This is a genomic window from Chryseosolibacter histidinae, from assembly GCF_018598225.1.
GTDB lineage: Bacteria > Bacteroidota > Bacteroidia > Cytophagales > Cyclobacteriaceae > Chryseosolibacter > Chryseosolibacter histidini.
Genome location: NZ_JAHESF010000012.1, coordinates 115343 through 173013, shown reverse-complemented (window position 1 = coordinate 173013; position 57671 = coordinate 115343). Strand labels below are relative to the sequence as shown.

The following is a 57671-nucleotide window of genomic DNA, read 5'->3' as shown; positions in this document are numbered from 1 at the left end:
TTTCGAGGTTGGTGAGGATGGCTGCCTTCTGCTGCTCGAGGTCTTTCTCGATCAGCACTTTGTGCGATACCACAACGTTGTCGTTGGTGTAGTTGATCTTCACAACCTTCACCTCGATAGACTTGTTCACATAGATATCGAAATCCCTGATAGGCTTCACATCGATCTGTGAGCCAGGCAAGAACGCTTCGATTCCGAACACGTCCACGATGAGACCACCTTTGGTTCTGCGTTTTACAAAACCTTCGATAACCTCGTCCTTGTCCAGGGCTTTCTGTACGTATTCCCAACCTTTCACGAGCTTCGCTTTTCTGCGGCTCAATACCAATTGACCCATGGCGTCTTCACGTTCTTCGATGAACAGATCCACCACATCGCCGATCTTCAGATTGGTCATGTCTTTGAATTCAGCCAGCGGCACGAGGCCATCAGACTTGAATCCTATGTTCAGGATAACATCACGGTCGTTGATACCGACTACTGTACCTGAAACAACTTCACCGGTATTCACGGTGGTCACTGTTCCGGAGTACATCTGGTTCATCTCTTCACGCTTGCTCTTGGAGTATCCTTCTCCAAAACCTTTGCTTTCGAAAGCATCCCAGTCGAATTCGCCCGGTACCTGCTTCGCATAAAGGCTTTTTCTGAGCTCTGTTACGGGGATCGCCTCAGTGGAGATTTCCTCCTCTTCACGCTTGCGGCGTTTTGCTGCTTCGATGGGGTCTTCATCTTCGTTTTCAGATGAGCCTGTTCCTTTAGACTTACTGGTTGGAGCAGTACCCGTGGTGCCGGCAGATCTCCTGGGCCTTTGTTCAGGCCCTTTTTGTGCTTTTGCCATAAAATAAAATATGCCCTGTCAATACATGCAGCCGGCGGGCAACGGATGCAACTTTGGTTTTACATTCCTTTTTGGATGAATTTCATCAAAAAAGCCCGTTCACTTGAACGGGCTGCAAAGATAATAAAATTTCAGGGATTTCTACTGCTCAATAATACTCTGGGGATTAAGCGTTCCCAGCGCGTAGTCAAGCAGCATTTTTTGGAACACGAGCGTAATTTCAGCCTGTGCCCTTGAAGCAGCCGCCTGAACAAAGGTCTGGTTTGCCTGTGCAAGCGCCACCTGTGCGGAAATCCCGAGGATAAAGCTTTCCTGCTGGGTTTTGAGCGCCAGCTCACCGGCCTGGTACTGGATCTGGCTGGCCTCGTATGATTCAATAGCGGTCAGGTAATTATTGTAAGTTCTTTTTACATCGATCTTGATGGTTTTTTCAACGTTGTCTCGCACGATCTTCGAATTCTCGTAGGTCATTTTATTGAACACCCTGTTGTTCCTGGTTTGCAGGCGATCGAATATGGGTATCGTGAGACTTACACCGTAGGACAATCTCGGGAACACGTTACGGAACTGATTGGAGAAGGTACCGTAAGCGGGATCAGGCTTCAGCGTAGATACATACTGAGACCCGTATGATGCTGATGCGTTGAGGCTCGGCAGATACGTATTGATGGATGCCTTGTATGCATAGAGGTTTGCTTTTGCCTGATAGTCTGCGCGCTTCAGGTCTTCCCTGTTGGCCACGGCGATGGCATACAGGCTGTCAACGCTCACACCATTGATATTAAAGGAATTGTCGATCCTTGGAAGCTCAACATCAAAGGGAACCGCAGGATCGAGCTGCAGGGTCTGGGCCAGCAACGCTTTATCATTCTCCAGGGTAACTTTTGCACGTAATGCGATAAGTTCGAGATTCCTGACCTGGGCATCCTGGGTATACTGGTCTGATTCAGCGCGCGCGCCAAGCCTGACCTGCTCTTTCAGCTGATCGAGCAGAACAGATTGAGCCTTGAAACTTTCCTGGGCGATCTTCAACAGCTCCTGGTCCAGCAAAACTTGCAGGTACTGGTTTGTAACATTGAACACAACATCCTGTTCGCTACGTTTGACAAAGGCAGCTTGAGCCTTGAACTGGTTTATATTAGCGTTGAGGGTGTTGATCCTGTTGAAACCGTTGAAGATCGTCACCCCTGCCTGTAAGCTGGCACTCACGTTGTCAACACTAAGGTCTTCCAGGTCTCCCGTCTCAGGACTGGGCTGCTGACCATCTGTGTGATTGACAGACCCCTGAATGCCTAAGCTGGGAAGAAACGCCGCAATGCTCTGATTCCGTTGCACCTCACTCGACAGCAAGAAATTTTTCTGCTGATTGAGAGTCACATTACTTTTCATGGCAATCTTGATCGCCTCATTATAGGTAAGCCTCAAAGGTTTTTCTTCCTGCGCCTGGCCGGAAAACCCCAGTGCCACCAGTATGACTGGGATAAAAAAATGCTTTTTCATCACGTTAGCTTTAAACTCTTTCTAATACCAGATTATCTTCTACAACAGCACCATCGGCCACCTTAATGATACGCTTGCCGTAACGGGCATTTTCTTCTGAGTGCGTTACCTGGATGATGGTAATACCCTCTTCGTTCAGCTTCTTGAAGATCTCCATGATCTGTTTACCCTGGTCTGAATGAAGGTTACCGGTGGGCTCATCGGCCAGCAATAATTTGGGCTGCCCCACAATGGCGCGGGCAATGCCCACCAGCTGCTGCTGGCCACCGCTGAGCTGCTCGGGGAAAAGATCTTTTTTGGCAACCATGTTAAAACGGTCAAGCATCTCAGCCACCATACTCTTGCGCTGGCTGCCACTCACACCTTTGTACAACAGCGGGGTTTCGATATTTTCATACACCGTGAGCTCATCGATCAGGTGATAGGCCTGGAAGATGAAACCGATGTAATTCTTGTGCATATCCGATTTCTGCTTCTCCTTCATTTTATGCACCGGCTCATCGAAGAAGTAGTATTCTCCTGCCGACGGCTCGTCAAGCATGCCGATGATGTTCATCAAGGTAGATTTGCCTGCCCCGCTGGGACCCATAATGGTCAGAAATTCACCCTGCTGCACATCGAGGTTGACGCCCTTGAGGATGAAGGTCCGCTGGAAGCGTGAATCGATATACTTATCAATATCGCGTAGTTTTATCATGGTTGGATGGTTAATTATCGTACAATAAGCGGCTTATTCACTAAAGCATTCCTGCGAATGCCAATAATGGTGCCAATGAAAATATCAGGCTTCAGACCAAAAATAAACGCTTTTTATTGCAATCCAGCCCGTTCGGATATGAAAAATGGTGTCCGGAAACGAACTGGGGGTGGGGAAGTTTAAGATTTAAAGTTTCAGGTTTAAAGTTGGGACGGGCGTGCGTTACCAATGCGGATTCTGTTCAAATGAAACGAAGCAGAATCGTCAACCTGGCACAACTTCAAACTTTAAACCTGAAACTTTAAACTAACGACCGGCAACAGGCAACTGGCAACCAGCAACCTTTTCAAAAGATTATCGGGTATAGAATGACGTCCACCCGCCGGTTCATTTGCATGCCCTCGTAGGAGTCGTTGCTGTAGACGGCGTTTTCGAGGCCCCAGTCTTTGATGGTGATCTTGTGCTCGGGGATGGCTCTTTGCAGCAGGAGGCCCAGCACAGCACCGCTTCTCATGCGCGAAAGCCATTCGTTGTACTCTTTGCCGCCAATGGGATCGGTATGGCTGATCAGGTGGATATCGTATTTCTCAAGCAGGTTGGGAATGGAATCGAGCCAGTGATGGAGGTCGACACCCTGATCTTCGGAGATGTAATAGCTTCCGCCGCCGAAGTAGATGCTCTTGCGGATCTCATCAGCGCTCTGCTGTGCTGAAACAACAAGCGCCAATAACCACAAAAGAATAATGATCCCCAACCGCATGTGCCTAATTTACTAAACAAAATGCAAACTGCTGCGTTACTTCAAAAGATTAACTTTCTGTTAACAGTCGGCGGTTACTTAAAGAGATTGGGTTTAGTTTAAAGTTTCAGGTTTCAGGTTTAAAGTTTCAGGTTTAAGGTTGTGCCAGGTCGACGATCGGGTTTACTTCTTCACCTTGAACAGAGCCCGAAAGCGTAGTTCACACTGCTCCTAACTTTAAACTTTAAATTTCAAACTTTAAACTACCTCCCCGCTTCTGAAAATCTCAACAGTGAATTCAAATCATTCAGTGTGTTTGCCTCGCTCGCCGTTTTGTCTTTCCTCCACCGCGCCATCCGCGGGAACCGGAGCGCGATGCCCGATTTGTGACGACTCGAACGGTTGATGCCTTCAAAAGCGATCTCGAAGACCAGCTCGGGTTTTACACTTCTCACGGGACCAAACCGCTCCACCGTATTTTGTTTTACCCACCGGTCAACTTCCCGGATCTCTTCATCCGTAAGGCCGCTGTACGCTTTGGTGAAAGGAACCAGCTGATCGCCATCCCAGACGGCAAAGGTATAATCGGTATACAGGTTGGCCCTTCTTCCATGACCACGCATAGCGTAGATCATCACAGCATCCACGGTGAACGGGTTGATCTTCCATTTCCACCAGTCGCCCCTCCTCCTTCCGTTCCGGTAAATAGAATCTTTGCGTTTGAGCATGATGCCTTCGCTGAGAAACTCGCGTGACCGTTCCCGTTCAAGCGCCAGCTGCTCCCACGTGTCGAACGTTACAGCAGGCGAGAGCCGTAGCACGGGGTGATTGACGGGGCAGATCGCTTCCAGCCTCGCCCGTCGGTCTTCAAATTTCCAGGTCCTTATGTCTTCACCCTGCCATTCCAGCACATCATAAGCAACGAAGGCAACCGGTACTTCCTTCAGCAATTTCGCCGACAGGTTCTTTCTTCCGATACGGGTTTGCAGGGCCGCAAATGCCATGGGGAGATCGCCCTTGAAGGGAAGGATCTCTCCGTCGATGGCGGTTCCGTCCGGCAGCAGCTTCAGCATCTCCTGGTACTCAGGATATTTGTCGGTGACGAGCTCTTCACCGCGCGACCACACAAAAAGCTGACCGCTTCTGACGATCACCTGCCCGCGGATGCCATCCCATTTACGTTCGGCTATCCACTCATGCGGCTCACCCAATGTGTGAACGTCGTCTTCTAATGCATAGGCGAGGTAGAATGGGTAAGGCTTCGATACATCGGTGCCGTCCGTTGTGTAGAGCAACCCGCTGAATGTATCGAGCTCCGGCGACCAGTTGCCCATGAGCCTGTGCGCCACAACATTTTCCTTTACATCGGCGAATTTGGCCAGTGCCTTCACCATCAGTTGTTGTGAAACACCGATGCGAAAACCTCCCGTGATGAGCTTGTTGAATACAAAACGTTCTGTCTCATTGAGCTGTCCCCAGGCCCAGAGGATCTTCTCTTTTTTCTCGGGTACTTCCAGCGGCTCCAGTGCCTTGATAAAATCGATCCAGTACGTGAGGCTGAAATCCGATTCTTCAAATTCAGAAGGCAACACAAGCGTAATGGTCTCCGCCAGGTCACCCACCACAGTGTAGGATTCATAGAACAACCATTCGGGAAGTCCTGAAAGCTCGTTAGCCCACTGCGCCAGGTAATTGGCATTCACGGTGCGCTTAGGCCGGCGGTGAGAAAGCAGGGCGATAGCCCACAACTTGTCCTGGTCTGAAGCTTTTCCGAAATAATCGATCAGCGCTTTGATCTTGCCCAGGGTTTTGGTGGTTTGATCGAGGTCTGTGAAAAGGCGCGTGAAGTGTTTCATAGAAAGGTTGCCAGTTGCCGGTTACCAGTTGCCAGTTAGACTGGGTTAAGTTTCCAAGTTCGGTTCAAGGTTTAAAGTTTGAAGTTTAAGGTTTAAAGTTGTGCCAGGTCAACGATAGTGCTTTGCCTCATCCTGAACAGAACCCGAAAAGTGGAAGTTTACTCCACACTGAACCGGCAAACCGGCAACTGGCAACCGGTAACCTACCCCAACTTATAACTTTAAACCTGCAACTTTAAACCTGCCCTTCCTCCTTCGCACTCTCATCTATCTCCCCCAACTCTCCCTCGAACCGGGTCTTTACTTCGTAAGCTTCGATGGCCCTGGAGCTGAGCCATTGCGAGAATATTTCTGCATAGCCATGCGTAACGAATACTTTGCTGGCGCCGGTTTCGCGGATGGCGAGGTTGAGGTCATCCCAGTCTGCATGGTCAGACAATACGAAACCCCTGTCTGCACCACGTCTTCTCCGGGTGCCACGCAGCTTCATCCAGCCAGAGGCAACACCCAGCGAATACGGCAGAAACCTGCGCATCCACGGCGAACCCAGCGCAGAAGGCGGGCACACGATCAGGGCTCCCTGGAGGTCGGGCTTTTTGAACTCATCTGTCACACGTGGTGCTTCCGGTAAAACAAAACCTTGTTGCCGCATCACCTCATTGATGGAGTCTACGGCGCCGTGCGTAAAGATCCTGCCGATGGAGGCGTCTACATTTTTCAGGATCCGTTGTGCTTTGCCCAGGGTATAACCCGCGATGACGGAAGTTTTTCCCTGCTGCTGATTGTTCCGCCACCACGCATTGATCTCATCGAAAACCTCCTGCTGCGGTTTCCATTTGTACACGGGCAAACCGAACGTGGACTCAGTAATGAACACGTTGCACTTCACCGGTTCAAAAGGTGTGGAGATGCCATCGTGCTGCAGTTTGTAGTCGCCCGAAAAAACCCACACCTCGCCGCCATGTTCTACCCTGATCTGCGCAGACCCGGGAATATGGCCCGCCGGGTGAAATGAAAAATCCACGCCATTGATGTTGAGTGTTTCTCCGTAAGCAAGGGTTTGAATATTATCCTGCAGGTTGAGGCGGTGCCTGATCACCGGCATGGCGTCTTGTGTGCACAGGTAATGTTTGTGGCCCCAATGCGCGTGGTCTGAATGGCCATGGCTGACGATCGCTTTATCCACAGGCTTCCACGGATCGAGGTAAACACCTGCCCGCTCACAAAATATTCCTCTGTCAGTGAATTGAAGCAACGCCATGGTTAAAGGTACGAAATACGACGTACGAGGTACGAAGCATAAAATACAAGGTACGAGGTACGAAGTACGAGGTACGGATAAAAACCATACCGTTACTACGTAGCCGGCATTCCGTACTTCGTACCTCGTATTTCGTACTTAGCATGACCTCGTACTTAGTAGTTGAGCCACGTGACTTTAGCAGCCTTACCGCGTTCGAGCACGGTAACAATGAGGATATTACCATAGTCTGTGTCGGGGAACGTTTTGTATTCATCCTTGCCTGTGAGCAGGTTGGCGATCTGTGGTATGGTGTTGGAGTGGCCGCCGATCACCACAGTTCCACCGGTATATTTGCTGATGATGGCATCGATCGTTTCGGGTTTTGCAGCATCGTACACCTGCACCTCGAGCCCTTTCTGCTGCGCCAGCGGAGCCACGGTGTTCCTGGTTCTTTTATAACGTGTTGAATAGACGGCGTCTACCGATGTATTTTTGAACAACGCTGCAAACTTCCCGGCGCGTTCGAGTCCCTCAGACCTGAGATCCGGATCATCCGTACCATCACTCGCCTTTTCCGCATGACGCACCAGGATGAAAGTGGTTATCTGGGCCGATCCCTGAAACGCGAGTGCAACCAAGATGAGAAGTAACAGTGTTTTTTTCATAGTATGTGTTTTTAGGTACGAGGTACGAAATACGAGGTACGGACGCGCTCTAACGTACTTCGTACCTCGTATCTCGTACTTATTCTTACTCCTTAATTCTTATTCCTTGCTCCTTTTCTTCTTGATCTCTTCTGGTATCTGACACCCGGATTTCCTTCGGGTATCGGCAAGATGAACGATCTTCCAACCATCCTTGCCTTTGTGCAAATGAAAAGCATCCACGCCGCAGTGACTGAAATTTTTGCCGGCATAGAAGGCGTAGTCGCACCATGCCTGTGCCAGGTCACCGTCCTGCTGGATCTTCAGGTTCCAGATCTCTTCATACCACACCTCTTTGTGGGGTGTGCCCACCGCTTTCAGGAAACCATCAAGTGAATTTTCCTGGCGCAGCACCGGTTCGTTCTGCTGATTGCGGAATACAGTAGCCATTACGGGAGAACGTGTGAACGCTTTGTGCACCATGGCGCTGTCGCCCAGCTCCATTCCTTTGAAAAGGCTGTTGATCACTTCTTTGATGGCAGTTTCGTCAGGTGTTGCCTGTCCATAACTTTGATGGCTAAACATTGTCATGAGAACAAGGGCAACGGTTACCGATAGTCTTTTGATCATATTCAGGATTTTAGCGGAAGTTGGATCATTTCATGCATCAACGCAATTCAAAATTACGTCAGCGGATGATTCTATCTTAATATGCAGAAATATCTTAATTTTAACCCCGCACATCATAGATTTATGATCAGAAAATCGATACTCAACCTTCTTTTGTGGGTTCTGGTGTCTTCCCCCGTGCTGGGGCAGAAAACCGATAGCCTGTTAGCATTGCTGGATACCATTCAGGGCGATAAAAAAGTGAAGACGCTCAACGAGCTCTTCAGGGCCAACCTGACCTCAGATCCCGTCAAGGCCTTGAGCTACACACGCGAAGCCCTCAACCTTGCCAGCGAGATCGACGACAAGCGGGGCATGGCAGCATCGTATAACAACCTCGGCGTTGCCTACCGAAACCAGGGCGCCCTCGACAAAGCGCTGGAGTATTACATCACCTCCATGAAGCTTTACACGGACCTCAATAACAAAGAAGGGATCGCCACCACCAAGAACAACATCGCCAACATTTACTCCATCAAGAAAGACTACGGCCAGGCCATGCGTTATCTTGAAGAGTCGTATAATTTGCTCAACCAGCTCGGCGACCAGTACCGCATCATCGGCTCCATGAACAACCTGGGCAACCTTTACAGCGACATCCAGCTGTACGAGAAAGCGCACAAATACTATTCGGAGGCGTATCAGCTCAGCGAAAAGGCCGGGGCAGCGTTTGCCGATCCCCTGACCAACATTGGCAACATCTTCTTCCGGCAGGGCAACTACCAGAAAGCGGTTGAGCATTACACAAAAGCGCTCAGCATCGAAGAACAGAACAACAACAAGCTGGGTATACTGAACATTGTTACCAACCTGGGCATCACCTTTACCAAGGCACGGCAGCCGAAGCCGGCGCAGCAATACCTGGAGCAGGCCACCAACCTGAGCACGGAGCTGCAGGCCTTCACCACGCTGCCCACCATCTACAAGGCCAGCGCTGAAAATTTCTCCAACCTCGGCAAATGGAAAGAAGCTTATGAGATGCAGCTGAAATACGACGAGGCACGCGAAAAGATCTACGGTGAAGAGAGCAGCCGCAACATTGCACAGATGGAGATGGTGATGGACTTCCAGGAAAAAGAACGCGAGCTCGACATGCTCAAAAAAGAAGACGAGATCAAGACCTTGCAGCTGCGCAACAGCCGGCTTTTCATCATCCTGGTGATCCTGGGCATTCTCGTTGTGCTGGCACTTTTCAACCTCTTCTACCTCGACAAGAAGCGGAAACTCATAACCCCCTGAACCTTCCGATGATCACACTGACTGAAGCGCGTCAGCTCCTGGCAGAGATGACGAAGAGCGCAAGCCTGCTACGGCACATGCGCACCGTAGAGCTTGTTATGGAAGCCTACGCAGATAAATTCGGAGAGAGCAAGGAAGAATGGGCAGTAGCGGGACTGTTGCACGATGCAGACTATGAAGTTCACCCCGAACAACACCCCGGCGTGATCGTGCAGAAGCTTCGCGATGCCGGTGAAGAGAAGATCGCTCACGCCATCTCGGCCCACTACACCAAGTGGAACGTGCCCTACACCAACCAGCTCGATAAAGCCTTGCTGGCATGCGACGAGATCACCGGTTTTATTGTAGCCTGCTGCCAGGTGCGGCCAGACGGTATCGCCACCCTCGAATCCAAATCGGTGATCAAAAGATTAAAAGACAAAAGCTTCGCAGCAAAAGTAGACCGTGAAGAAGTTTACAAAGGCGCGGAGCTGCTCGGGGTTGACTTACAGGAGCACATCGCTTTTATTATCGACGTACTTCGGCGAAACAGAGCGGAGCTGGGAATCTGAGAATAGTAGGCAGTAGGCAAATCCCGATAGTCATCGGGACAATAGGCAAGTGCACAGCTATTGTCAAGGTACGCTACGGTTCTTATTTTTCAGGAAAGCCATGATTCTATTGAAGGTCTCTCCAAACGTGATAGGAGCAATTGCCTACTGCTACGATCGCCTGCGATCGTAATTTGCCTATTGCCTACTATTACAACAGGAAACTAAGATCGTGGTCCGGCTTAAGTTCTTCAACCGGTTTCCCATGTTTATAGAGTTTCGCAACACCGTTTCCACGCAACACAAGGTTGTCTCCATTCCTTTGCAACAGCATTCCTTCGGGCAGGCCGATGATCTTTTTCGAGGGGTTCATTACGAGGAACTCTTCCAGCCTTTCTTTGCGCGTTTCACCTCCCTGTCCTTCGAACTTCAGCTCGTGGTAGTGTGGGTTGATCTGGAAGGGAACGAGGTCAAGCGCTTCAAATGAGGGTGGCCTGACCACAGGCATATCGTTGGTGGTCATGATGGTGGGGCACGCCAGGTTGGCGCCTGCGCTCCAGCCGATGTAAGGTGTGCCTGACTGCACCTTTTTGCGCACAATTTCCAGCAGGTCAAACTCATACATCCGCGCAAGCAGGGCAAAGGTGTTGCCGCCGCCCGTGATGATGGCCTCCGCCTGTGCCACGGCCTGTTTCTTATCTTTCTGACGATGAACACTTTGCACATCATAGCCCAGCGCCTCAAATACCTCCTTCACTTTTTCTTCATATTCATCAAAGGAGAAAGTGACGGCCGCGAAGGGGATGAACAGCAGTTTCCTGATCTCTGTTTTTAAAAATTCCTGAACCCAGGGCCTCGGCCAGGTAAAAAAAGGAGTTCCCGGAAGGGTTGAGTTGCTCAGCATCAATACTTTCGTCATGTTACAATCGTATGCACAATTTTAACTCAAAATTCATTTCTGATTTCGTGTGAAACCCATAGATTTGTCATGAAAATCAAAAACAACCATGTTTCAACAGTATATCGGAGACGGAGCTAATGTTTTTATCGCCATCGTAGCAGTGCTGATTGGTTTTGCCACAGCATTGGGATACGTTGACTTCCTGAAAACAAAAAAGGAACAAGACAAGAAAAATTGATTACCTCCCGTAGCAATATCAACAAAAAGCCTCGTGGTAATCTCCGCGAGGCTTTTTTATTATTTCCACGACCTTAAGGTCGTGGCTATTCGCTCCCCAATTTCAGGGGTTACTCACCGAATACGGTGATTTGTAGATCTTTTCGAATTCTGCTCTGCCGGCATCGCCATTCTTGTAGTAGCCGGTCATAAAATAGCTGAGCATCTTATGGAACTCTTCCCGTTTCTTGAATCCGGGGATCGGAGAAACTGATTTGAAGTCTTCTTCAACAAAAACAATTGACGGGTAGCTGAGCTGATTGTTCAGCAGCACCGCTGCCAGCTGGTGCGTGCCATTATTCCCGTAAGACACAAACTTGTAAGTAGTTCCGCGAAAGACAACGTCTGCTGTCTGCTCTGCATTGAATTTAACGGGATAGAATTTTTCATTGAGCAGCCTGGCCACTTCCGGATCGTTGAAAGTGTTCTTGTCCATCACCTTGCACCAGCCACACCAGTCTGTATAAACATCGATGATGATCTTCCTTTTTTCTGTCTTCGACTTTTCAACGGCTTGCTCGAAGGTCATCCATTTTACCACCGATTCCTCTGCCGGAGCCGGGGTTTCAACCTGGGTCATGGACATCAGCAGCAGGGCGGCTAAAACCATCGATCCTAAAAATATTCTTTTCATCCGCAGTAACTTTTAAGGTCTATGCTCAACAAATTTAACGATAAAAGAGATCAATCGATATGATAAATATTGATTGACGCAAATTGTAACCCTCCGGCATCCGGTGGGTATTCTGTACGAAGGCTGTGATCAGTTGTTCATAACCGTACAACCCATCCGCCAAAACATTGAAATTTCTTCAGAAAACCAACTTCCGGGGAGCTGGCACAACATTCGCCAAGGGCAAGACATGAAACGGGGTATCGACCATAAAGCGCTGACCATGATCCTGGGCATTCTCGTTGCCCTGCTGGTGGCCATTTCTGTATGGGCGCAAACTCCGCCGGAAACACCGGCCTCCCGCGCCAGGCTCATCACTCCCAAACCCGTGCTTCCCACCATTAGCAGAAGCGTGATCAGGACTACCCTCGACATCATGCTGTATAAAAATTAACGCCGTCTTCACACTGTGCAGTGGTGAACGTTCTGTAATTTTAGAGGCACCATTAACCGCGTCCATGAAGAAAAGTGTACTCACAACGGCCATCGTATTCGTTTTCTTTCTCGCTCAGTCGCAGGACTTCAGCCAGTCACAGAACGCGCCGCTGACCGACAGCCTCAAAAGAAACCTGGAACAGGCACAAACTCCGCTTCAAAAGATCTTCTGGCTGGGAGAGTTGTCGGGGTTCTATATGAACATCAACACGCCCCTGTCTGACCAGTACGGAAGCCAGCAGCTGGAGATCGCCGAGCAGAGCCGTGACAGGATCCTGATGCTCAAGGCGCTACTATCCAATGCAGACCGCTACTTCTATTCGAACGGACGTCAGGAATACATCGAGAAGGCCATTCAGTTCGGCCAGCGGGCGCTCGACCTTGCCAAGTCCAGCCACGTAGACGATTATACCGCGTGGGCCTATCTCTACCTGGCCAAAGGTGCAAGAGCCAATGGCGAGAACGACAAGGCGCTGAACTACAATACGCTCGCGGTTTCCATGGCTTCGGTGCTCGACAATGACTCATTAAAAGTAATGGCCTTCAATTCGCTTGGCGACACCTATCTGAACCGCGAAGAAAAGCTCCTTGCCTTCCGGAACTATCTGCAGGGCATGAACCTGGCCGAGAGCCTTAACAATTATTCGCTGATGACGAACTCTTGTTATAACATGTCGGATTTTTATGCCGAGCTGGGAGACTACGAAAAATCGAAGGACTATCTTTTTAAGGTGAAAGATCTGACAACCAGGTTTAACAAGCCCTATGACCGCCTGAATGCCTACCAGTATCTCGGCTACATCTATTCACGCAACAAACAATACGACCTGGCTACGCGGTATTATGAAACTGTTGTGACCTTGTCAGACAGCCTGAAGCTCAACGTTTACAAGCTCAACGCCTATTTCGGTATCCTCAATCAATATCTGGTGATCAACGAAGGAAAAAAAGCGTTTGATTATCTCCGGGAGAAACCTGAGCTGAAACAGTTCCTGCTGCAGGCTGACTTCGATTACTTTCTGCACCAGTTCTACGCATCTGCCCATGCTTCAACCGGTAATTATGACTCCGCCCTTTATTATTACAGAAAGGCAGAAAAAGGTTTTGAGGCCAAGGTCAACAAGGCTAACGTCTCATGGTTCTATAGCCAGTTCGCGCAATTCTTCAAAAAGAAAGGCGACCATCAGAAAGCGCTGGAGTACTGGCTGAAAGCGAAGAAGATCGCAGAAGAAACAAAGAACATAGAAAACCTGAAAGACATTCACGCCAATCTCGATTCTACTTACCAGGCGCTTGGAGATTACCGCAATGCCTATGCGCAAAAGGCCCGGTACCATCATTATAAAGACAGTCTTGAAAAAATGTCGACTGAAAAAGACCTGCTCTTGCTGGAAGTTGACAATGAGAACAAACGAAAAGAGAAAGAGCTGCTGCAGGCTGAAGAGGCGCGCCGCGAACGGCATAACATTCAATACATGGGCATCACGGCAGGCATCGCGGGTGTGTTCATCGTGCTGGTGATGCTGGGGGCCTTCAGTGTTTCCAAGAGCACCATCCGTATATTGGGTTTCTTCGCATTCATCTTCCTGTTCGAGTTCATCATCCTGCTGGCCGATAACCAGATCCACCACTGGACCCACGGCGAACCCTGGAAAATTCTGGCCATCAAGATCGGACTGATCTCCATCCTGCTTCCGCTTCATCACTACACGGAAGAACGTGTGATCCACTACCTCACCTCACGAAAATTACTGACGATGAATGCGAAGGGGTTATTGCAGAAATGGACGCAGAAAGGAGAAGCTGCGCCGGTTGATCATTGATGTTGAAGAGTCCACGGTCCACAGTCGACAGTCCACGGACGAGCGGTGAACCGTCAAGTCGATGTGTAACTTTTTAAATTGCTGCAGACTAATCGTCGATGTGACCCGAATTACTGTGGTCTGTGGACCGTCGACTGTGGACTCTTCACGGTTTCTTCGGTTTCTTCGCGGCGGAGCGCAAATTGAAATAATCCGTATTGATATTAAAGATCAATGAGAAGCGGTTGGGTGAAATGATCTTGAAAGGTTCTTGGGGCGAGAGGTTGATGTTGTAGCCGTAGAACAGGTTGGCAAATCCCAGCAAAGTCACGCCCGCCCTGGGTGTCAGCATTAGTGACTCGTTATCAAAATCAGTGTAGTAGGTCATGTCTGCCGCGAGGCCGAACAATCCTGCGGTGACTTCATATCCGATCTTGGGGCCGAAGATGGGCTCGTCGTCCTTGATCAATCCGTCGATGGTAAAGTACGGTCCTGCGGAAGCCAGGGCGAGGGGATGAACATAGATCTTATGCCATGCAATGCCCGCCTCTACAAAAGCTGTTTCCTGGGCGCCAACGCCGATCTTGGGAATGATGTGGGGTTTGGTCCAGTAACGTTCGAAAGGTTTGATATCTACTGTATCCTGACCGTTCGCTGCGCAGAAGGCCATCAGCAACAGCATCAAGGGGAAGAGCGCCTTCAGTTTAATTTCGGTAAGCATAGTAGTGAAGCACTGTTTCTATGGCCTTGCGGATCGCCTGGTTGACTGGATAAAAATTCCGCGCCAGCTCCGGATCGATCGCATGCAACTGCATATAATATTGATTCATCACAGGTAAAGCCGCTCCCCCTGCAACCTGCTGCTGTGTCTGCTCATAAGCGGTCTGTTGTTCTGTTTTGATGATCTGGCAGGTCACCAGCTCACGGGTGCCATACTTGTTCACCCGGGCCGAATATCCGAAGAGCCGGCAGATCAGTCCGCGGTGTGTGTACTCGGAGCACAATCCAACGCCATGCTGCGAAGGATTCAGGATGTGACATATTTCCTGGTCTGAGGCCTGCAGCTTGTCGAGCCAGGCGTAGGCTTCATCGTGCTCATAAAGATAGTGGGCAAACGGCAGGAACTCCAGCGCCGTTGCTTCGATATCAGGTTTAAAACAACATTTGCCGCACCCTGTTTTGCAATGTAAGGTTGACCACGATTGGAAAGCAGAAATCGCGTTGTCGAGCCCCTGAAACACCTCCTCTACCGCCCGAACTTTTTCAATGAGTGACAATGTTGAAAATGAGATTAAAATGTATTGAGATTAAAATGTAATTAGAGTTCCATCACACGCCGTCGCTAAGCTATGGCGTGCGAGGCAAGGTAACAATAATCCCGTTTGCTTTGTTCTGAAGGCACTGTTCTCAACCGATTGCAGAAGAGAATAACCAGGGCCTGGGAAACGGTGCATTTTCTGCACCTCCACCGCTTATTGAAATTCGGGATTTTCAGCGTGGATTTAAGCAAAAAGTGGGTTTTATTTGTTTTCGCAATTGATGTCAGAATATTGCAGGTAATAATATTTTGTACTGAAAATTAAACTTAATTTTGGCCGCCTTTTAACGTGATTTATGACGAACCCCGGCTTAGTTGACTATTTACCGATTTTGTTGATGTTCCTGCTGGCAGCCGGATTTGTGGCTGTCACCATGGTGGTCACCCACTGGCTGGGTCCCAAACGCAAGACCAAGGTAAAGCTCGAATCTTTCGAATGCGGCATCGAGCCAAGGGGCAACGCGCGCCAGGCTTTTCCTATCAAATACTTCCTGGTGGCTATTTTATTCGTGCTTTTTGATGTGGAAGTGATCTTCATGTACCCCTGGGCGGTGAATTTTAAAGAATTCGGCGTGACGGGCTTCATTGAAATGATCGTGTTCATCGGCTTGCTGCTGGTGGGCTTCTTCTATATTATCAGGAAAAAGGCTTTAGAGTGGGAAGATTAACAGAAACAAGAGAGATGCAAGCTACTTCAGATATTAAACCGATCACGCTCGTTGAAAAGCCGGAAGGCTACGAAGGTGCAGGTTTTTTTGCCACCAGCCTGGAAAAGGTAGTGGGTATGGCCCGCAAGAATTCCATCTGGCCTCTTCCGTTTGCCACCTCCTGTTGTGGCATCGAGTTCATGGCCACTATGGGAGCGCATTACGACCTGGCCCGTTTCGGATCTGAGCGCCTCAGCTTTTCGCCAAGGCAGGCAGACCTGCTGATGGTGATGGGTACCATTGCCAAGAAGATGGGACCCGTACTGCGCCAGGTTTATGAGCAGATGGCCGAACCCAGGTGGGTGCTGAGCGTTGGCGCTTGTGCCTGCAGCGGTGGCATCTTCGACACCTACAGCGTATTGCAGGGCATCGACCGCATTATTCCGGTAGATGTTTACGTGCCGGGCTGCCCTCCCCGCCCTGAACAGATCATTGACGGCATTATGAAAATTCAGCACCTCGTAGAAACGGAATCCTTCCGCAGAAGAGATTCACCGGAATACAAGGCCATGCTGAACAAATATGGCATTGAATAACCCCATGGATAGTACGGTTCAAGAGAAAATTGTCAGCATTATAAAGGAGAAATTCGAAGGTGAGATCCTTTCTGTGGAAACGCCTTACGATTTCCTGACCATCAACCTGAAAAAGGAGAACATCGTTGAGATCATCCAGTATTTGTATGATCACAGCGAAGCGAAGTTTCAGTACCTGACCACACTCTGTGGCATTCACTATCCTGAAGCAGGCCAGATCGCCATCATGTACCAGCTTCACAGCCTGGTGAACAACTGGCGCATCAGGTTGAAGATCTTTCTGCCCGCCGAGAACCCGGTAACACCCACACTCACAACGGTATTCGCCGGCGCAAACTGGATGGAACGCGAGACCTACGATTTCTTCGGCGTGAAGTTCACCGGGCATCCTGACCTGAGAAGGATCCTGAACGTGGAAGACATGATCATCCACCCGCTGCGGAAAGAATACCCGCTGGAAGACCAGACCCGTGAAGACAAAAAGGACTACATGTTCGGACGATAAGCATGGCAAAAGAAGAGATCATAAACACCACCAGCACCGAGGTAGAACAGAAACAGTACACTACCCTCAACCTCGGCCCCACACACCCGGCCACGCATGGCATCTTCCAGAATGTGCTTACCATGGATGGCGAAGTGATCATTCACTCCGAGCCTACCATTGGTTACATTCACCGTGCCTTCGAAAAATTATCGGAACGCCGGCCGTTCAACCAGATCACACCGATCACGGACCGGATGAACTACTGCTCCGCTCCCATCAACAACATCGGGTGGCACATGACCGTGGAGAAGCTCATCAACGCAGAGATCCCCAAGCGTGTGCAATACCTGCGTGTGATCATCATGGAGCTGGCCCGCATTTCTGATCACCTTATCTGTAACACGGTGATCGGGGTGGATACCGGTGCCCTGACGGGATTCGTTTACCTGTTCCAGTTCCGCGAGCTGATCTACGAGATCTACGAAGAGATCTGCGGCGCGCGCCTCACCACCAACATTGGCAGGATCGGCGGCTTCGAGCGCGATTTCTCCGACAAGGCATGGGCCAAGATCGACAAGTTCCTGAAAGAATATCCGCAAGCCCTCAAAGAATTCGAGAACCTGGTGAAACGCAACAGGATCTTCATGGACCGTACCATCGGCGCCGGACCTATCACAGCCGAGCGTGCTTTGAGCTACAGCTTCTCGGGTCCTAACCTGCGTGCCGCCGGTGTCGATTATGACGTACGTGTGATGAACCCGTACTCATCTTACGAGGATTTCGATTTTACAATACCTGTAGGCCTGAATGGCGATACCTATGACCGTTTCATGGTGCGCCAGGAAGAAATGTGGCAAAGCCTGAGCATCATCAGGCAAGCCATCGAGAAGCTGCCTGACGGCCCTTACTTCTCCCCTAACGTCCCTGATTTCTATTTGCCTCCCAAGCAGGAGGTGTATAATAATATGGAGGCGCTCATCTATCACTTCAAGATCGTGATGGGTGAGACCGATGTGCCGAAAGGCGAAGTTTATCACTGTGTTGAAGGCGGCAACGGTGAGTTGGGCTTCTACCTCATCAGCGATGGCGGAAGAACCCCTTACAGGCTGCACATGAGAAGGCCGTGCTTTATCTATTATCAGGCATACCCTGAAATGATCAAAGGCACGAACATCTCCGATGCGATCCTCACCATGAGCAGCATGAACGTGATCGCCGGAGAGCTGGACGCTTAGAATAGTAGGCAGTAGGCAATGAGCAGTAGGCAAGGTGTAAATACGGGCAAAACGTACCTCGTTCCCGAGAGCTATCGGGATCGTACCTCGTACCTAAGAAAGAGTGAATTGAAATAAATAGTGAGGTCCCTGGTCTTCGTACTTCGTACCTCGTAATTCGTACTTACAAAATGGCTGATACCAAACCTGTACAGTTCACCGATGCCGCGATGGCGTTGGTGCAGAAGATCATAAAACGATATCCGGAAGGAAGGCAGAAGTCTGCTTTGCTTCCTGTGCTCCACATCGCGCAAGCTGAATTTGGCGGATGGCTCAGTACCGAGACCATGGATTATGTGGCGGGCATCCTCAACATAAAGCCCATCGAAGTATACGAGGTGGCATCGTTCTACACGATGTACAACCTGCAGCCCGTTGGCAAGTGTGTGCTGGAAGTTTGCCGTACAGGCCCCTGCTGGCTGCGCGGCTCCGACGACATCATCCAGTATCTCGAACAGAAGCTCGGCATCAAGGAAGGAGAAACGACAGCCGACGGAATGTTCACCCTGAAAACAGTGGAGTGTCTCGCCTCGTGTGGCAGCGCGCCGATGATGCAGGTGGGCAACCATTACATCGAAAACCTCTCCGTTGAAAAAATGGACGAGGTGCTCAACAAATTAAAAGAAACGCATAATGTTCCATCACCGGATTACGGATCGCCGTATCCTGTGACCCCTGGAAAATAACGGTATATAAAAATGGGAAGGAAGTTATTATTAAAAGACATCGACGTACCCGGTATCAGATCGTTTGAAGTATACCGGAAGCAGGGCGGTTATGCCTCCGTAGAGAAAGCGCTGAAGACCATGACGCCTGACGCCGTGATGGAAGAAGTGAAGAAATCAGGACTCAGGGGACGCGGTGGCGCAGGTTTCCCTACCGGGATGAAGTGGAGCTTCCTCGACAGGAAGTCTGACAAACCCCGCTACCTCATCTGCAACGCGGATGAAAGCGAGCCCGGCACTTTCAAAGACCGTTACCTGATGGAGTACATTCCCCATGCGCTGATCGAAGGCATGATCGTATCGAGCTATGCGCTGGGAGCAAAAGCATCTTACATCTACATGCGCGGCGAATTCCGCTGGATCTTCCCCATCCTTGAAAAAGCGATCGAAGAAGCACGCGCTGCCGGATTTATCGGAAAGAATATTCTCGGCACCGACTACTCGCTTGAAGTATATGTTCACTCCGGTGCAGGCGCTTACATCTGCGGCGAAGAAACAGCGCAGATCGAATCACTGGAAGGAAAACGCGGCAACCCAAGAAATAAACCCCCGTTCCCTGCCGTGGTTGGTCTGTATAACTGCCCCACAGTAGTAAACAACGTTGAGTCCATCGCGGCGGTGCCTCCCATCATCAACATCGGTGGAGATGAATACGCCAAGATCGGTGTTGGCAAAAGCACCGGCACCAAGCTGATCTCCGCCTCGGGCCACATCAACAAACCCGGTGTGTATGAGATCGAGCTGGGACTTCCCGTAGAAGAATTCCTGTACTCGGATGAATACTGTGGTGGTATCTGGAAAGGAAGAAAATTGAAAGCCGTTATTCCCGGCGGATCTTCCGTACCGATTCTGCCGGGCGACCTCTTCCTGAAAAATGCGAAGGGAGAACCACGGGTGATGAGCTACGAATCGCTCGCCGACGGTGGTTTTGCCAGCGGCTCGATGCTGGGCTCCGGCGGATTTATTGTGATGGATGAAACAGCCTGCATCGTGAGAAACCTCTGGACGTTCGCGCGCTTCTATCACCACGAATCATGCGGTCAGTGCTCACCCTGCCGCGAAGGAACAGGCTGGATGGAAAAAGTGTTGCACCGGATAGAGACCGGCCATGGAAAAATGAGTGACATCGACCTGCTGGTGGATGTTGCCAAAAAGATCGAAGGAAATACCATCTGCCCGCTGGGCGACGCAGCAGCCTGGCCGGTAGCCAGCGCGATCCGTCACTTCCGGGAAGAATTTGAATATCACATCAAGTATCCTGAGAAAGTAAAGGATCCGAAACATTTTGAAAAGGAACCTTTTGTATCGGAGCGGAACGCGGTAGTAGCGGCATAGAATAGCCGCGAGCTACAAGCTTTGAGCTGCGAGGGAGCGCTTCAATTGGAGCTACTCGAAGCTCACAGCTGGCAACTCGAAATTTATATTTAAACTGATATCAGAATTAAGGAATGATAAAAGTAACAATAGACGGAATAGTAACTGAGGTACCTGAAGGCACAACCATCCTCCAGGCTGCCCGCCAGATCGGCGGAGAGATCGTTCCTCCCGCCATGTGCTACTATTCCACTTTGAAGAACAGCGGTGGAAAATGCAGAGCATGCCTGGTGAAAGTGGCTGCGGGATCGGCGAAAGATCCGAGGCCTATGCCCAAGCTAGTGCCCTCATGCATTACCATGGCCCAGGATGGAATGGTGGTAGAGAACATCACCAACCCGTCGGTGCTCGAAACAAGAAAAGGTGTGGTTGAATTCCTGCTGCTCAATCACCCGCTGGACTGCCCCATCTGTGATCAGGCTGGCGAGTGCGACCTGCAGAACTTTGCCTACGAGCATGGCATGTCCAAAACACGTTACGAAGAAGAGCGCAGAACTTTCGAGCCGATCGATATCGGAGACAAGATCAAGCTGCACATGAACCGCTGCATTCTCTGTTACCGGTGCACCTATGTGGCTGACCAGCTCACCGACAACCGCGTTCACGGCGTACTGAACCGCGGCGATCATGCGGAGATCAGCACCTACATTGAAAAGGCGATCGACAACGACTACTCGGGCAACATGATCGACGTGTGTCCCGTGGGCGCGCTGACCGATAAAACATTCCGCTTCAAGAGCAGGGTGTGGTTCACCAAGCCGCTGGATGCGCACAGGGATTGCCCCAAGTGCAGCGGCAAAGTGGTGCTGTGGACAAAAGGAGAAGATGTATTGCGTGTAACGGCGCGCAAAGACCAATACGGCGAAGTGAAGGAGTTCATCTGCAACGAATGCCGCTACGATCACAAAGACATGAAACACTGGGTGGTGGAAGGCCCGCGTCACATAGACCGCGGCTCCGTGATCGCACAGAACCATTATGAAAAGATCGATCTGCTGAAGCTGAAGCAGGATGTTGAGCGCCAGCTCAAGTTTCAGGCAGGAAAACAACTTGACGCCAATAACACACTTTCAGCATGAGTGAAGTTCTGACCTTTAAGCTAATTCTCGTTTTCGCAGTGTTCGGTATCACCCTGCTGGTGGCCATGTACTCCACGTACCTGGAAAGGAAAGTGGCCGCCTTTATCCAGGACCGCGTGGGTCCTGACAGGGCCGGTCCTTTCGGGCTGCTCCAACCGCTTGCCGACGGTGTGAAGATGTTCATGAAAGAAGAGATCATTCCCAACGTATCGAACAAAACGCTGTTCATCATCGGCCCGTGTATCGCCATGCTCACCGCCATCATGGCCGGGGTGGTGATCCCGTGGGGCGGAACGCTGGAGATCAATGGAACACAATACAACCTTCAGATCGCCGACCTCAACATCGGCATCCTCTACATCTTTGCCGTTGTTTCTTTCGGTGTCTACGGCATCATGGTGGGAGGCTGGGCATCGAACAACAAATTTTCACTGCTGGGCGCCATCCGCGCTTCGGCACAGATGATCAGCTACGAGCTGGCCATGGGCCTCTCCATCATTGCGCTGATCATGATCACCGGCACCCTGAGCCTGAGCGAGATCAGCAGCATGCAGGGCGGTGGCATCGGCGACCAATGGAACCTGTGGAACATCGTGTATCAGCCGGTAGGTTTTATGATCTTCATCATCTGCGCTTTCGCGGAATGTAACCGGATGCCGTTCGACCTGCCCGAAACTGAAACGGAGCTGGTGGGCGGATACCACACCGAATACAGCAGCATGAAGCTCGGCTTCTACCTGTTTGCCGAATACATCAATATGTTCACATCATCTGCCGTGATGTCGACACTTTATTTCGGAGGATACAATTTCCCGTTCATGAACGACCTGGGGCTCGCGCCGAACGTGGTGACCATTCTTGGCACCGTGGCGCTGTTCCTGAAGATCGGGTTCTTTATCTTCTTCTTCATGTGGGTGCGCTGGACACTGCCGCGCTTCCGCTACGACCAGCTCATGAACCTGGGCTGGAAAGTACTGATCCCGTTGGCGATCCTGAATGTTGCCATCACAGGACTGGTAATGATTTTGACACAATAAAAAATAACAAGGAGAAATTGCCATGCAATCCCTATCAGGAAGATCGAAAGTTGTAGTTAAGAAAGAGATGACCTTTGCGGAGCGCATCTACCTCCCGGCTATTCTGGGCGGGGTCATCATTACCCTGAAGCACCTGTTCAAAAGAAAGGCCACGATAAAATATCCTGAAAAGAAAAGAGAGTTCAGCCCCGTATGGCGCGGCCACCATGTGCTGAAACGTGACGACAAAGGTGCCGAGCGTTGCACCGCGTGCGGTCTCTGCGCCGTAGCCTGTCCTGCCGAAGCCATCACCATGACCTCGGGCGAGCGCAAAAAAGGTGAAGAGCATCTGTATCGCGAAGAGAAGTATGCAACCACCTACGAGATCAACATGCTGCGTTGCATCTTCTGCGGTCTCTGCGAAGAAGCCTGCCCCAAGGAAGCGATCTTCCTTACCGACAGGCTCGTGACCACCGAGTACGGAAGGGACGAATTCATTTACGGAAAAGACAAACTGGTAGAACCTGTTGATAAACGAATTGATGTTACCAAACGGCAGACCCCTGCTGTGCTGGAATTTAAAAAACACAAAGAGTTCAGCCACAATAAGTAGAATTTAGAATATAGATTTAGGAGTTAGAATCCGGAATGGACTAATTTTAGCCCCGCCTTTCAAGGCGGGTATCCAAAATATTAACTACAAAGTATCGTGACTTTATACGCGTTTTATTTCCTCTCCTTCCTGGCAGTGCTGAGCGCACTGATGGTGGTATTTTCGAGGAACCCGATCTATAGTGTACTGTACCTGGTGATCACCTTCGTTTGTGTGGGTTGCCATTACCTGCTGCTGAGCGCAGAGTTCCTGTTTGCCGTGCACATGATCGTTTACGCGGGTGCCATCATGGTGCTCTTCCTCTATGTGATCATGCTCCTGAACCTCAACAAAGAAGATGAGGCGCACAAAAGCAATTACCTGAGGTTTGCCGCCGTGATCTCCGCCGGCCTGCTTATGATGGTTGTAGTGGCTGCCCTGCGTGGTGCAGAAGCTTCACAGGTTGACTTCAGCACCGTCAGCAACATCGGCAAAGTAAAGGTGCTCGGCAACCTGCTGTTCAACGAGTTTCTCCTGCCCTTCGAGATCGTTTCTATCCTGCTGCTGGCTGCCATGGTAGGCGCTGTCATGCTGGCTAAAACACACATGAAAAGAACCGCCGAACCCACGCACAAGAAGAACGGACGGGCAAGCGTTGCAAACCAGAACATTACCACCAACATAAAAGAACTTACCAAATGAACGAGAACATAACGCAGGCCGTTCAGGGCATCCCGCTGAACTACTACATCTGGCTGAGCACTGCCTTGTTCGTGATCGGCGTGCTGGGTGTACTGTACCGCAGAAATGCCATCATCATCTTCATGTGTATCGAGCTCATGCTGAATGCCGTCAACCTATTGCTGGTAGCGTTCTCTGCTTACCACGGCGACGGCTCCGGACAGGTATTCGTTTTCTTCATCATGGCCGTGGCTGCCGCGGAAGTTGCCGTGGGCCTGGCGATCCTCATCGTGATCTATCACAACACACGCACAACCGATATTAACGTACTGAATAAACTGAAATGGTAATGAGTGATTTGATTGGTCTTATACCGCTCGCTCCCCTCCTGGGTTTTCTCTTCATCGGACTGGTCAACAGGAACCTGACCAAAGGATGGGTCTCATTCATCGCCTGCGGATCGGTGTTCGTTTCGTTTGTGATCTCGATAGCACTGTTCATCGGCCTTCTGAACGCACCTGAAGGACAGTCGTCACTGACCTTTACCGCCTTTGACTGGATCAGCGCCGGCAACTTTTCGGTATCGTTCTCATTTCTCGTAGATCCGCTCAGCTCCCTGATGATGCTGATCATCACCGGCGTAGGATTCCTGATCCACGTATACTCCGTAGGTTACATGCATGACGATGACGGTTTCCACCGCTTCTTCATGTACCTGAACCTCTTTATCTTCTTCATGTTGTTGCTGGTGATGGGCTCCAATTATCTGCTCATGTTCGTAGGCTGGGAAGGTGTAGGCCTCTGCTCTTACCTGCTCATCGGCTTCTGGTTCAAGAACCAGGACTACAACGATGCCGCCAAGAAAGCCTTTATCATGAACCGCATCGGTGACCTCGGGCTGATCCTGGGTGTTATCCTCATCTTCATTCATTTCGGCAGCATCAACTATCAGGATGTATTCGCCAAAGCCGGAGAATTCCCGGCAGGCGCTGAGTTCATCACGTGGATCACGATCCTGTTATTTGTAGGCGCCATCGGAAAAAGCGCCCAGATCCCATTGTACACCTGGCTGCCTGACGCGATGGCCGGTCCTACACCTGTGTCTGCGCTCATCCACGCGGCAACCATGGTTACGGCAGGTATCTACATGATCGCCCGTAACAATGTGTTGTATACACTGGCGCCGTTCTCGCTTGAGATCGTTACCATCATCGGGCTCGCTACTGCGGTATTCGCTGCCACCATCGCCATTGCCCAGACCGATATCAAAAAAGTGCTCGCGTATTCTACCGTGAGCCAGTTAGGATTGATGTTCGTTGCCCTCGGCGTGGGTGCTTATACCACTGGTATCTTCCACATGGCGACGCACGCGTTCTTCAAAGCGCTGTTGTTCCTCGGCGCGGGCAGTGTGATCCACGGCCTGAGCGGTGAACAGGACCTGCGCAACATGGGTGGACTGAGAAAATATCTTCCGGTCACTTTCCTCACATTCCTCATCGGCACGCTGGCCATCGCGGGTATTCCTCCGTTCGCGGGTTTCTTCTCTAAAGACGAGATCCTGGCAAACGCCTTTGCACACAGCCCTGTCATCTGGGGATTCGCCGCCTTCGCATCGCTGCTCACAGCCTTCTATATGTTCCGCCTGTTCTTCCTCACATTCTCCGGAAGCACCAGGGCATCGGAAGAAGTAAAACATCATATCCACGAATCGCCGAAGAGTATGACCGTTCCACTGATGGTGCTGGCCGTGCTTTCACTCGTAGGTGGATTTATGGGCGTACCTGAAGTGCTGGGCGGAAGCCACGCGCTGAACCATTTCCTTGATCCGGTTTTCGCGCAGTCAAAAGCATTGTCTGAAGCACACCATCATCTTGACCACAATACCGAGTTCACCTTGATGGGCACGATCGTGGGCCTCACGCTGGTGATGATCCTCATCGCTTACTTCATGTATGTGAGAGGCCGCCGGGTACCTGCTCCCGATACCGTTACACTGAACGCAGCCCATAAGCTGGTGCGCAACAAATACTACATCGACGAGCTCTACAACGCCGTGATCGTGAAGCCGCTCAATGTGCTCTCCAAAGTATTTGACTCACTGGTGGAGAAGCTTGTGATCGACAACATTGTGAACGGCACCGGCAAAGTGGTGACCTGGAGCAGCAAGACCCTGCGCCTGATCCAGACCGGAAACACAGCCTTTTATATTTTCGCCATGGTGATCAGCATCATTATCCTGCTGGCCGCCAAAAGCCTGATCTGATCCGATTGTATTTGAATTGAACCGATATACGCAACGATGTTAACAACTGCACTTATTTTCTGGCCTCTGGCAGCAACCCTGATCCTGCTGGCGCTCGATGCGCCGCTGGCAAAAGGATGGGCCCTCGCGGCTTCTCTGGTTGAGCTTCTTCTGACCATTATTGTGGTGGTTCAGTTCGAACCAGCTGCGGGCAACCAGTTCGTTGTAAATTATCCCTGGGTGGCTTCGTTGGGTATCAGCTTCTATGCGGGCATCGACGGCATCAGCCTCCTGCTGGTACTGCTTACCACACTGCTTACGCCGTTGATCGTGCTCTCGTCGTTCAAGAACAGCTACGACAAACCAGTTTCGTTCTACAGCCTCATCCTGTTCATGGAAGCGGCTCTGGTTGGCGTGTTCGTGGCACTGGACGGATTCCTCTTCTACATCTTCTGGGAGATGGCATTGATCCCGATCTACTTCATCTGCCTGCGCTGGGGAGGTGTGAACCGCGGCGCCGTAACATTGAAATTCTTCATCTATACGCTGGCGGGAAGCCTTGTGATGCTGGTGGGACTGATCTACCTGTATTTCCAGACACCGGGACAGCATTCTTTTGCAGCAGAAGCGCTCTACGCTGCAGGTCAGGCGCTGCCTGCATCAACACAGGGGCTGATCTTCTGGGCGATGTTCCTCGCTTTTGCTATCAAGATGCCGATATTCCCTTTCCATACCTGGCAGCCTGACACTTACAACACCGCGCCGACACAAGGCACCATGCTGTTGTCTGGCATCATGCTGAAGATGGGGATTTTTGGCGTGATCCGCTGGTTGTTACCGGTGGTGCCACAAGGGGTAAACGAGTGGGCCTCCACAGCCATCATCCTTTCCGTGATCGGCATCGTGTATGCGTCATGCCTGGCCATCGTGCAGAAAGACCTGAAGCGCCTCATTGCCTATTCATCCACCGCCCACGTTGGCCTGATCGCCGCCGGATTGTTCACGCTGAACAAGATCGGCATGCAGGGTGCCATGATCCAGATGGTGAGCCACGGCATTGTGATCGTAGGTTTGTTCTACATCATCGATATCATCTTCTCAAGAACCAGCACGCAGGAGATCGCATCGCTGGGCGGCATCCGCAGCGCGGCACCTTTGCTCACCACCGTGTTTGTTGTGGTGATGCTGGGCAGCGTAGCCCTGCCACTCACCAGTGGTTTTGTAGGCGAGTTCCTGCTCATCAACGCGGTGTTCCAGTATAACCACGTGGTAGGCGCCCTGGCGGGACTTACCATGATCCTCGGCGCAGTTTACATGCTGAGAAGCTTCCAGCAGACCATGCTGGGCGAAACCAACACCCGCACCAGGAACTTTATCGACCTGGGCACGAACGAAAAAATTGTTCTGTACCCGATCGTTGTGCTGATCATCATCATTGGCATCTATCCCGCGCCGCTCCTGAAGATCTCGGAAGCCGCCGTGGATAGCCTCTGGAATGTGATCGCGAACTACCAGGCTGTAAACCAGTAATGAAGTAATTTTAACATGAACGCAGTATACATACTTTCAGGATTAGGCATCTTCTCACTTTTGTCTGAGATCTTCAATATCAGGAAGGTCCTGTTCCCTATAGTGCTGCTGGGATTGGCGGCCGCCGCCCTGCTCCTGATCATGGACTGGAATAGTGTTCAGTCGTACTACAGCAACATGCTCACGTTCGATAACTATGCGGTGGCGTTCAGCGCCGGCATCTCGATCGTAGCGCTGCTCTGGTTCATGATGTCTAAAGACTATTTCGAAAACAATACCCACGTTACCGACCATTTCGCGCTGGTGCTGTTCTCGCTCGTAGGTGCCGTGTTTATGGTCTCTTACAGCAATCTGGCCATGCTGTTCCTGGGCATCGAGATCCTGTCTATCTCACTATACATTCTCGCAGGCAGCAAAATGAAAGATCTTTTTTCCAACGAAGCTGCTTTCAAATATTTCCTGATGGGATCTTTTGCCACCGGCTTCCTGCTGTTTGGCATCGCGCTCGTCTACGGGGTAACCGGATCGTTCGATCTCAACATCATCGCCGAGACCGTGGCGGCTCCTTCCGTCAACTTCCCCTCGCTGCTTTACGCCGGCGTGCTGATGATGATGGTTGGATTGGCCTTCAAGATCTCCGCTGTACCGTTCCACTTCTGGGCCCCTGATGTGTATGAAGGTTCACCTACTGTGGTTACTGCTTTCATGTCTACCATCGTGAAGATCGCTGCCTTTGCCGCTTTCTTCCGGTTGTTCTCAACCTGTTTCGCTGCTGTCTCGTCGCAGTGGGTAGATGTGGTGCAGGTGATCACGGTGCTCACCCTGGTGGTCAGCAACATTACTGCGGTATACCAGAACAGCGTTAAAAGAATGCTTGCTTTTTCAAGCGTTGCCCACGCAGGCTATATGCTCATCACGCTGGTGGCATTGAATGAAGTTTCTGACAGCGCCATTTTGTACTACGTTGTATCGTATGCTACAGCTTCCATCGCTGCATTCACCATCCTTCATAATGTGGCCTTCGAAAATGAAAATGTTACCGCAGAAGCTTTTAACGGCCTGGTAAAACGTAATCCGTTCATGGCCTTTACAATGACGGTAGCGTTGTTGTCGCTGGCAGGTATTCCGCCGCTGGCTGGTTTCTTTGCCAAGTACTACATCTTTACAGTTGCCTTCGAAAGCGGGTATGTAGGCCTTGTGCTGCTGGCGATCCTGACGTCGCTGATCGGTATCTATTACTACTTCAGGATCATCATTGCCATGTACCTGAAGTCGTCTGACATCATCACCCCGATCGAAACCCCGCTCCTGCACAGGGTACTCATGGTGATCTGCCTGCTGGCAAGCATTATCCTGGGGGTTGCACCGGATCTGATCATTAGGTTGATTTAGGGATGGTTGTTGTTGGTGAAGGGCCGTTGTTGGTGAAGAACACCAACAACGGCGGGTATACGGTAATCGACTTGAGATTTTCTGTTGGGTAATGCACTGATTACTGATTACTGATTACCGATCACTGCTTACTATAAATTTCTCCAACCTTTTCCGCGCGGTCTTTCTTACTTTATTCCTGATCAGCGGACTCCATCCCAGCAGCACACCGGGCATTCCCAGCGCCATTCGCGACCATCGCCAGAGATCAAAATGATCGTTGTGCCGGTAGATCTTCCCTTCCTTAAATTCAAATGAAGCGTGAATGATGTTATGGACCTTCCGGCCTGTAGCGGTGAATGTATACCACGCCTGCCATACGCACCGGCCGGTTGTTTCGTCTGCAGAAATATCGCTGCAGCTGATCTCCAGGTCTTTTGCCGACGTGATCAGCATTTGCCACATGGCCTTCACTTCTTTCGAGGAGAGCTTCTGAAATACCGGATCGCTGAACATCGCATCAGCGTGATAGGCCTGCTGCATGGCGCGGTAGTCTTTCGCTCCGAATGCTGTGTAAAATTGCTGAATAAGCGCTGCGTTGGGGTGCATATTTTAATTGTCAATGTTCAAGCGGGTTCTTCGAGAGTCCGAATCCTGGAACGTGCTACCGTTCCTGGTTTAGTCAGTCCCCTGCTGAGAGACTCTGACGTGACTATCAAATTTGCACATTTGCACATTGACAATTGACCAATTCCTCCACTTTTCGTAACTTTTAAACACCAGAGCCGGTGATTCACCATCCTTAAAACTGGACTCCTATGAAAACCCTTATTTTTGCCGTCGCCACATTGCTTGGAACAACCGCGTTTGCCCAAAGCTGGGAGCTGGGATCGGGCTTTAACCTGGCGCAGCCCGTTGGAAGCATGACCAGAACCATGAACAATGCTTTTGGTATCGACCTGAATTTTTCACGAAGCTTCAAGGCTCCCTTTTCACTGGGCATCGAGCTTGGCTTCGGCAGCTACGGATCAGAAAAATCGCGGCAGAAATATACCTTCGATGATGGCACCGTAACCGAAACGGATGTGCTGGTCAGCAACGATATCTTCAACGCCCGCATCGCCGGCAGGTATTTTCTGCGCAACGGCAAGCTGATCAACCCCTACCTCGTCGGTAAGCTCGGCATCACTACTTTCAGCACAACCCTTACCATTCAAGATCCCGAAGATGAGTTCAGCTGCCATCCGCTGGAATCAGATGTGCTTTCCAGGGACCATACGTACACCGCTTCTGGTGGCGCAGGCGTGCGTGTAGACTTCAGCTCCATCTTCCGAAAAATGGATGCGGAGCGATTTTATTTCGATCTCAACGCAGTGGCTACACAGGGTGGCAACGTCCGCTATATGAATTCGGAAGTGGATCCGTCGCAACCAGCGCCCGACCAGGATGTAATGGCCAAATTTATCAACACGCAAACACAGGTCATTCACGAGCACCACGTTGGGTATGTTTACAGCAGCCTGCTCAACATGGTCGAGTACAGGTTCGGTGTGATCTGCCGCCTTGGATGGCAGTGATCAGCTGATCACATCATAAGAAAGGTAAACCAGCCCGGTCGAATACGTTTTGGCATCGATCAGCTTCGTTTTGATCCGTTTCTCTATTCCTGAGAACAAGGGCTTTCCCTGTCCCAGCAGGATCGGGTGAACGGCCATACCCAGCTCATCCACCAGTCCGGCGTTCAGCAGGCTCGCCGTGAGCGAAGCGCCACCAAACAACCAGATGTCTTTCCCTTCCATGCTTTTGATCTCTTTTACCTTCTTGACGATATCTCCCGATACAAGCTCAAAGTCCTTGCCTTCCTTCTTCAGCGTATTGGAGAACACGTAGCTCCTGATCCCTTTCCAGTCCCAGGGATTGCCACCCTCCGGCGCTTCAGCGCTCATCATCATTTCATAACTCTTGCGTCCATAGAAGATCGCATCAATACGTTTCAGGAAATCGGTCATGCCGTAATCCTGGTCCGTAAAGCACCAGTCATACTCACCGTTGGGTCCTTCAATAAAACCGTCGAGGCTGACGGCTAATCCTAAGATCACTTTTCTCATGTATTACAGGTTTGATGTATCGACGCCTAATTTTTTAAATTCCCGTTCTCCCTTCGGTGTGATCAGAAAATGTTTGCTTTCCGGGTCTCGTGAGATCCAGCCTAGTTCTTCAAAGCGGGTGGTAAGCCTGTTCCCGAATTTACCACCCATGTGACTGAAACAACTTTTTATGACGTTGGGAGAATCATTTTTTTCTTTCATAACCTATCCGGATTTCGATTTAATACAATGATGATGTAATTGGCATACACTCACATATATAAACGTTTTCATAAAGTTGTAAAAGCATGCGCTATCGACTGCGCGTTGCTCTCAGCAGCGTACGTGAGCAGCAAGGCAAGAAGCCCGATGATGATGCCGACCACAACCAATATTATTCTTTTCATAACACGCCATTGAATTCCCAACAGGCTACTCAGTTTTAATTGATCCCGATCTGGATCTCGGTGACATTGGCTTCCGGATGTTTGAAGTCCGCATTCACATAGATCTCACGGTTAGACGCCAGTGGCGTTAAGTGGTTCGCTTCAATGAATTGCATCAGCTTGCCGTAGCTCTGCGGCATATCCAGCCAGCTGCCTTCATGAATGGCCGATACACATTTAAATGAGTCCGTGCGTTTGAAGTGGAATTTACCGTCGTAAGCTTCGGGCACCTCTCCCACCGGCAGCGCGATCTCCAGCGTAAATGGCTTGGTTAAATCACCTTCAAAACCGAAGTAGTGCCAGTGAACGGGACCTGTGATCGGTAAATTGTATGCTACAGCTTCCTTAAAGAGCTCCTGGCCAACAGGCAGGTAATTCACCAGCTCAGCAACGCTCGCTTCCGTGCGGAAAAAGAGGAAATTAATGGGTTTTACGGCCTTGATCTGCATAACTGTCAATTTTTATGCTAATCAACGGATGACCCATGACAGCCTTATGTCAGCAGAAAACAGGAATTTTCGAAATTTTTTCCCGCGGATCACGCAGATGAACGCAGATTAAAATCCATACCACCAACATCTGCGAAAATCAGCGAAATCCGCGGGAAATGTATTTAGATACCAGCAGCTATTTTAAAACTGCAGTCTTGTAGTGTGCCGTCAGCTCTTCCACCACATCCTCCATCATCTCTTTCAGTTTTTCAGGTCCTTCTATTTCCACCTCGCTGCCGTACATGAGCAGCCACCGGCAGAAATAGCGGAAGTTGCCGATCAGGAAGGTCATTCGAACCGTGTCTTCATGTTCTTCTTCAGAAACAAAGCCGTAATAGTACTTGGCGTTCCTCAGGTATTTCGCTACCGACTTAGTGAAGGTCACCACAACCTTTTCCATATCCTTGTGGGCTTCCATCAGGCTCTGAAAATACTCTTGCAGCGTAAAGAGGTTGCGGGCATCGAACGTTGCGCCGGTATTCTTCAGGGTTTTGATCATGTCTACCCTGAAATCGCGGTAGCCGTTGCGCAGGCGGCACCAGGCTATCATGTGCCAACGTCCGGTGTAGTGTACAATGCCAATGGGCTCCACTTCGCGGGTGGTATGCTCCTGCGTTTTGGAGCAATACTCCATGTGAAGCACATGCTTATGCGATACAGCCTTGGTGATATCGGCCATGAACTCGTTCGGGTAATCCGTGGGCTGATCGGGCAGGCGCCATACCTGGATGGATGACTGAAGGTTTTCAAGGTGATCTTTTTCAGAATCGTTCAGTACGGACTTGATCTTCAGCAGCGCTGACTCATAAGCTTTACGGATGGAATCGTCTGTCATTTTTTCCACCAGCTTCCCCGCTGTGAGCATAGCGCTGGCTTCTTCCTGGCTGAACATCACGGGCGGAAGATGGTAGCCATCTACAATGAAATAACCTTTACCCGCCTCCGAGCCAATGGGCACACCGGCTTCCATCAGCGCTTTCACATCGCGGTATACCGTACGCAGGCTGATCTCGAAACGCTCGGAGATCTCCTCCGCCCTCACAACCTTTTTGGTTTGAAGCTGGATGAGAATAGCGGTGAGGCGGTCGATGCGATTCATAGGCTAAAAATAAAAAAGCCACAGTACAAAAGATACTGTGGCTCTTATAATCTTATGCAGACCTACCAGAAAACGATATAAAGCGCTGCCAGGATACCGCAAACCAACGCAGCACCAATGGCAAAGGCTCCCTGGGGTTTGAACATTGACGGGTCTATTTCCAGTCCTTTCGGATTGTTTTTGCTCTTCTTATCGGCAAGGCTGATGATCACCATGGCGGCTACCACGATGAGGAACACAAAGCCCATCCGGTCGATGAACGGGATCTCGAAAAGGGCAGACTCAGGGTTGAGCACTGCAAACCCGAAGTCACCCAAAAACGACAGGTCCGTCCAGCGGGGCAGAACCTTGAGCAGCAATGAAAGGGGGAAGGTGATCACTGCGCCTACGAGTGCTGCAGTGGCGGTGGTGCGTTTCCAGAAAAATCCGAGAATGAAGATGGCAAAGATGCCGGGGGAAACAAACCCCGTATATTCCTGGATGTACTGGAATCCTCCTTTTTTATCGATACCCATGAAAGGCGCAATGACCATTGCCAGCAGCATCGAGACGAAGATGGCGATGCGGCCTACGTACACCAGCTGTCTTTCGGAGGCGCTGGTATGGAAATATTTTTTATAGATGTCGAGCGTGAAGATCGTTGAGATACTGTTGGCTTTACCGGCCAGCGAAGCTACAATGGCGGCGGTGAGCGCGGCGAAAGCAAGACCTTTCAATCCAACAGGCAGAAGGTTCAACAGTACAGGATAAGCCCTGTCGGGATTCAGCTCGTTGCCCATGATCATTTCCTGCTGGAACATACCTTCCTTGTGCAGCACAAAGGCGGCGATCCCGGGAAGCACCACGATCACCGGCATCAGCAGCTTCAGGAATGCAGCGAAGAGAATTCCATTACGCGCTGTCGGAAGATCGGCACCCAAGGCGCGTTGTGTGATATACTGGTTGCATCCCCAGTAGTTCAGGTTCACGATCCACATACCACCGATCAGGATCGACAGGCCTGGCAGGTCGAGGTAGTTCGTATTCTCCTGGTTGAAGACCATGTGGAAGTGGTCATCGGCATGATTCAGCATCAGTGAAAAACCGTTCAGCACCCCCGTTGTATTATAGTGCTCTGACACGAGGTCGAGCGCCAGGTAAGTGGTGGCAAGACCGCCGAGGATCAGGAAGAACACCTGGATCACGTCAGTGTAACCGATCACTTTCATACCGCCCAGCGTGATGATGATGGCGAAGATGGAAAGCCCTGACATACACACCCAGAAGTTGATACCCGAAATGGTGCTGATGGCCAGCGCTCCCAGGAAGAGGATCGACGTAAGGTTCACGATCACATAGAGCAGCAGCCAGAAGACAGCCATGATCGTGCTCACGGTACCGTTGTAACGATGCGTGAGAAACTGGGGCATGGTGTAGATCTTGTTCTTCAGGTAGATCGGCATAAAGAAGATCGCCACTACCAGCAGCGTGGCCGCGGCCATCCACTCATACGTGGCAATGGCAAGCCCCATCTTAAAGCCGGAGCCTGACATACCGATGAACTGCTCGGCAGAAATGTTGGAGGCGATCAGCGATGCACCGATAGCCCACCACGTGAGCGCGCCCTCTGCCAGGAAGAAATCTTTTGAATCAACCTGTGCTTTCTTCTTTCGCTGGTAAACCCAGTATCCGTAAAAGGCAACGATAAAGAAATAAATGAGAAAGACAATGTAGTCTGCGGTCTGCAACTGCTTCATAGGTTTTAAAACTGGGTTAGGATTGGCAGGGGTTTGCTTTTAAAAGTTTAACTGATAAAAATGAAGCTTTTTTCGAAAGATGCAAAATATTCTATCGTTTGAACTGCAAAAATAATCAGTAAATTGGTTAACGGTAAATGGTAATCAGTATTCGGTTTTGGGAGTCCTGTTACCGGTTAAACTGACGACCGATCACTGATTACCATTCAAAAAAGCGGGAGTAGCTCAGTTGGTAGAGCGGCAGCTTCCCAAGCTGCAGGTCGCGGGTTCGAGACCCGTTTCCCGCTCGATAGTCGTCTAAACCCTTTGAGGGTTTTAAACCCTCAAAGGGTTGTCTTGAGGTTGTTGATCCTTTGCGACACCTCTTCCTCTTTCATAGACGAAAGGATGATCCATCGCACGTCCGGGATGTTCAGCGGCGCAAAGGCATTGAGCGTGGCAATGCCGCGGCTGTTGGTCTCGATCTGTGTATTGGTGATGCCGTTCAGCGCCTTGCTTACCGACTCGAGCTGCAATCTCTCCAGCAGGATGCTCGTACCGGTTTTCCTCACCTGCCGGATCACATCATCGCTATAACCGGTTTTCTCCAGCGACGACAAATATCCCTCCTCATTCTCGATCAGCTCACGCGACACCGTACGAAGTTTGTAATCGTTGCCCACGATCAGTGTTTCACCACTTTCGCCGAGGCCATCCTCCTTCCATTTGTTGTCGCCCGTCAGGATCTGGTTGATCTTGTTGATGGGCATCTGGAAAACCAGAATGCCGATCTTGTGTGCGCCGTCATAGACAGGACACGCAATAAAAGATGCCGGGGCGCGGTATGACGGATCGTAAGGTTCGAAATCAACAAGCCGCACAAACCCTTCGTCGTCGCTCGCCATGGCCTCCTGCACCAGCCGGCCGAAATTGGTGGTGTGATACAATCCTGTGGCAAGGTTGGTGGCGAAATCAACTTCCTTGAACACACTGTAGAGCATATCGCCTGTTGCGCCATCGAGCAGGAAAATATCGTAGTAGCCGAACTTCTCTAAAAAATTCCGGAGAATAGGATGAAAGGCTGCATGTGCCCTGCTGTATTCGCTGCCGTCATTTGCGTCGTTCAGCAGCGATTTCTTCCCGGTAGGAAATGGGTTACCCGAAATGTAAAGATGTTGCAGCACAACCGTGGCGGGCTGTTGCGGAAGAAAATGGTCTGCGGGCAGTGCATGGTCCGTCACGTCGTTCAGCCTGGGCATAAACTCCTGCTCGTAATAATTTTTCAAATTTCCATGCATCACTGAAAGCTCTTGCGCCGAGATCTGCTGGCCGATGGTACCCACCGCACGCCTGAAAGCTTTGATGGCCTCTATGATCATCCTGTCTTCAGAGAAGGTCAGGATCTGGTTGCGGATGATGTCGAAATAATATTCGATGTTTCTTTTTTTGGTAGACGTGATGGACCTGAGCTGATCGAACCTGGAACTGTGGTTCAGCTCCGTAAGCTGTTTGAACAAAGCATTGTACTTGCGGCTGATCTCCTCCTGTGTTGCCTGCAGCTCTTCCTGGTTTTGCCGCAATTCCTCTTCCTGCGAACGCATCTGCTGCGCCTGCACCTGTGATTCTTCCAGGAGTTTTTTTGTATGCTCCGTTGTGCGGAACGACAAAATCGTATGGGCTATGCTCTCGCTGATCTTCTCCACAAAAGCGACCTCATGCGCCTCGAACGTTTTGAACGAGGCGAGCTCCACGATACCCACCACCACTTCCTCCACCTTAAGGGGCACGATCAGCACACACCGTGGATTTTCGTCGCCCAGGCCAGACGTGATGCGCACAAAATCATTGGGCACTTTTTTCAGATAGGTGGTTCTCTTTTCCAGGAACACCTGCCCTACAATGCCCTCTCCTACCGCAATCCTTTTGGTCAGGTGTTTGGTTCGCTTGTAAGCGTAACAGGCCTGCATGTCGAGGTATTCTTCTCCCGTTGTTTCTTTGCTCACGATGAAGATGGCGCCCTGGTTGGCCTTTACGGTCTGCACCAGGTTGATGATGATATCGTTCGACAGGGCTTTCAGATCCTTATGAACGCGCAGCACTTCCATAAAAGCCGCGAGCGATTCGGTTGCCCACTTACGCCGCTGATCTTCTTCCTTGATCCTGATCAGGTTGTCACGCATCGCCAGCAGGGAGTGCCCCAGTTTGTCAGTACCGTTCACGGGCTGGTAAGGCGCATCGAGGTTTCCGGCGCTGATCTGTCCGGCAAACTCGGTCTTGTTCGTCAGCTCCTGGTTCAGCATGTTCATGGCACCTGCAATGGTTGCCACTTCATCATTTCGGGTCACCGGTATCGCAGGCACAGGTTTACCGTGCGAAATATCAACTGCGGCCTCTTTGACGGCCACAATGGAGTCTGTAAGTTTTTTAATAAAAAAAAGTATAATCAGAAAGTAGCCCACAGGCAGTGCCAGCACCAGCGTAAGCGGTACAGGTTTCCGGAGGATATTGTCTTGTGTGTAAAAAACGTAAAACAGGATCGAAACAATCGTTACCAGAAGGGGAAGGAAGGTTATGGCGATCAGTTTTTGCGAAAGCTTTAACCTGCTGGAGCGTGGGATCATTGTGTTTAAAAGACACTTTTTTACAAAATAGAATTTTTTCTGATTTTCCAAAGTGCCCTCAGAGGCTGGTGTGTGTAAGGTCGATAGTCGTCAGATCACCGTCCAGCGCGTTTAGCCCAGCGCAGTGGTCAGACGACGCGCCAAAAAACAAAAATGCCAGGATCTCTCCCGGCATTTTGTTATACGATCACAGATCAGTGCTTATCCAAGTTTGTCAAGCACGTCCATTACTTCTCTTACAGCTTTGCGGCTGGCTTCCATCAATGCTTTCTCTTCCTTGTCGAGGTCGAGCTCAATGATACGCTCCACGCCATTCTTGCCGAGGATTACCGGCACGCCGAGGTAACAATCTTTGATGCCGTATTCACCTTCAAGCTTCACGCACACAGGGAAGATCCTGCGTTGGTCGCGAACGATCGCTTCCACCATCTGTGCTGCTGCTGAACCAGGTGCATACCATGCAGAAGTTCCCATCAGCTTCACCAGCTCGCCGCCGCCTACTTTTGTTCTTTCGAGGATGGCAGTCAGCTTGTCTTTATCGATCAGCTCCGTAACAGGAATGCCTGCTACGGTAGTGTAGCGCGGGAGTGGCACCATGGTGTCGCCATGACCACCCAGCAACATGGCCTGAATATCTTTCGGTGAAATGTTCAGCGCCTCAGCCAGGAACGCGCGATACCTTGCTGTATCCAGGATACCTGCCATACCCATCACCTTGGTGCGGGGCAGTCTCGAGGTAATGTGCGCCTGGTAGGTCATCACATCCAGCGGGTTCGACACCACGATGATGATGGCGTCAGGAGAATTGCGTACGATATTTTCGGTCACCGACTTCACGATGCCTGCGTTCGTGTTAATAAGATCATCGCGGCTCATGCCCGGCTTGCGGGGCAGACCTGACGTGATCACCACCACATCGGAGCCGGCAGTTCTCTTGTAGTCGTTAGTGGCTCCAACAGTGCGGCTGTCATAAAGATCGATGGGAGCTTTTTGCCAGATATCAAGCGACTTGCCTTCGGCCAGACCTTCCTTGATATCGATCAGAACAATTTCATTGGCTATTTCGCGATACGCCAATACATCGGCACAGGTAGCACCAACATTACCAGCGCCAACTACAGTTACTTTCATAAGGATATAGATTTAAGTTTACAGATAGCGGGGTTTTTAAAAGGTCCACAGTCAACACAGGAGAAAAGTAAGCAGTAGGCAATCAACAGTAGGCAAAAAGCTGCTTTCGAATGACACGGCTGTGAACCATGGACAGCGAACTCCGAAAGTTTATGTATAAAGTTGAATATCAAAACGTTACAAAGACAGAATACGTCTTCTCCGTGAAACCGGGCGCCAATTTATCAAATAGTAGGCAGTAGGCAAAATTAGTAGGCAGTAGGCCAATCACGAATCGCTTCGCGATCATGCAGTAGGCAAAGTTTAGGTTTGAAAGGTCATTTACATGCACCGATCATTAGTGCAAACCTGATGGTCTTAACTCCTATTGCCTACTGCTTATTGCCTTATTGCCTACTGCCTACTATTCCCTGCTGCCTACTGTTCAATTGAACGGTCAGAATACGGGAGGTCCCGGCTGTGATCTTATAATGATCATGGATCCTCAGGCCCACCACCCACACAATAACACCCGCCGATTCAAGCACCGTGATCTTTTCTTTTTCAGGAAGCGGGATCTTCAGGTCGATGAAAAAATCACTGAGCTTTTTGGAATGCTGCATGCCCAGCGGAACAAAAGAGTCGCCATGCTGCCAGCACCGCCACACCAGCGGATAGGTGATCTTGTCGAGGTCGAGCTGCGCCAGCAACGGATCTTTAGACAACGTGAACTGCGACCTGGTCTGTACATCAAAATGTAATTCACCATGGCCATTGCTCACCAGCGGCGCCTGTGCTTCGATGGTTACGTCAGCAACATGCGTGTTACTTTTTTCCTGCAGTATGTAAGCCTCGCGGTCTGTGAACAGCTCGTGCGTGGACGAAAAGAATTTTTTCCCTGACTGATGATCTGTTACGATCTCCTGGCACTGCGCAAAGTTGAATCCCTTGTCTTTGATCAGCTCCCATAACATCACGGCCGGCGATGCGGTGCTGTCGATCTCTTTTTTACGGATGATGATGCTACTGTCCGAGGTGGTGATCGCTTCCGCAGCCACGCTGTCGATGTAGTTCCGGGCAAACTGTACGCTGGCGGTAATTCTTTCATTCGTGCTGCGATACGTATGCTCCAGGCCTGGGTTAAGCTCTTTCAGCCGTGGAATGACCTGGTGCCGGATAAAATTCCGCTGGTAATCTTCGGAGGCATTGCTTACATCTTCACGCCATTGTAGCCGGTGCAACCTGGCATACGCCACAAGCATTTCTTTGGTAGCGAAGAGCAGCGGCCTGATGATGCTGCCATTCTTTACCGGCACGCCCTGCAGCCCATCCATGCCTGTGCCTTTTACAAGGTTCAGAATGGTGGTTTCCAGCACATCGTTGAGGTGATGGGCCGTGGCGAGGTAAACATATCCGTGGGCGTGTAACAGGGTATCGAAAAAATCATATCGCAATTGCCGGGCAGCCATTTGTATGGAGAGCCCTGCGGCCACGGCATAGGCGCCTGTGTCAAAACGTTTGTGATGGAACGGCACCCCGAGGGTTGCACATTCCTGGGCCACGAGCGCTTCATCGGCAAGTGAATCGTCTCCCCGCAGCTGAAAATTGCAATGCGCCACACCAACATCAAAGCCCGCTTGCCTGAAAAGATGAAGCATCACCATAGAGTCGATGCCTCCGCTTACTGCCAGAAGGATTTTATCTGTAGTTTTGCAGAGCTCATGGCGGTGGATATGGTTTAATAATTGCTCTACCACGCCCAAATTTACAATTTACGATGTACGAAAAGCGATTTACGCGTCTGATTATCCACAGCCTGGTGCTGATAGTCCTGATATCTTCAACAGGTTCGGTGCTGGCCCAGAAAAGGGTGCGCCTGAAACAGGCCGACGAGGTCCGTGGCGGTGGAAAAAAAGACGATGAAAAATACCAGCGCGTGATCGGCAATGTGATCTTCACCCAGAACAAAACCACCATTTATTGCGATTCCGCACACTTTTACAAACAACGCAACTCCGTGGAAGCATTCGGTCACGTTCATATCGTGGATGGCGACTCGGTTGACATCACCGGTTCCAGGCTGGAGTATGACGGCAATACTAAAAAAGCGAAGCTGCGGAACAAAGTGGTGTTCACGAAGCTCGCCACGGCAACCCTGTACACCGACTACCTCGATTTTTCACGGCCCCAGAACCTGGCCCACTATTTCAACGGGGGAAGACTTGTTGACAGCATCAACGTGCTCACCAGCAGCAAGGGTTATTACAACCTGAACTCGAACCTCGCGTCGTTCAAAAGAAATGTGCGTGTTACCAACCCGGATTATGTGATGACCTCCGACAGTCTCCAGTATAACTCCAGAACGAAGATCATCTATTTCGTTACCGAGACCACGGTGGTGAACAAAGACAGCAGCACCTTTGTGTACAAGGGTGGCTATTACAACACCCAGACCAAGGTCTCGGATGTAAAAAAAGGTACGGGTGAATCAGCCGAGTATACCATCGTAGGCGACAAATACGACCTTGACGGGATCAGGAACATCGGTAAAGTGCGGGGCAACGTGGTGATGACCTCCAAAAAAGAGAACCTGAAAATCTACGGACAGTCTTCCGACTATTTCAAGAACATAGGCATCACCAAGGTTTACAACAACGCCTATGTAGCCAAGGTCACCGACGATAACGATACCCTCTACATCAGCGGCGACACCCTGGTATCCATCGACCATGAAGACGAAAAAAAGAAAAGGCTGCTCGCCTATCACAACGTAAAGATCTTTAAGAAGAATATGCAGGGCGTTGCCGACTCCATTGAATACCGGCCCTCTGACAGCACCATCTACTTTTACAAAAGCCCTATCCTCTGGTCGGAAGGCAACCAGATGACCGCAGACTCTATCCGGATGCTCATTGAGCACAACACCATCAGCAAGATCTTTATGGTGGCCAATTCGTTTGTAATCTCGCAGGATACGGTGCTGAACTTCAATCAGATCAAGGGCCGCAGAATGACGGCGGAGTTCGCCAACAGCAAGATCAACCGGGTATATGTCATGGGCAATGGAGAAAGCCTTTATTATGTGCTGGACGACAAGGACCTGTCGTTTACAGGTATGAACAAGGTGATCTGCAGTAATATGACCATCCGTTTCAAAGATGGCCGGGTGAACAATCTGAGCTTTTATGTAAAGCCCGATGGCCTGTTCATTCCGCCGCACGAGCTCAAACCTGAGCAGCGGAAGCTGAAGGGTTTCAACTGGAAGGGCGATCAAAAACCAGAGAAGGAAGATGTGGTGAAAGGCGCAGCAGCCGTCAAAAGTCCGCCACCTGCTACTTCTACCCCGGTACAAATAAAAAAGGCTGTTCAATAGAACAGCCTTTTTAAATATCCTACACCTTGAAGGCGTAGGATATTTTTTTATTTCCTTCCACCACCGAAGTAGCCACCGATCCTGATACCGATGTAGCTGTTTTTGAATTCAGTGCTAGACACAGTAGAACCGTCTGTAACAACGGCTTTAGTAGCGCCGATGAGGTTGTAGTCGAGGTTCAGCGTGAAGTGACCTGCGTCAAAACCAAGTCTCGGATAGAATCCGAATTTAGTTCCGGCAGATTCAGCGACAGAGGTGCTTGAACCTGCATCGATTGAAGCTTTTGCAATGGAGAACATACCGAAGCCAACACCAACGAAGGGACGGAAGCCGCCATTCATCAGATAGTACTGGCCGTTCAGTGTGTAAGAAGAGATACCTGCAACGTCAAGTGATGCCGAAGTTGCATCAGCAGTTCCCCTGATGATCGCAGCACCTTCGATGCGAAGGTTAGCGAGGATCTGGTCGTTGATCCTGTAGCCAGGTTCTAACGCCCACAGAACACCACCGCTCGCACCTTCACCGCTAGCTTTTGCATAGCCTAAGCCGGTTCCAACGCGAAACTTCTTGTACTCCTGAGCATTCACGGCAACAGCCGCTAAAAGTAAAAAGCAAAGGACACTTGTAATTTTTTTCATAGTCGATTTTAGTTAGTTTATGCAAATGTGCGTGGAAGCGGCAAGGATTAAAAACTAAGTTAAATGATAAACTTACCTGAGGAAATTATGCCCCTTTAGGAGTATTCTCCGCATAAAAGGCTGCTAAAAACGCATTTCCAGCACCGCAACTACCTATTATTCCCCAAATCCTTACAGTAAAAATGGGTTTGCGAACGTTTTCAGCGAAAAAATATTGTATGCCGCCGGAAAAACTCCGCCATAAATTATGAGAAACGGCCGGAATGTTTAAATTTTGTAAAAAACTTCTCTGACCCCGTAATGAGAAAATGTCTTTGGCTTGTTGTCTTTAATCTAATAGCCGTCAGCCTGGCTGCACAGTCATTTGAGATTTCCGGCCTTAAAGACGCCTATAAAGGCCTTATCGGCGAAACCATCAAGGTCCCCCTCCATATCCATAATACATCCGACAAGCCACTGACCCTGGTAATCCGGAAGGTACATGCCCAGATCGGCGGTACACAGAAAAACTACTTTTGTGCAGATAATAACTGCCTGGACCACCGGGTCGAGGACTATACCCTGAAAATAGACGCTTTCCAAACCCTGAGCTTTTTACAAGTAGCGCTGGATGCGGGCCTGGCAGCTGACCATAGCGCGATCCGCTACGTTGCCTTCAATAAGGCCAATCCCGGCGAAAATTTCGAATTTGAGCTGAATTTCCAGGTTGAGGAAAGTCCTAACAAGCTGGATATCTACTCCTCACGCCATATCACCCTCCACGATGTGTATCCCAATCCGGTATCCGAGCATGCCTTCGTGGACTATAAGGTGCTCGATGAAAAGATCAAGGCCAAGATCGTGATCCATAACCTGCTGGGCAATTCCATTGAAGAATACGCGCTGCCCTCCAACGAGAACCGGGTGAAGATTCGCGCCGACGACATGAGCGCCGGGATCTACTTTTACACGCTTTACATCAACAATGAAGGTGTGGTGACCCGCAAGCTCATCATCAAAAAGTAGTTTTCCGTCGCATCAGGAGGCCGATTTATCATATCCGGCCCGAAATCCCGTTTTACAGTTCACACGGCTTATATTATATTTGCGGGCTTATGCGAAATGTAAAAGGATTCGGCTTATTCAGTTTGATACTACTTCTGGCGATTTCCTGCGGGAAATTCAGGAAAATAGAGAAAAGCCCTGACTGGAGGGTGAAGTATGAAGCGGGGCTGAATTATTACGCTAAAAAGGACTATTACCGGGCTTCGGTGCTGTTTGAGCAGATTCTGCCCATCGTGAGGGGGTTGCCTGAAGGCGAAAAAGTGCAGTTCTACCTGGCCTACTGCCAGTTCTATGACAAGCTGTACCTCCTGGCCTCAGAGCAGTTCAAAACCTTTTATGAGACCTATGGCCGCAGCAGCCTGGCGGAAGAAGCCAGGTATATGTATGCTTTTTCGTTGTACGAGTCTTCACCCAACGCCAACCTTGACCAAACCAGCAGCATTGACGCCATGGCAGCGATGCAGGAATTCCTGAACCGTTATCCCAGCAGCAAGTTCAGGGACAAAGCCGTGGAGATCATCGTTTCAACACAGGAGAAGCTGGAGCGCAAAGGTTTTGAGAACGCCCGGCAGTACCACAAGATGCGCCAATACAAGGCGGCGATCGTGGCGCTGAACAATTTTAAGAATAACTTCCCCGACTCGAAATTCCTGGAGGAGGCATATTTTTTGGTGATCGACGCAGAATATGCGCTGGCCCAGCAAAGTATCATCTCCAAACAGGGCGAGCGGTACAAAGCAGTAATTGAATACTATCAGGAATTTCTCGACAAATATCCCGAGAGCAAATTTCTGAGGGAGGCTGAAAAGCAATACGCCGACAGCCTCGAAAAAATGAACTCGTTAAAGAAAACAAACCTGTAGAATTATGGCAGTACAATCATCCGTTATCACACGTGACCTTGATAAGATCGCGGAGCAAACCGGCAATGTTTACGAATCTGTGGTGGTCATTTCTAAACGCGCCAGGCAGATCGCCGTTAACATCAAGGAAGAGCTTAACAACAAGCTGGCGGAGTTTGCCACCACGGTAGATAACCTCGAAGAAGTTTTTGAGAACCGCGAGCAGATCGAGATCTCTAAGTTCTACGAACGTCTTCCCAAACCGACAACAACCGCCACTGAAGAGTTTCTGGAAGGCAAGCTCAGCCACCGGATGCGCAGCGGCGACGTGGATGAGAAGCACGATTAAGGGCTGATCCATATCGGCGTGCCCTTTCCATCCAGAAGCTAACCTGGTCTCTAACCATGCTCAGGGAAAAGAAAATATTATTAGGTGTTAGCGGCAGCATCGCGGCCTACAAAGCGGCTATGCTGACGCGTCTTCTGGTAAAAGCCGGAGCATCGGTCAGGGTAGTAATGACACCTTCGGCACACGACTTCATTACACCGCTGACCCTTTCAACACTCTCCAAAAATCCGGTGCTCACCCACTTTTCAAAGGATGAGACCGGTCAATGGAACAATCACGTAGAGCTGGGCCTGTGGGCAGATGCCATGGTGATCGCCCCTGCCAGCGCCAACACCCTCAGCAAGATGGCCCACGGGTTGTGCGACAACCTGCTGCTGGCAAGCTACCTGTCTGCCCGGTGCCCGGTGTTCTTCGCTCCGGCCATGGACCTCGACATGCTGCAGCATCCGTCAACCAGATCGAACATCGAAAAGCTTAAAGAGTATGGCAATCACCTCATCGAGCCCGCGTATGGCGAGCTGGCCAGCGGGCTGGTGGGTACAGGGCGGATGGCCGAGCCTGAAGAGATCACAGAATATCTGACAACGTTCTTTGCTGCCGGCACACCGCTGGCCGGTAAAAAAGTACTGGTCACCGCGGGCCCTACTTATGAAGCCCTGGATCCGGTGCGGTTCATCGGCAATCACTCCAGCGGCAAAATGGGATTTGCCATCGCGGAAGCACTCGCCGCCAAAGGAGCTATGGTAGACCTCGTCGCTGGCCCCACGCAACAGCACACCACCCATCCGAACATCAGGGTACAACATATTACTTCGGCCGAAGAAATGTACAAGCTCTGCGCCGGCCTTTTCCCTTCGGCTGACATCACCGTGTTATCCGCTGCCGTGGCCGATTACAAACCCGCAGTGAAAGCCGACCAGAAGATCAAGAAAAAAGATGAGACCCTGACCATCGAGCTCACGCGTACGCATGACATTGCGGCCTCGCTGGGCAAGATGAAACACAACGGACAGATCATCGTGGGGTTTGCCCTGGAAACAGAACAGGAACAAGCCAACGCGCTGAAGAAACTTGAATCGAAGAACTTTGATCTCATTGTGCTCAACTCGCTGAACGACCAGGGGGCTGGGTTCGGACACGATACGAATAAAATTACGATCATCGACAGGAAACAACAAACGAGAACGTTTGAGTTGAAGAGCAAGAAGGAGGTAGCCAATGATATCGTCAATGCCATTATTGAAAAATTACATTAACATCACCTGCTCGCTGGTATTGCTGCTGGTATCGCTGACAGCAACAGCACAGGAGCTCAAATGCTCCGTGACCATCAATGCCACGCAGATCCAAACCTCTGACCGCGGCATTTTTAAAGACATGAAAAACGCCATCGAGCAATTCATGAACGGGCGAAAATGGTCCAACGACACTTACCGCACCCATGAGAAGATCGACTGCAACTTTCTGGTTACCATCACCAAGATGCCCGCGATCGGCAACTTCATAGCCTCGGTACAGATCCAGTCGGCACGCCCCGTCTTCAATACGAACTATTCGAGCCTTGTTTTCAATTTCGCAGACCGCGATTGGGAATTCGACTACATCGAGTCCATGCCGCTGGAATACAACGACAACACGTTCACCAACAACCTCACGTCCATGCTGGCGCTGTATGCCTACCTGATCATCGGGCTTGACAACGACACGTTCAGCGAGCTGGGAGGTACCCCCTACTATCAGCGGGCACTTACCGTGGTGAACAACGCACAGCAATCTAACAGGCCCGGATGGCAGCCCATCGGGAGCAACCGGAGCCGGTACTGGCTGGTGGAAAACCTCAACAACCCACAGACGGCCGACCTGCGCAAAGCTTTGTACAGCTATCACCGCCTGGGGCTCGATACTTTTGATCAGACCCCCGACAAAAGCCGCGAAACCATTCTGAAAGGTCTGCGCGACATCAAAAAGATCCGCGACATCAACCCCAACTCTATACTGGTGATCAGCTTCTTCGACGCCAAGGGAAAAGAGCTGGCCAATATCTTCTCCAGTGGCAATATCCAGGTAAGGCGCGAGGCTTACGATATTATCACGGCCATCGACCCTTCGAACCGGAGCAGCTACGAAAAAATTCTTCAGAACTGACCGGCTTTTGATCCGGGATTTTATGATTTTTGATCCAGAAGACCTGTTGTCAGATCAGTATGCCCAGCACCAAACAGCTTCGTTTAAATAACGCCCAGATCCGGAGCAGGATCAAGGAGTTTCTGGGTAAAAAAATTAATATTGTGCTGACTGACAACCGGGTTATTATTGCCGAGCTGCAGGCAGTCAGTGCATCGGGAGTGGAAGTTACCAACATGCGCCTGAAGAAGGCCTTCTTTCCCTTTGAGCAGCTCTATGAAGTTTACTTTGACGCCATCGTATAAATGCTGAAGCACCTCACCATCAGAAACTACGCGCTGATCAAACACCTGGAGCTGGAGCCTTCGGGTCACCTCAATGTGATCACGGGTGAGACCGGCGCCGGTAAATCCATCATGCTTGGCGCGATCGGTTTGCTGATGGGCAACCGCGCCGACACCAAAGTGCTGTGGGATGAGGAAGACAAATGCATCATCGAAGGCACGTTCAATATCAAGGATTATAAGCTGAAAGGGGTCTTCAAGGCCGAAGACCTCGACTACGATGACCAGACCGTGATCCGGCGGGAGATCAGTCCCGGCGGAAAATCACGCGCGTTCATCAACGATACCCCGGTAACACTGGAGGTCATGCGCCGCATCGGCAGCAGCCTCATGGACATCCACTCGCAGCATGAGACCTTACAGCTGGGAAACCAGTTCTTCCAGCTCCAGCTCATCGATGCCTACGCCGAGAACCAACCGCTGCAGGATGAATACCATGAAGCGTGGAGCGCCTTTCTGAAAGCCAGGAGAGAATTTGAAACGCTCAACGGCCAGGCTGAGACCCTGAGACAGGAAGCAGACTATACACGGTTTCAGCTCGACGAGCTTGTAAAAGCAAACCTGGAAGATGGCGAGCAGGAGAAGCTGGAGTCAGAGCTGAAGATCATGGAACATGCCGAAGAGATCAAGAACAGGTTCAACGGTGTGCTCGACCTGATGAGCAACGCTGAGTTTGCCGTCAGGAATTCTCTGGCAGAGATCAGGGGTCAGCTGCAGGCCATATCGTCTTACTCGGCAGCTTACGGTTCATTGTACCAGCGTGTTGAAAGCCTGCGCCTGGAGCTGGAAGATGTTGCCGCCGAGATCGAAAAAGAAGAAAGCAGGATCGAGTTCGACCCCGAGCGCTCACAGTGGATCAAAGAACGCATCAGCACTTTATACCAACTGCAGAAGAAGCACCGGGTGAATGATACCAGGGAGTTGCTGGCCATCCAGGAGACACTGCAGCACAAAGCAACCCTCACCACTAACCTCGACCAGGAGCTGGCGCAGGCGAGGGAACTGTTCACCACGGCCGAAAAACAAGTGAAGAAGCTTGCCGCACAGCTCAGCGAGACCCGCAAAAAAGCATTCGAGCCGTTGAAAAAACAGCTGATCAAACTGCTGAAAGAGCTCGGCATTCCTGACGCCACCCTGTCTGTTGAAACGCAGATCACGGAACCCACCGCTTCGGGCATCGACAAGATCGATATACTCTTCAGCGCAAATAAAGGCATCTCGGCACGCCCCCTGGCACAGGTTGCTTCGGGAGGCGAGTTCTCACGCCTCATGTTCTGCATCAAGTATGTGATGGCGGAGAAATCGGCCATGCCAACGCTGGTGCTGGACGAGATCGACAATGGCATCTCGGGTGAAATTGCCATTAAGCTGGGCACCATGATGAAAGGCATGTCTAAAACACACCAGCTGATCACCATCAGTCACCTTCCGCAGATCGCCGCCAAGGGAGACACCCACTATTTTGTGTTCAAGGACAACTCCGCGAAAAAAACCGTGAGCAACATCCGCCTGCTGAACGCAGACGAGCGTGTTGAAGAGATCGCTAAAATGATCGGCGGAGCCAAACCCTCTAGAGTGGCGTTGGAGAATGCTCAAGAGCTGCTGGCGCAGTAGTGGTAATCGGTAAGTGGTGATCAGTAATCGGTAAGCGCTCACACCGATTACTGATTACTGATTACCGATTACTAATCTCACCCCGGGTTTCCGGTTGCTGCTTTACTTGTTCAGACCGCGCTTCTTCCTTAACCCGCTTACCCATCGTATACTTGAAACGTGTCCAGAAAGACTCGCGCTCTTTGATGGAGACAAAGTTTTCAACGTAGGCAATGGCAGGATCGATGGCGGGCAGTTTTTTATCGTCGATGTCTTTCAGCTCGTCAAAAACGATGGGTACGGAGCGCATGCCGGGGCAATATTTTTTCAGGAACGATCGCAGCATGCCTGCCTGAAAAGGATCTGTGGCCAGCGCGATCTTCTTAAATCCCAGCTGCTGTGCCATCTTCCAGGAGTAGTAAGCATTCTCGGTGCTGTGCTCCGCCCTGGTTTCAGAGAAAAGATGCTCAGCCGGCACACCCAGGGAATCGGCCATCATCTTCATCACAATGCTTTCCACGTAAGGCGAGTAGACAGCCGATCCTGAAAAAATGATATTTCGTGTAATACCGCTGTCGTATAACTGCTTGGCCCAGAAGAGCCGCATCTTCATCACACTGGTTGTCTTCTCTCCTTCATAGGGCACGCCCGGCACGATCACTACATCGTATGGCTTTTCTTTATTGGCCTGGAGGTACGACCGCTTGGCATAATGTGTAAAGGTGCATCCGGTGAATATCAGCGCCACAACAACAAAAACATATGCATGTTTGAAGGGGTTCGGAACCCTGGCGCCTATTTTCTTTACCATGATTTGACTATTAAAAACTAACACTCCGCTGCAAATTACTGCAACAGTCAATCCGCGCCTAATTTATTGCCGGCCAGCCGCAATTTCCAGGTCTTATCATATTCGAGCCTGCCTTCGTCGACCAGCTCGCGAACAACGTCTACGAACAGCTCTTTGTCGTCAGGCGACACCTGCTGCTCAAGCTCCTCTACTGAAAGAGACCGGGCCTTCATGATCATGAGCACCTCCTCCTTCAGCACATCAAACGCTTTGGTATTCTCCTGCTTGCGTTTGCCGATGCAGACGTCGCAAATACCACAGATCTGATATGTTGTTTCATTGAAATAATCCTGTACCACCTGCATGCGGCAGCGGAACGTATTCTGTGTGAAATCCACAACTGCCTTCACCTTGCCCATGATCAGTTTCTTGCGGGCTTCCAGTCGTTCTCTGTCGATGGGCAATCGCGCCGCATCCTGGCGTGGCAAAACAAAAGTGATCTGCGGCTTGTCTTTAGCCGGAATATAGTTGATGGTGTTCAGCTGGTGGAGGTGTAGAAGAAGCGCTACAACGTCTTTTTCAGGAAGCTTCATCGCCCTGGCAAGATAAGACTCGGATATTTTCATAAATCCTGAAAAGAGCTCTCCGCCATAAAGCCGCAGCAGCATTTTGAGCAAAGGATCGAACCTGGCGTTTGCTACCTGGAACTGATAAAGCTCCGTATGGTTGAGCGGTATGTGAAGCGTGGAAGGGCTGTAATAACTTTCATTGAACTGGATCAGGCCTTCCTCCTCCAGCTTCTTCAACGCATTATACACTTCGATGGCGCTCAGTTCGAAACGTTCGGCCAGCGTATGCACTTCAAAGTCGAAGCTCTCGCCCGCCGCGCTTCCCAGTGCGAGCTGGTAATGGTTGGCAAGGGCCTGGTAAACTTTTGCGATGTACTCCGGTGAAGGTTGCGACTGCTCCGCTTTCAGCTGCAGGTTCACCAGGTCGGCATCCTGGTAAAGGATCACACCGAATGAACGAAGGCCATCGCGCCCTGCACGCCCCGCTTCCTGGTAATAGGCTTCAAGGTTCTCCGGAAGATCGAGGTGGATCACGATGCGCACATCAGGTTTATCGATGCCCATACCGAAGGCGTTGGTGGCCACCATCACGCGCGTTTTGTTATGGATCCACTCGTCCTGCCGTTTCGTACGGTCTTCGAACGAGAGGCCCGCGTGATAGAATGAAGCACTGATATTTTTTCTTCCCAGCCATTGCGCCAGCTCCTGGGTCTTCTTGCGCGAGCGCATGTAGATGATGGCCGATCCTTTTACTTTCTGAAGGATCTCGAGCAGCATCTTGTCTTTGTTTTCCGTTTTTCTGACAACGAAGGAAAGGTTGTCGCGCGCAAATGATTTTTGAAAGACCTTTGCATCCTCGCGGAAGGCAAGCTTTTCCATGATATCATCACGCACCTCCGCGGTAGCGGTGGCGGTGAGCGCGATCACGGGCACTTCCGGTTTTATTTCCCGCAAGGAAGCGATCTGCAGGTACGGAGGCCTGAAGTCATAACCCCATTGTGAAATGCAGTGCGCTTCATCCACGGCAATGAGACCCACCTTCATCTGTTTGAACCGCGCCACGAACATCTCTGTCTGGATGCGCTCCGGCGAAAGGTACAGGAACTTCACACCGCCATAGAGGGCGTTGTTGAGCAACAGGTCTATCTCCTGCCTGCTCAGGCCCGCGTGCACAGCCGCAGCAAGGATACCTTTCTTCTGCAGCTGTTCCACCTGGTCTTTCATCAACGCAATGAGCGGCGTGATCACAACACACAATCCATCGCGCAGCAAGGCAGGCACCTGAAAACAAACCGATTTACCACCCCCCGTAGGCAATAGCGCGAGCGTGTCGTTCCCTTCCAGCGCAGACCGGATAATATCTTCCTGCAACGGCCTGAACTGACCGTGTTTCCAATAACGCTGAAGAATGGATAATGGAGTCTCCAAATTATCTTGTTACTACCTCTAATATAAGGGAAGTTTATGAGGGATTGCAGAGCCGGAATGCAGAGTCCACGGTCCATAGTCGACGGTCCACGGACGGCTGTCCATGCTTTCGAAGGCCGTCATCCTGAACGGCGCAGGTGCGAGGGACTTGCGGGAGTGAAGGATCCCATTGTAACATCGTGCGAACGCATCGTACAGATGCCCGTATCAGACTCGCAGTAACCGTCGGGGGGATCCTTCGTTCGCTCAGCACCCGCCGCCAGACCACCACTCAGGAAACCGGTTCCATAAGGGGGAAGTGCCGTGGATTGTCGTCAGTGGACTGTCGACTCTTGAGTAAGAGCGCTCTACTTACTAACCAGAACGGCCTGATCGAGAATAAAATTCACATGATCCACGTTGTCGGCGTTGAGCTTGAGCTTGCCTTTTACGGTGATGAGGTCATCTACCTGGAATTTGCCAGGGCTCTTCGCGAAGTTTACTTCGGCAATGGACTCAGGGCCACCACCGCCGCAGAAGAAACACTGGCTCATGGGGTATTTTGAAATGATGATGTATTCGCCGTCTTCAGGGGCAAAGGGAACGTAGAATCCCTGGATGGTGATCTCCTTTCCTTCCATTGCCTTCAGATCGGCAGAGAAATTGGGGTAGAACAGGTATTCGCCCAGCTTCTCGTGGTATTTGGGCTCGAACTTGGTTTTCGCAAAATCGTTCCAGGTATCCGGTTTTTGGGCGAAAACAGTTCCCGCAGCCACCAAACATGCAATCAATAACAGTGATCTTCTCATAATTTTCTATCCGTTACCTGCCAGCACTTTTGAAATATCGGTGCGATACGCTTGAACGGCAGGGATAATCGCACACAATAAGCCTAATAACAAACTTCCGACCAAAATTATCCATTCTTCCGGATAGAAAACAATACCGCTTATCCCAGCTTTCTGTGTTTCTTCAACAAAAACTGACATCACCTGCAGCACCCCATGACCGAACAGGAGCCCGATAGCGCTGCCCATCAGGGTAAGCACGCTGCCTTCCATCAGGATGGTCACTACCAGCGTGCTTCGCGCCGCACCCATAGACCGCATGATGGCCAGGTCGTATTTCCTTTCTTTCAGCGAGTTATACAAGGCTATGAATATGCTGAGCGCCGAGATAAAGATCAGCACATAGGCAAACCCTTTCAGGATATCGACACCAACACCGAGAATGGAAAAAAGCCGGGCGGTCTCGAAAGCTGGTGATGCAGCCTGCAGACTGCTCTGCCCATTGACCCAGCGCGGCATCTGAATAGCGCCCATGGGCGACCGGTACTGAACCAGCAGTGACGTGATCTCCTTAATGGAATCGCCGGCAGCCACGGAAGGGATCAACGACGAAGGTTTAAAGTCAGCATCGTGCGCATGATCGTGATCTGCCTCACCATGCGCTTCATGCTTCTCCTCTTCATGCTGGCCGTCTGTTTCATGATGCACTTCATGCACCAGCCAGATACTCTCCACGTTGGTGAGAATGAGGTTGTCGAGCACGGAGTTGGATCTTTTCAGAATACCTTTCACCACAAACTTCTGCTCATCGTGGGCGTGGCCATCCTGGGTCAGTCCATGCTGGCTGGTGAAGCCATCACCCAATTTCAGCTGGAGCACATCGGCTACGTTAGCGCCGATAGTCACTTCCATATTTTTCTGCCACCACTCACCTTGCGCTATCTCGGCTCCGTAAATGGCGGGGTATGCTTGTGTGGTGCCGATGATGCGATAGCCATTGTAGCTGTCGCCCAGGGCCATCGGGATTGCTTTTTTCACAAGCCTGTTCCTGGCTACCTTCTCCGCCTCCGAAAGTTTGATGTTACCCGTCGGGAAATCGATGTGAAAAATATTGCAGAGGATGAGCTGCAGCGGACTGCCCTTGGCCCCTACCACCAGGTCTATGCCCCGCGCGTTCTCGGAGATCTTTTGCTGCAGCTGATTGTTGAACAGTAACAATATGGTGATCACTGCAATGCCAAGGCTCAGTAAAACGATATTCAACACCGTGTTCAGTGGCCGCGCTTTGAGGTAGTTCCAGACCAGGATAAAAAGATTCATTCTTCTCAGATTTGTAAAAATATCGTTGAGGCTACAGGATTATTTGTTGTGCGATCTTCGATTTGAGTCGCTGATCGTGGGTGGCGATGAGCAGCGTGGACTGATTTTGCTTCGCCACGCTGAGCAACAGCTCGATCACGCGGTCGCAGTTCTTGTCATCGAGCGCCGAAGTGGGCTCATCCGCGAGGATCACATCGGGTTTATTCAGCACGGCCCTGGCAATGGCTACGCGCTGCGCCTGTCCGTGACTGAGCTGACGAACATCTGCATTCGCTTTTTCTGCCAGCCCCAGCTCCTGCAGTACGGTTTGCACCCTGGCCTCATCATGACTCACCCCTGCTAGAAAAGGTGCCATCAGCAGATTTTTTTTAACGGTCAATGCCGTGATCAAATGGTTCTTCTGAAAAACAAAACCGATGTGCTGACCCCTGAAGTGATCGAGCTTGTGTTCGGAAAGTTTTGTGATATCTGTATCGCCGATCCGGATCATCCCCTGGCCCGGCTTCAGCAGTCCGCCGATCAGGTGAAGCAGCGTGGTCTTGCCGCTGCCCGATTCGCCCAGCAACAGGCACTGCCCCCCCTTGTTTACGTGGAGATCCGGAAACCGGAGCACCTTGTCAGTGGTGTAGCTGTAAAGAAGATTGCGAACTTCAATAGCAGGAGCAGGATTTGCTGGATTCACAGGATTAACAGGATTTAACCAAGATTTAAGGATTTACAGGATTACGGGATTAAATGCAAATCACACGCAACGCTGGCTGTTATTAGTCGACAAATTAAGAAACTTAAGCTTAGCGATGAAAGTGCTTTTACCGAATACTGATTACCCGGTTACCTGATGAACCTGATCTCCACCCTGCGGTTTACGGACCGTGCCTGGTCGGTGGTTTCGGGGATGAGCGGTTTTTGTTTGCCGTAGCCGAAGACCTCGATGCGGTTGCGATTGATACCCAGGGTCTTCAGGTATTCTCCCGCGGTTTTTGCGCGGTTGTGGGAAAGGCGGAGGTTGTACTGGTCACTGCCCTGGTCGTCTGTGTGACCGAAAAACTGCACTTTCAGCTTGGGGTTCATGATGAGCACATCCGCCACCTGATCGAGCTCATAGAAGGAAGACGGTGTGAGCTTATAGCTGTTGAGCTCGAATTGCAGGTTCTTCAACACGTACGTGGTGTTGAGCGTGGCGCTGGCCGGTGAGAACTCGGGCGGCAGCTGCGCGATCACGTTCTCAGACAACCTGTATTTGGGAACAACGCTGACGCCGTCAATGTAATAATAGGCGCTGTGGGCCAGCATGACCTGCGATACGGGCCTGAAACGGATCTCGTATCGCCTGGTGGCCTCGTTGCTGAAAAAATTTCCGATCACCAGGTACTGTTCTCCTCCCGAAGCTTTGTATTCCATGCTGGCCGTTTCCCAGAGACCGGTTGTTTTTGTCAGCGCTGAATCGCGGACCACCGAGAGCGTTGGCGTGAAGCGCAGCTCGTCATCATGCCTTTCATTCAAAGGCTTTCCTGTCAGCAGAAGGCCGATCCTGTCGATGGAATATTTTGAATAGGACGACAGCTTGTAATGGAACTCGATGTGATAAAGGGAGTCTTTCACCAAAGGTTGCAGCAACTGGCACTGTAAATATTCACGATAGGGATCATCACGGTCCATCCATGCGTAGATGCCCGCATAACCATGACCGTCATAAGCATCGGAGACTCCGGCCCAGTTGTGCGGAACGTTGGCTTCACCGTCGCTGCATGCATTGAAATAATCAGGAGTACCGGTACCTGCCGCACGCCACGGCGCTACGCGAAATTCATGCGCAGCTTCGCTGAAGTTACCAGGGCAGGCTTCGTATTCTTCAAAACCCGGATTGGGCACCAGGTTCTGTGCCTGCGCGCAAAAAGCACCCGCCAGCATGAGCAACGGTATCGTCTGTTTCATGCTCTTTATAACGGACGCGGAAGCACAAAATTATTTATAGTAGGTGACCTCCACCCTGAAGCGCTGATCGATGGCGCCGAGACGGTCGTAAGCGGACTTTGAAATACGGATGATCACCTTGTTGGTCAACGCCGTGTCAGGCAGCTTGCCCATCACACGCACGAACACTTCGCGGTTGTTCATTTCGTTCCGCACTTTCAGAATGGTTCCGATGGGTGCCGTGCGATGCAACGCCAGGTACTTGCGGTTCCCTTCTGTGCCTTCGATCAACTCAGCTACACCACCTTCAACGGTTTCAGAACCGTTCTTGATGGACTCGGAGATGCGGATGGTTTGAGGTTGCACGGGAGGATCCTGTACGGTGGGAGCATCTTTCTTCACATCGGCAGGCGGATCTTTTTTGACATCTGCCACAGGTGTTGTTGACGTCTGTGCCGTTGAGCTTGTGGACCTGGTAACAACGGGTTGTGTAGTGGTTTTGACAGAGTCGGGTTTCTTGGCGATCGCTCCCCGCTCCGGCTGCGTTACGTACAGGGTCTGCCCGACCTTCAGCTCCGATCCTTCCAGGTTATTCCAGTCTTTGAGCTGGTCAACCGTGATGCCATATTGTTTTGAGATGGAGAACATGGTCTCCGCCGCGCCTACGGTATGAACGCCTTTCCGGCTTGTGCTCTCCGAAGAGGTTCTTACCGGAGTTGTGGTTGCTGTGGTGCCGGTGGATCTCTTTTTGATCACCAACTGCTGCCCGATCGACAGTGTATTGTCGGAAAGATTGTTCCATTGCCTGATCTCGTCGATGCTCACACCATATTTTTTCGAGATCGAGAACATGGTCTCTTTGGCCGCTACTTCATGAACGATGCCATCGGCCGGCCGGTTAACGGATGTTTTTGGAGCATAAGGAACCTTGAGGATCTGTCCTATTTCAAGTCCAGCGCTGGCGCCGGAGTTGTATTGAACGATCGCGTCAACGGTAGTGTGATAACGCCTGGATATGGCAAACAGCGTCTCCTTTTCATCTACTTTGTGGATCACGAACAATTTTCCGTTGATGGTTTCCACACCGATAGAATCCAGGGGGGCACCTGAACCGTAAGAGAGACCCAGAACAAGCAATAGTTTAATCATACCAGTTTATAACTAACCAACTCACACTTATTTTTTACGAAAATTAAATATCCGGAGAAAATGAAAAAAGTATCCAGCGCTATTCCGTTCAAATGCTCGCCGAGGATTTCTTTTAACATCAATTCACCCGACGAGTTAAAGACAAACAAATAATTAGCCAAATCATTCTGCCCTGTAAACGCTGAAATCAGGATCAACGAATGATACTCGCAATATTCTATCGAAATGATCGGCGAAATATCGCATTTTCTATTCAAAAAGGCCCTGATCGAATCAAAATGAGCCGTTCCTTCCCGGTACTGAAACGGACGGGTGATCAATAAATTTTGTTCGTCCGGTAAAACCGCTGGCTTCTGCAGTGTCTTACCATCCGCAAGGTCAAGGATCTCTTCCCTGGCGCCCATCTTTGTATCAACACCCCATACCCGCCCACCTGCAACGGATGTAATGGTGAAATTGTTTTTCCACCACAATACCTGCCGGGTGTTCACATCAACGGCCAGCGCACTTTTTTTATCCGGGTTGTTGGTGTCCGTATAGATCGTCAGCAGCAGAACGTTGTCAGCGATCGCCTGCAGGCTGATCCACCACGGCTCTTCAAAAGTCACATCCTTCCACAGCCAGGTTGCCGATACCAGATCGACAGCTGAAAAGGAAACCTGTTTACGGTCTGTGTCCCGAATTTCGAGATATAACCGCTGGTGAAGGGGATCGGCAAGTGTTTTCCAGATCACCCCGTTCACTTTTCCGGAAAAAGAAAGTTGTATGGTCTCAGACAAGTTGTTCCGTGCGCAAATTAATTGATTACCCCATCGGATTTTTTTAGCTTTAGGGGATTTGCCCATGAAAGGTATGAAAAAAACAGCCCTGTTGTTTATCGCTTT

59 protein-coding genes and 1 tRNA gene (2 of these 60 running past the window's edge) are annotated in these 57671 nt (G+C 50.6%); 30 read left to right on the top strand and 30 right to left on the bottom strand.

All coding sequences use genetic code 11. The features are described from left to right. The 8 genes from rpsA to KK083_RS14105 form a co-directional block, all read right to left on the bottom strand. Nucleotides 1–838: the 5' end (the start) of a 30S ribosomal protein S1 gene (gene rpsA, locus KK083_RS14140; protein WP_254163899.1), read on the bottom strand. 1157 nt of this gene lie to the left of the window's left edge; 838 of the gene's 1995 nt are visible here — the first part of the coding sequence; the start codon lies at nt 836–838; the stop codon falls past the left edge of the window. 141 nt (nt 839–979) lie between these two features. Beyond that, on the bottom strand, nt 980–2338 hold the full coding sequence (locus KK083_RS14135) for a TolC family protein (protein WP_254163898.1): 1359 nt from the start codon (nt 2336–2338) through the stop codon (nt 980–982). A gap of 10 nt (nt 2339–2348) precedes the next feature. Then, complete coding sequence (locus KK083_RS14130) at nt 2349–3035, bottom strand: ABC transporter ATP-binding protein (protein ID WP_254163897.1); 687 nt, start codon at nt 3033–3035, stop codon at nt 2349–2351. 346 nt (nt 3036–3381) lie between these two features. Continuing rightward, nucleotides 3382–3795 (bottom strand): OmpA family protein, encoded by a 414-nt coding sequence (locus tag KK083_RS14125; protein WP_254163896.1) that lies wholly within the window; start codon nt 3793–3795, stop codon nt 3382–3384. A gap of 242 nt (nt 3796–4037) precedes the next feature. Further along, nucleotides 4038–5630 carry an ATP-dependent DNA ligase gene (locus tag KK083_RS14120; RefSeq protein ID WP_254163895.1) on the bottom strand — a complete coding sequence of 531 codons (1593 nt, stop codon included), beginning with the start codon at nt 5628–5630 and terminating at the stop codon, nt 4038–4040. A gap of 235 nt (nt 5631–5865) precedes the next feature. Further along, nucleotides 5866–6891: a ligase-associated DNA damage response exonuclease gene (locus tag KK083_RS14115; protein ID WP_254163894.1), complete on the bottom strand. Its 1026-nt coding sequence runs from the start codon at nt 6889–6891 to the stop codon at nt 5866–5868. 155 nt (nt 6892–7046) lie between these two features. After that, a complete protein-coding gene (locus KK083_RS14110) occupies nt 7047–7538 on the bottom strand; it encodes a SixA phosphatase family protein (protein WP_254163893.1) in 492 nt (163 codons plus the stop codon). Nucleotides 7539–7637: 99 nt separating this feature from the next. After that, on the bottom strand, nt 7638–8147 hold the full coding sequence (locus KK083_RS14105; protein ID WP_254163892.1) for a nuclear transport factor 2 family protein: 510 nt from the start codon (nt 8145–8147) through the stop codon (nt 7638–7640). A gap of 123 nt (nt 8148–8270) precedes the next feature. Between KK083_RS14105 and KK083_RS14100 the strand changes: the two genes are divergently transcribed. Then, nucleotides 8271–9425 (top strand): tetratricopeptide repeat protein, encoded by a 1155-nt coding sequence (locus KK083_RS14100; protein ID WP_254163891.1) that lies wholly within the window; start codon nt 8271–8273, stop codon nt 9423–9425. An 8-nt stretch (nt 9426–9433) separates the two neighbouring features. After that, entirely contained in the window at nt 9434–9976 is a 543-nt protein-coding gene (locus KK083_RS14095) for an HD domain-containing protein (RefSeq protein WP_254163890.1), read from the top strand. Nucleotides 9977–10166: 190 nt separating this feature from the next. Here the strand turns inward: KK083_RS14095 and pepE are convergent, their stop codons facing one another. Continuing rightward, on the bottom strand, nt 10167–10874 hold the full coding sequence (gene pepE / locus KK083_RS14090) for a dipeptidase PepE (protein ID WP_254163889.1): 708 nt from the start codon (nt 10872–10874) through the stop codon (nt 10167–10169). An 88-nt stretch (nt 10875–10962) separates the two neighbouring features. On the opposite strand from pepE, the gene KK083_RS32520 reads away from it, so the two are divergent. Beyond that, a complete protein-coding gene (locus tag KK083_RS32520) occupies nt 10963–11094 on the top strand; it encodes a hypothetical protein (protein WP_262899523.1) in 132 nt (43 codons plus the stop codon). Between the two features lie 102 nt (nt 11095–11196). On the opposite strand, the gene KK083_RS14085 is transcribed toward KK083_RS32520, so the two are convergent. Further along, nucleotides 11197–11766 (bottom strand): thioredoxin family protein, encoded by a 570-nt coding sequence (locus KK083_RS14085; RefSeq protein ID WP_254163888.1) that lies wholly within the window; start codon nt 11764–11766, stop codon nt 11197–11199. A gap of 229 nt (nt 11767–11995) precedes the next feature. Between KK083_RS14085 and KK083_RS14080 the strand changes: the two genes are divergently transcribed. Together KK083_RS14080 and KK083_RS14075 are read left to right on the top strand one after the other, a co-directional pair. Further along, nucleotides 11996–12199: a hypothetical protein gene (locus KK083_RS14080; RefSeq protein ID WP_254163887.1), complete on the top strand. Its 204-nt coding sequence runs from the start codon at nt 11996–11998 to the stop codon at nt 12197–12199. Nucleotides 12200–12263: 64 nt separating this feature from the next. Next, on the top strand, nt 12264–14063 hold the full coding sequence (locus tag KK083_RS14075; protein WP_254163886.1) for a tetratricopeptide repeat protein: 1800 nt from the start codon (nt 12264–12266) through the stop codon (nt 14061–14063). Between the two features lie 145 nt (nt 14064–14208). On the opposite strand, the gene KK083_RS14070 is transcribed toward KK083_RS14075, so the two are convergent. Beyond that, complete coding sequence (locus tag KK083_RS14070) at nt 14209–14763, bottom strand: hypothetical protein (protein WP_254163885.1); 555 nt, start codon at nt 14761–14763, stop codon at nt 14209–14211. After that, entirely contained in the window at nt 14747–15319 is a 573-nt protein-coding gene (locus KK083_RS14065; RefSeq protein ID WP_254163884.1) for a YkgJ family cysteine cluster protein, read from the bottom strand. The genes KK083_RS14070 and KK083_RS14065 overlap by 17 nt, the downstream gene beginning before the upstream one ends. 379 nt (nt 15320–15698) lie before the next feature. Between KK083_RS14065 and KK083_RS14060 the strand changes: the two genes are divergently transcribed. The 14 genes from KK083_RS14060 to KK083_RS13995 all read left to right on the top strand — a co-directional run bounded on the left by KK083_RS14060 (nt 15699) and on the right by KK083_RS13995 (nt 28995). After that, nucleotides 15699–16028, top strand: coding sequence for an NADH-quinone oxidoreductase subunit A (locus tag KK083_RS14060; protein WP_317195228.1), 330 nt, complete (start codon nt 15699–15701; stop codon nt 16026–16028). A gap of 14 nt (nt 16029–16042) precedes the next feature. Beyond that, nucleotides 16043–16603: an NADH-quinone oxidoreductase subunit B gene (locus KK083_RS14055; RefSeq protein WP_254163882.1), complete on the top strand. Its 561-nt coding sequence runs from the start codon at nt 16043–16045 to the stop codon at nt 16601–16603. A gap of 4 nt (nt 16604–16607) precedes the next feature. After that, nucleotides 16608–17108, top strand: coding sequence for an NADH-quinone oxidoreductase subunit C (locus tag KK083_RS14050; RefSeq protein ID WP_254163881.1), 501 nt, complete (start codon nt 16608–16610; stop codon nt 17106–17108). Nucleotides 17109–17110: 2 nt separating this feature from the next. Beyond that, the gene (locus tag KK083_RS14045) at nt 17111–18325 is read left to right on the top strand and encodes an NADH-quinone oxidoreductase subunit D (protein ID WP_254163880.1); all 1215 of its coding nucleotides are present in this window, start codon (nt 17111–17113) and stop codon (nt 18323–18325) included. 170 nt (nt 18326–18495) lie between these two features. Continuing rightward, on the top strand, nt 18496–19050 hold the full coding sequence (gene nuoE, locus KK083_RS14040; protein ID WP_254163879.1) for an NADH-quinone oxidoreductase subunit NuoE: 555 nt from the start codon (nt 18496–18498) through the stop codon (nt 19048–19050). A gap of 12 nt (nt 19051–19062) precedes the next feature. Next, complete coding sequence (nuoF, locus tag KK083_RS14035; protein ID WP_254163878.1) at nt 19063–20424, top strand: NADH-quinone oxidoreductase subunit NuoF; 1362 nt, start codon at nt 19063–19065, stop codon at nt 20422–20424. Between the two features lie 113 nt (nt 20425–20537). After that, nucleotides 20538–21542, top strand: a complete 1005-nt coding sequence (locus KK083_RS14030) for an NADH-quinone oxidoreductase subunit G (protein ID WP_254163877.1) — start codon at nt 20538–20540, stop codon at nt 21540–21542. After that, nucleotides 21539–22579, top strand: a complete 1041-nt coding sequence (gene nuoH / locus KK083_RS14025) for an NADH-quinone oxidoreductase subunit NuoH (RefSeq protein WP_254163876.1) — start codon at nt 21539–21541, stop codon at nt 22577–22579. Before KK083_RS14030 ends, nuoH begins: the two co-directional genes overlap by 4 nt. Before the next feature lie 22 nt (nt 22580–22601). After that, entirely contained in the window at nt 22602–23171 is a 570-nt protein-coding gene (locus KK083_RS14020) for a NuoI/complex I 23 kDa subunit family protein (protein WP_254163875.1), read from the top strand. A 96-nt stretch (nt 23172–23267) separates the two neighbouring features. Beyond that, nucleotides 23268–23852, top strand: coding sequence for an NADH-quinone oxidoreductase subunit J family protein (locus KK083_RS14015; protein ID WP_254163874.1), 585 nt, complete (start codon nt 23268–23270; stop codon nt 23850–23852). Then, nucleotides 23849–24181 carry an NADH-quinone oxidoreductase subunit NuoK gene (gene nuoK / locus KK083_RS14010; protein WP_262899522.1) on the top strand — a complete coding sequence of 111 codons (333 nt, stop codon included), beginning with the start codon at nt 23849–23851 and terminating at the stop codon, nt 24179–24181. The genes KK083_RS14015 and nuoK overlap by 4 nt, the downstream gene beginning before the upstream one ends. Then, on the top strand, nt 24175–26094 hold the full coding sequence (gene nuoL / locus KK083_RS14005; RefSeq protein ID WP_254163873.1) for an NADH-quinone oxidoreductase subunit L: 1920 nt from the start codon (nt 24175–24177) through the stop codon (nt 26092–26094). The genes nuoK and nuoL overlap by 7 nt, the downstream gene beginning before the upstream one ends. Nucleotides 26095–26130: 36 nt before the next feature. Beyond that, complete coding sequence (locus tag KK083_RS14000) at nt 26131–27603, top strand: complex I subunit 4 family protein (RefSeq protein WP_254163872.1); 1473 nt, start codon at nt 26131–26133, stop codon at nt 27601–27603. A gap of 15 nt (nt 27604–27618) precedes the next feature. Continuing rightward, nucleotides 27619–28995: an NADH-quinone oxidoreductase subunit N gene (locus KK083_RS13995; RefSeq protein WP_254163871.1), complete on the top strand. Its 1377-nt coding sequence runs from the start codon at nt 27619–27621 to the stop codon at nt 28993–28995. Nucleotides 28996–29109: 114 nt separating this feature from the next. On the opposite strand, the gene KK083_RS13990 is transcribed toward KK083_RS13995, so the two are convergent. Then, complete coding sequence (locus KK083_RS13990; protein WP_254163870.1) at nt 29110–29583, bottom strand: nuclear transport factor 2 family protein; 474 nt, start codon at nt 29581–29583, stop codon at nt 29110–29112. Between the two features lie 209 nt (nt 29584–29792). On the opposite strand from KK083_RS13990, the gene KK083_RS13985 reads away from it, so the two are divergent. After that, nucleotides 29793–30551, top strand: a complete 759-nt coding sequence (locus KK083_RS13985; RefSeq protein ID WP_254163869.1) for a hypothetical protein — start codon at nt 29793–29795, stop codon at nt 30549–30551. Here the strand turns inward: KK083_RS13985 and KK083_RS13980 are convergent, their stop codons facing one another. The 5 genes from KK083_RS13980 to KK083_RS13960 form a co-directional block, all read right to left on the bottom strand. Then, entirely contained in the window at nt 30552–31082 is a 531-nt protein-coding gene (locus KK083_RS13980; RefSeq protein ID WP_254163868.1) for a dihydrofolate reductase family protein, read from the bottom strand. A 3-nt stretch (nt 31083–31085) separates the two neighbouring features. Next, the gene (locus tag KK083_RS13975; RefSeq protein WP_254163867.1) at nt 31086–31283 is read right to left on the bottom strand and encodes a hypothetical protein; all 198 of its coding nucleotides are present in this window, start codon (nt 31281–31283) and stop codon (nt 31086–31088) included. Nucleotides 31284–31503: 220 nt separating this feature from the next. Next, nucleotides 31504–31956, bottom strand: a complete 453-nt coding sequence (locus KK083_RS13970; protein ID WP_254163866.1) for a GyrI-like domain-containing protein — start codon at nt 31954–31956, stop codon at nt 31504–31506. Between the two features lie 178 nt (nt 31957–32134). Next, nucleotides 32135–33097 carry a helix-turn-helix transcriptional regulator gene (locus KK083_RS13965; protein ID WP_254163865.1) on the bottom strand — a complete coding sequence of 321 codons (963 nt, stop codon included), beginning with the start codon at nt 33095–33097 and terminating at the stop codon, nt 32135–32137. Nucleotides 33098–33159: 62 nt separating this feature from the next. Beyond that, nucleotides 33160–34833 carry a sodium/sugar symporter gene (locus KK083_RS13960; RefSeq protein ID WP_254163864.1) on the bottom strand — a complete coding sequence of 558 codons (1674 nt, stop codon included), beginning with the start codon at nt 34831–34833 and terminating at the stop codon, nt 33160–33162. Between the two features lie 214 nt (nt 34834–35047). On the opposite strand from KK083_RS13960, the gene KK083_RS13955 reads away from it, so the two are divergent. Next, nucleotides 35048–35120 (top strand) — tRNA-Gly (locus KK083_RS13955). Between the two features lie 36 nt (nt 35121–35156). On the opposite strand, the gene KK083_RS13950 is transcribed toward KK083_RS13955, so the two are convergent. The 3 genes from KK083_RS13950 to tilS form a co-directional block, all read right to left on the bottom strand. Next, complete coding sequence (locus tag KK083_RS13950) at nt 35157–37433, bottom strand: GAF domain-containing protein (protein WP_254163863.1); 2277 nt, start codon at nt 37431–37433, stop codon at nt 35157–35159. A 201-nt stretch (nt 37434–37634) separates the two neighbouring features. Next, complete coding sequence (mdh, locus tag KK083_RS13945; RefSeq protein WP_254163862.1) at nt 37635–38564, bottom strand: malate dehydrogenase; 930 nt, start codon at nt 38562–38564, stop codon at nt 37635–37637. Between the two features lie 386 nt (nt 38565–38950). Further along, nucleotides 38951–40300: a tRNA lysidine(34) synthetase TilS gene (tilS, locus tag KK083_RS13940; RefSeq protein WP_254163861.1), complete on the bottom strand. Its 1350-nt coding sequence runs from the start codon at nt 40298–40300 to the stop codon at nt 38951–38953. A gap of 62 nt (nt 40301–40362) precedes the next feature. On the opposite strand from tilS, the gene KK083_RS13935 reads away from it, so the two are divergent. Beyond that, on the top strand, nt 40363–41916 hold the full coding sequence (locus tag KK083_RS13935) for an OstA-like protein (RefSeq protein WP_254163860.1): 1554 nt from the start codon (nt 40363–40365) through the stop codon (nt 41914–41916). A gap of 47 nt (nt 41917–41963) precedes the next feature. On the opposite strand, the gene KK083_RS13930 is transcribed toward KK083_RS13935, so the two are convergent. Beyond that, entirely contained in the window at nt 41964–42554 is a 591-nt protein-coding gene (locus KK083_RS13930) for an outer membrane beta-barrel protein (RefSeq protein ID WP_254163859.1), read from the bottom strand. A gap of 300 nt (nt 42555–42854) precedes the next feature. On the opposite strand from KK083_RS13930, the gene KK083_RS13925 reads away from it, so the two are divergent. The 7 genes from KK083_RS13925 to recN all read left to right on the top strand — a co-directional run bounded on the left by KK083_RS13925 (nt 42855) and on the right by recN (nt 48871). Continuing rightward, nucleotides 42855–43559, top strand: coding sequence for a T9SS type A sorting domain-containing protein (locus tag KK083_RS13925; protein WP_254163858.1), 705 nt, complete (start codon nt 42855–42857; stop codon nt 43557–43559). 122 nt (nt 43560–43681) lie between these two features. Next, nucleotides 43682–44461, top strand: a complete 780-nt coding sequence (locus KK083_RS13920) for an outer membrane protein assembly factor BamD (RefSeq protein WP_254163857.1) — start codon at nt 43682–43684, stop codon at nt 44459–44461. Nucleotides 44462–44465: 4 nt separating this feature from the next. Then, nucleotides 44466–44789 carry a DNA-directed RNA polymerase subunit omega gene (locus KK083_RS13915; protein ID WP_254163856.1) on the top strand — a complete coding sequence of 108 codons (324 nt, stop codon included), beginning with the start codon at nt 44466–44468 and terminating at the stop codon, nt 44787–44789. Nucleotides 44790–44845: 56 nt separating this feature from the next. Then, the gene (gene coaBC / locus KK083_RS13910; protein WP_254163855.1) at nt 44846–46045 is read left to right on the top strand and encodes a bifunctional phosphopantothenoylcysteine decarboxylase/phosphopantothenate--cysteine ligase CoaBC; all 1200 of its coding nucleotides are present in this window, start codon (nt 44846–44848) and stop codon (nt 46043–46045) included. Further along, nucleotides 46029–46934 carry a type IX secretion system protein PorD gene (gene porD, locus KK083_RS13905; RefSeq protein ID WP_254163854.1) on the top strand — a complete coding sequence of 302 codons (906 nt, stop codon included), beginning with the start codon at nt 46029–46031 and terminating at the stop codon, nt 46932–46934. The genes coaBC and porD overlap by 17 nt, the downstream gene beginning before the upstream one ends. A 59-nt stretch (nt 46935–46993) precedes the next feature. Then, nucleotides 46994–47218: a hypothetical protein gene (locus tag KK083_RS13900; RefSeq protein ID WP_254163853.1), complete on the top strand. Its 225-nt coding sequence runs from the start codon at nt 46994–46996 to the stop codon at nt 47216–47218. After that, a complete protein-coding gene (gene recN / locus KK083_RS13895) occupies nt 47219–48871 on the top strand; it encodes a DNA repair protein RecN (RefSeq protein ID WP_254163852.1) in 1653 nt (550 codons plus the stop codon). A 61-nt stretch (nt 48872–48932) separates the two neighbouring features. Here the strand turns inward: recN and KK083_RS13890 are convergent, their stop codons facing one another. From KK083_RS13890 to KK083_RS13855, 8 genes are all read right to left on the bottom strand, one after another. Then, a complete protein-coding gene (locus KK083_RS13890) occupies nt 48933–49661 on the bottom strand; it encodes a YdcF family protein (RefSeq protein WP_254163851.1) in 729 nt (242 codons plus the stop codon). A 47-nt stretch (nt 49662–49708) separates the two neighbouring features. Continuing rightward, nucleotides 49709–51637, bottom strand: coding sequence for a RecQ family ATP-dependent DNA helicase (locus KK083_RS13885; RefSeq protein ID WP_254163850.1), 1929 nt, complete (start codon nt 51635–51637; stop codon nt 49709–49711). Between the two features lie 347 nt (nt 51638–51984). Continuing rightward, on the bottom strand, nt 51985–52425 hold the full coding sequence (locus KK083_RS13880; RefSeq protein WP_254163849.1) for a hypothetical protein: 441 nt from the start codon (nt 52423–52425) through the stop codon (nt 51985–51987). Between the two features lie 6 nt (nt 52426–52431). After that, nucleotides 52432–53724: an ABC transporter permease gene (locus KK083_RS13875; RefSeq protein WP_254163848.1), complete on the bottom strand. Its 1293-nt coding sequence runs from the start codon at nt 53722–53724 to the stop codon at nt 52432–52434. 31 nt (nt 53725–53755) lie between these two features. Continuing rightward, on the bottom strand, nt 53756–54406 hold the full coding sequence (locus KK083_RS13870) for an ABC transporter ATP-binding protein (protein WP_254163847.1): 651 nt from the start codon (nt 54404–54406) through the stop codon (nt 53756–53758). Nucleotides 54407–54555: 149 nt separating this feature from the next. Next, nucleotides 54556–55659: an OmpA family protein gene (locus KK083_RS13865; RefSeq protein ID WP_254163846.1), complete on the bottom strand. Its 1104-nt coding sequence runs from the start codon at nt 55657–55659 to the stop codon at nt 54556–54558. A 30-nt stretch (nt 55660–55689) separates the two neighbouring features. Next, nucleotides 55690–56787, bottom strand: coding sequence for a LysM peptidoglycan-binding domain-containing protein (locus KK083_RS13860; RefSeq protein WP_254163845.1), 1098 nt, complete (start codon nt 56785–56787; stop codon nt 55690–55692). After that, complete coding sequence (locus KK083_RS13855) at nt 56784–57632, bottom strand: DUF4905 domain-containing protein (protein WP_254163844.1); 849 nt, start codon at nt 57630–57632, stop codon at nt 56784–56786. Before KK083_RS13855 ends, KK083_RS13860 begins: the two co-directional genes overlap by 4 nt. 7 nt (nt 57633–57639) lie before the next feature. On the opposite strand from KK083_RS13855, the gene KK083_RS13850 reads away from it, so the two are divergent. Then, a protein-coding gene (locus tag KK083_RS13850; protein ID WP_254163843.1) for an NfeD family protein crosses the window boundary here: on the top strand, nt 57640–57671 show its start. It continues 1300 nt past the right edge of the window; the window shows 32 of its 1332 coding nt (coding positions 1–32); the start codon lies at nt 57640–57642; the stop codon falls past the right edge of the window.

Excerpts from the sequence above, each read along its gene's own strand:
- KK083_RS14135 (WP_254163898.1), bottom strand. The coding sequence starts at position 2,338 with ATGAAAAAGCATTTTTTTATCCCAGTCATACTGGTGGCACTGGGGTTT.
- KK083_RS14130 (WP_254163897.1), bottom strand. The coding sequence starts at position 3,035 with ATGATAAAACTACGCGATATTGATAAGTATATCGATTCACGCTTCCAG.
- KK083_RS14125 (WP_254163896.1), bottom strand. The coding sequence starts at position 3,795 with ATGCGGTTGGGGATCATTATTCTTTTGTGGTTATTGGCGCTTGTTGTT.
- KK083_RS14120 (WP_254163895.1), bottom strand. The coding sequence starts at position 5,630 with ATGAAACACTTCACGCGCCTTTTCACAGACCTCGATCAAACCACCAAA.
- KK083_RS14115 (WP_254163894.1), bottom strand. The coding sequence starts at position 6,891 with ATGGCGTTGCTTCAATTCACTGACAGAGGAATATTTTGTGAGCGGGCA.
- KK083_RS14110 (WP_254163893.1), bottom strand. The coding sequence starts at position 7,538 with ATGAAAAAAACACTGTTACTTCTCATCTTGGTTGCACTCGCGTTTCAG.
- KK083_RS14105 (WP_254163892.1), bottom strand. The coding sequence starts at position 8,147 with ATGATCAAAAGACTATCGGTAACCGTTGCCCTTGTTCTCATGACAATG.
- KK083_RS14100 (WP_254163891.1), top strand. The coding sequence starts at position 8,271 with ATGATCAGAAAATCGATACTCAACCTTCTTTTGTGGGTTCTGGTGTCT.
- KK083_RS14095 (WP_254163890.1), top strand. The coding sequence starts at position 9,434 with ATGATCACACTGACTGAAGCGCGTCAGCTCCTGGCAGAGATGACGAAG.
- pepE (WP_254163889.1), bottom strand. The coding sequence starts at position 10,874 with ATGACGAAAGTATTGATGCTGAGCAACTCAACCCTTCCGGGAACTCCT.
- KK083_RS32520 (WP_262899523.1), top strand. The coding sequence starts at position 10,963 with ATGTTTCAACAGTATATCGGAGACGGAGCTAATGTTTTTATCGCCATC.
- KK083_RS14085 (WP_254163888.1), bottom strand. The coding sequence starts at position 11,766 with ATGAAAAGAATATTTTTAGGATCGATGGTTTTAGCCGCCCTGCTGCTG.
- KK083_RS14080 (WP_254163887.1), top strand. The coding sequence starts at position 11,996 with ATGAAACGGGGTATCGACCATAAAGCGCTGACCATGATCCTGGGCATT.
- KK083_RS14075 (WP_254163886.1), top strand. The coding sequence starts at position 12,264 with ATGAAGAAAAGTGTACTCACAACGGCCATCGTATTCGTTTTCTTTCTC.
- KK083_RS14070 (WP_254163885.1), bottom strand. The coding sequence starts at position 14,763 with ATGCTTACCGAAATTAAACTGAAGGCGCTCTTCCCCTTGATGCTGTTG.
- KK083_RS14060 (WP_317195228.1), top strand. The coding sequence starts at position 15,699 with ATGTTCCTGCTGGCAGCCGGATTTGTGGCTGTCACCATGGTGGTCACC.
- KK083_RS14055 (WP_254163882.1), top strand. The coding sequence starts at position 16,043 with ATGCAAGCTACTTCAGATATTAAACCGATCACGCTCGTTGAAAAGCCG.
- KK083_RS14050 (WP_254163881.1), top strand. The coding sequence starts at position 16,608 with ATGGATAGTACGGTTCAAGAGAAAATTGTCAGCATTATAAAGGAGAAA.
- KK083_RS14045 (WP_254163880.1), top strand. The coding sequence starts at position 17,111 with ATGGCAAAAGAAGAGATCATAAACACCACCAGCACCGAGGTAGAACAG.
- nuoE (WP_254163879.1), top strand. The coding sequence starts at position 18,496 with ATGGCTGATACCAAACCTGTACAGTTCACCGATGCCGCGATGGCGTTG.
- nuoF (WP_254163878.1), top strand. The coding sequence starts at position 19,063 with ATGGGAAGGAAGTTATTATTAAAAGACATCGACGTACCCGGTATCAGA.
- KK083_RS14030 (WP_254163877.1), top strand. The coding sequence starts at position 20,538 with ATGATAAAAGTAACAATAGACGGAATAGTAACTGAGGTACCTGAAGGC.
- nuoH (WP_254163876.1), top strand. The coding sequence starts at position 21,539 with ATGAGTGAAGTTCTGACCTTTAAGCTAATTCTCGTTTTCGCAGTGTTC.
- KK083_RS14020 (WP_254163875.1), top strand. The coding sequence starts at position 22,602 with ATGCAATCCCTATCAGGAAGATCGAAAGTTGTAGTTAAGAAAGAGATG.
- nuoK (WP_262899522.1), top strand. The coding sequence starts at position 23,849 with ATGAACGAGAACATAACGCAGGCCGTTCAGGGCATCCCGCTGAACTAC.
- nuoL (WP_254163873.1), top strand. The coding sequence starts at position 24,175 with ATGGTAATGAGTGATTTGATTGGTCTTATACCGCTCGCTCCCCTCCTG.
- KK083_RS14000 (WP_254163872.1), top strand. The coding sequence starts at position 26,131 with ATGTTAACAACTGCACTTATTTTCTGGCCTCTGGCAGCAACCCTGATC.
- KK083_RS13995 (WP_254163871.1), top strand. The coding sequence starts at position 27,619 with ATGAACGCAGTATACATACTTTCAGGATTAGGCATCTTCTCACTTTTG.
- KK083_RS13990 (WP_254163870.1), bottom strand. The coding sequence starts at position 29,583 with ATGCACCCCAACGCAGCGCTTATTCAGCAATTTTACACAGCATTCGGA.
- KK083_RS13985 (WP_254163869.1), top strand. The coding sequence starts at position 29,793 with ATGAAAACCCTTATTTTTGCCGTCGCCACATTGCTTGGAACAACCGCG.
- KK083_RS13980 (WP_254163868.1), bottom strand. The coding sequence starts at position 31,082 with ATGAGAAAAGTGATCTTAGGATTAGCCGTCAGCCTCGACGGTTTTATT.
- KK083_RS13975 (WP_254163867.1), bottom strand. The coding sequence starts at position 31,283 with ATGAAAGAAAAAAATGATTCTCCCAACGTCATAAAAAGTTGTTTCAGT.
- KK083_RS13970 (WP_254163866.1), bottom strand. The coding sequence starts at position 31,956 with ATGCAGATCAAGGCCGTAAAACCCATTAATTTCCTCTTTTTCCGCACG.
- KK083_RS13965 (WP_254163865.1), bottom strand. The coding sequence starts at position 33,097 with ATGAATCGCATCGACCGCCTCACCGCTATTCTCATCCAGCTTCAAACC.
- KK083_RS13960 (WP_254163864.1), bottom strand. The coding sequence starts at position 34,833 with ATGAAGCAGTTGCAGACCGCAGACTACATTGTCTTTCTCATTTATTTC.
- KK083_RS13950 (WP_254163863.1), bottom strand. The coding sequence starts at position 37,433 with ATGATCCCACGCTCCAGCAGGTTAAAGCTTTCGCAAAAACTGATCGCC.
- mdh (WP_254163862.1), bottom strand. The coding sequence starts at position 38,564 with ATGAAAGTAACTGTAGTTGGCGCTGGTAATGTTGGTGCTACCTGTGCC.
- KK083_RS13930 (WP_254163859.1), bottom strand. The coding sequence starts at position 42,554 with ATGAAAAAAATTACAAGTGTCCTTTGCTTTTTACTTTTAGCGGCTGTT.
- KK083_RS13925 (WP_254163858.1), top strand. The coding sequence starts at position 42,855 with ATGAGAAAATGTCTTTGGCTTGTTGTCTTTAATCTAATAGCCGTCAGC.
- KK083_RS13915 (WP_254163856.1), top strand. The coding sequence starts at position 44,466 with ATGGCAGTACAATCATCCGTTATCACACGTGACCTTGATAAGATCGCG.
- coaBC (WP_254163855.1), top strand. The coding sequence starts at position 44,846 with ATGCTCAGGGAAAAGAAAATATTATTAGGTGTTAGCGGCAGCATCGCG.
- KK083_RS13900 (WP_254163853.1), top strand. The coding sequence starts at position 46,994 with ATGCCCAGCACCAAACAGCTTCGTTTAAATAACGCCCAGATCCGGAGC.
- recN (WP_254163852.1), top strand. The coding sequence starts at position 47,219 with ATGCTGAAGCACCTCACCATCAGAAACTACGCGCTGATCAAACACCTG.
- KK083_RS13890 (WP_254163851.1), bottom strand. The coding sequence starts at position 49,661 with ATGGTAAAGAAAATAGGCGCCAGGGTTCCGAACCCCTTCAAACATGCA.
- KK083_RS13880 (WP_254163849.1), bottom strand. The coding sequence starts at position 52,425 with ATGAGAAGATCACTGTTATTGATTGCATGTTTGGTGGCTGCGGGAACT.
- KK083_RS13875 (WP_254163848.1), bottom strand. The coding sequence starts at position 53,724 with ATGAATCTTTTTATCCTGGTCTGGAACTACCTCAAAGCGCGGCCACTG.
- KK083_RS13865 (WP_254163846.1), bottom strand. The coding sequence starts at position 55,659 with ATGAAACAGACGATACCGTTGCTCATGCTGGCGGGTGCTTTTTGCGCG.
- KK083_RS13860 (WP_254163845.1), bottom strand. The coding sequence starts at position 56,787 with ATGATTAAACTATTGCTTGTTCTGGGTCTCTCTTACGGTTCAGGTGCC.
- KK083_RS13855 (WP_254163844.1), bottom strand. The coding sequence starts at position 57,632 with ATGGGCAAATCCCCTAAAGCTAAAAAAATCCGATGGGGTAATCAATTA.